The following is a 53,834-nucleotide window of genomic DNA, read 5'->3' on the forward strand; positions in this document are numbered from 1 at the left end:
TGAGCGTGCTGGCCGGTGCGGCGCCGGCCGCTGGCGAATCGTCGGGGCTGAGCCTGGTGGCCGCCCAAGGCGCGGTGCAGCTCCAGGCGCAAAGCGACCGGCTGGAGCTGGCTGCGCAGCAGGCGCTGGACATCCAAAGCGCGGCGGCCCACCTGGACGCCACGGCGGCGCGCAGCCTCACCCTGGCCACCGCCGGCGGCGCACGCATCACCCTGAGCGCCCAGGGCCTGCAAGTGCACTGCCCGGGCACCTTGCGCATCCAGGCCGCGCAGATCCGCATGCTCGGGGCAAAGCGGGTGCAGCCCTTGATGCCGCAGATGCCTCAGGGCGAGCTGTCGTTGCCGCAGGAGTTTCCGTTCTCGGTGTGAGCCGCTACGCACGCACACCTTGCACAACATGTTGATCAGTCCCCCCTTTGTGCCCGAGCAGGGCGCCATGAGTGAAGACGCCTGGCTGGACGCTGCTGTGCGCGGCTGCGACCATGGGCTGTTTCCTGTGAGCCACCGCCTGGGCTGGCACGGTGGGCGGCATCTGCAAGCCCCCCACGATGGGGCCACCAGCATCTTGCCCGTGTGCGCCATTGCCGATGGCACGGTGCTGTACGTACGACAGCGCAGCGCGACGCCAGCGCTGACTTACGCCGGCGGCTACCACAGCGACGGCGTGGTCGTGTTGCGCCACGACACCGAGATCGGCGCGGACACGCAAAACCGCCCCGTGCGCCTGCGGTATTACTCGGTGTCCATGCACCTGCACCGCATCGAGCCCACCGTGCGGGTGGGCCAGCGCCTCCACCGCCAAGACCCGCTGGGCCAGGCGGGCCACATCCTGGGCCAGCCCAATGTGTTTCAACTGACCATCTGCCTGGACGACGAGAACCTGCAGCGCCTGCTTGGGCGTCCGCCCGGTGCGCTGGACGCGCAGCGCCACGGGCGCACCGACGTGATCTATGGCGACGCCTATGTGCGCCTGCCCGAGGGTACGCCGGTGTATGCCCAAGACCCGGGCACCACCTCGCGGCCGCCGGCCGGCGCGGTGGTGCTCATGCGCAGCGCCGAGCCCTGGATCGTGGGCCTGCACCACGAGCGCGGGGCCATCGAGCTGAGCACCTACGACGCCGCAGGCCAGGTGCTGGGCCGCGTGCGCGAAGACGCCCCGGCGGAGTATGCGCTGTACGAGCGGGCCTGGGCGATGAGCCGCGCCTGGAGCGCTGCCTTGGGCCAGCCGGTGGCCCCGGCGGCGTGCTACGAGCTGCTGCGCTGGGCGCGCGTGCTAGGGCCGCAGCCGCTGCCTGCGGCCATGGCGCACTGGCGGCGCATTGCCACGCCGCGCGGCAGCGGCTGGGTCAACCTGAACGCTGCCGATGCGACCCGGTTCAGCGATGCCGACTTCCCGCCCTGGCGCGGCTGGCAGTGCATCGACGACAGCCGAGACGGCGACAGCCGGTGCGACAGCCCGCACATTTGGCAATTGCTCGATGCCGACGGTGATGGGCGCCTTGGTTTGGAAGAAGCCCAGGCCCGGCTTGCTCGAGCCGAGGTGCGCGCGCGGCTGGCGCGCACGATCTGCAAGTTCCCCAGCGAATGGGATGCCTCCACCCTGGAGCAGCGCTGGGGCTGGCTGCGCCAGCCCAGCGCGCATCACCCCAGCGGCATGGACGAACAGGCTTGGCAGCGCTTTTGCGCGCATGCGCGCGCGCTGTGCTTCGACTGCCCGGAGCTGTTCCAAGCGCGCTGGCATGTCGATGCGCGCGCCTTCATCGGCCAGATGCGCCGCTGCGGCTGGCGATCGCGCGAGGAACTCGTCCAACTGGTGCCCAGCCATGCCATACGAACGACCACGCGCAACGGGCATCGGGCGGTGATGTGGGAGCAGGTGCCGGAAAGCAGTGTGGACGTGCAGCGCAACCCAGTGCTTCAAAATCACCTTGTCCCTCTCAACAAGATGCTACGCGCCTACGGCATCGACACACCGATGCGGCAAGCCTGCTTTTTTGGCAATGCCATCCAGGAAACGGGGTGGTTGCGCAACCTGGCCGAGGCGGGCGGACAAGGCTTGTGGTACGCCCCCTGGTACGGGCGGGGCTTTTTGCAACTGACCGGCCCGGGCAACTACTGCGAGTACTGGCGCTGGCGCGGGCGCGAGGTGCCCCAAGCGCTGCAGCGCGCCCTGGAGCAAGCCTACGAGACCACCTACCGGCTGCCTGCGCCGCAGCGCAACAATGAGCGGCTGCGCGATGTGCATTTCCCGCAGTTGACGCAGCAGATGGTACGGTGGCGCGATAACGTGCAGGCAGACCCCGATCCTGACCAGCCGGAAGAACAATGGGCCCCCTCCGACAGCGCCGGTTTTTACTGGCTAAAGTCCGGCATGGCCCGCCATGCCGACCAGGCGCATGAGGTGCAGCGCCAGGAGGTCTCGACGAATCAGGGCTTCAAGGTGTACTACCGCAGCGCGGCCTTCTGGCGCGCCAGCGCGGCGGTGAACCTGCCGGCGGCCGTGGAGCGGCTGTACAGCCCGGCGCTCAACGGCTTCGACAGCCGCTGTTGTGCCTACGGGGTGGCGCTGGCGGTGCTCACCGAGATGAGGCTGCCCGATGCGCAAGGAGCGCTCACGCTGCGCTATCCCGAGGGTTACACGAGAAGGAGATGGGGGTGAGCAAGCGATGGATGCTGGCCGTGTGTGCCGCGCTGGCCGTGGGCGCGGCGCAGGCCGATGTGAGTGGCTCGGCAGACAACCCGACGAAGACCGCCGTTCTGGACATGGGGCCGGGGTGTCGCATTCGATTGATTGTTCCAGAATCAGCGAGTGTGTCTGGCGGCCGGCATGGGCGTGGCTCTGGGAGTGTGACGGTTGAAAACCCCCTCAACCTCCAACGCAAGACCTACATCGAGCCGTTCAGATTGCGCTTCATTTGCCACGACGCAGACAGCAAAGTCGTTACCGATGGTTGGGGTAAACGTTTGTCCAATGGGGAGTGGGTGGCCAGCGTTCCTGAAGCAGACGAAGTCTTGTTCAAGGGGGCGACACGGGCTCATCAGGTGCACGCTGTCAATGCATCGGGATGGGCTGTTGCTGTCGATGATGTCATTGGTGAGGAGCGTTATCGATCGCGCAAGCTGTATTACTGCGTGATCCATACGGTCAAGGCAGTATGCGGCCACTCTGAGATGGGTTTATTGGCTGAGATCCGCCGCAACCCGCGTCATGACCTGACGACCTATGCGCTGAAGATCCTGCGCAGCATCGAGTTCATTGACGACGCCGTACCCGCTGCGCCGTCGGCGTCGCAGCCAGTGATGCGGTGAGTCGGCGCGGGGTGCATGCCCTGTGGTGTGGCAGGTTTGCTCGTTTGGCTCAGCCATTCACCAGATGGGCCGAGGGCTCAACGGGGTGTGCCTGGCGGGCCCGAGTTCGTTGCGGTCATGCGGTGGCTCCGGTGGGCGCAAGCTTTGAGCGCCGATCACTGGTACAGATGCACCACGGCATGGATGTGGGGGCCGATACAAGGTTTCGCGTATAGCGGTTTGCCGCGATGCGGGTTCATCGCCGCGACGACACCACGATGCCCGCGGCGATGAGCATGAAGGCGGCGGCATGGAACCAGCGTGGCGGATCGCCCAGCAGGGCGGCGGACATCACCGCCGCGAACACGGGGGTGAGGTTGCCGAAGAAGGCGGCGATCGTGGGGCCCACGGCGGCCACGCCCAGGCCCCAGCAGCGGTACGCAATGAGCGACGGGCCGATGGCGACGTAGGCCAGCAGCAACAGCACCCAGCCGTTCCAGCTGAGGTGGGCGGCCCCGGCCGTCCATTCGCCCAGCGCGGCCCCCCCCGCCCAGAGCAGGCCGATGGCCATCTGCGCCATCAGGAACTCGGCCCAGGGCCAGTCGCGCTCGCCGGGCCCGGGGCGTGCCAGCATCCAGCTGTAAAAGGCCCAGGCGATGACGGCCATCAGCATGTAGAGGTCGCCGGGGACCAGCCGCACCTGGCGCAGGGTGTCCCAGTCGCCACGCGAAAGCACCAGCAGCACCCCGGCCAGGGAGAGCAGCGCACCCAGCACTTGGGCGTGCCGCGCCCGCTCGCCGTAGCACAGTGCTCCCACGGCCAGCATCCACACCGGCATGCTGGCGGCGATCAGCGTGACGTTGATCGGGCTGGAGGTGGTCAGCGCCAGGTACTGCAGTGCGTTGTAGCTGCCCATGCCCAGCAGACCCAGCACGGCAAAGCGCCGCCAGCGCGGCCACAGCGGGCTGCCCGCCTGCAGGATGCGCCAGCCCAGGGGCAGCAGGATCAGGGCGGCGATCGCCCAGCGCAGGGCATTGAGCAGCAGGGGCGACACCGTGCCGACGGCCAGGCGGCCGGCCACGGCATTGCCGGCCCACAGCAGGGGCGGCAGGATGAGCCACAGCAGGGTCAGGGGGGCGATGCGGGCCATGGGGATGGGACGCCCCGAGGCGCCCCCGGGATAGCGGACAGGTCAGGGACGCGGCATGTTAGCGCCACACTGCCAGCACTGCTCGAACGGTCCATCGATCCTCTCCCCGCACGCGGGGCAGGTCCAGTGCAGCTCGTGCGGGTGCTGCAAGGCGTCGAGCAGCTCGCGGGCGTGGGCCCATTGCTCGGGGTGCTCGATCCAGACCTCCGGCAGGCTCTGGTCGGGCGGGATTTCGCCGGCGATGCCACCGGCGAAGTAGCGCTGCACGCTCGCCTCGACGCCGGCTCGCGCGAGCCAGTCCGCCCACAGTGTGGCGATGGTGACGTTGGGCGCCTGTGCGAGCCGTTTCATGACCGGGATCATGCCCCCAATCGTGCAAATCCGTCCAGGCGGGCTTATCGTCAGGGCTGATCCCCCTGCATCGAGGAGAACCATATGCCCAAGGCCATCCAGATCCGGCAGTTCGGCGGCCCCGAACAGCTCCAGCTCGTCGACGTGGACGTCGGCGAGCCCGGCCCCGGCGAGGTGCGCATCCGTCACCACGCCTGCGGCCTGAATTTCATCGACATCTACCAGCGCACCGGGCTGTACCAGGGGGCCTTGCCGCTCACGCTGGGCATGGAGGCCGCCGGCGTGGTCGAGGCCGTGGGCGAGGGCGTCACCCACCTGGAGCCCGGCCAGCGGGTGGCCTACGCCAGCCAGCCGCCCGGAGCCTACTGCGAGGTGCGCGTGATGCCCGCGCGCTGCGTGGTGAAGCTGCCCGACGGCATCGATTTCGAGACCGGCGCGGCCATGATGCTCAAGGGCCTGACCGTGCAGTACCTGCTGCGCAAGACCCAGCCCCAGGGCGGGTTGCAGGAGGGTGATCCGGTGCTCTTCCATGCCGCGGCCGGCGGGGTCGGTCTGATCGCCTGCCAGTGGGCGCGTGCGATGGGGCTGCAGCTCATCGGCACGGCCGGCAGCGACGAGAAGTGTGCACTGGCCCGCGAGATGGGCGCGGCCCATGTCATCAACTACAACAAGGAAGACTTCGTCGAGCGCGTGAAGGAGATCACCGGCGGGCGCGGCGTGAAGGTGGTTTACGACTCCATCGGCAAGGACACCTGGGAGCGCTCGCTGGACTGCCTGCGACCCTTGGGTCTGATGGTGAGCTACGGCAACGCCTCGGGCCCGGTGCCGCCGATCCATCTGGCCACGCTGGCGGCCAAGGGTTCGCTCTACGTGACCCGGCCCACGCTGTTCACCCACCTGGCCACGCGCGAATCCACCCAGGCCATGGCCGACGATCTCTTCGAGATGGTGGGCAGCGGCCAGGTGAAGATCCGTGTGGACCAGCGCTACCCGCTGGCCGAGGTGGCCCAGGCACACCGTGACCTGGAAGCGCGCAAGACCACCGGCTCGACCGTGCTGCTGCCCTGATCAGGCCCCCGGAGCGGCCGTGTTCTGCCCGGGGTGATGGCCCACCGCGCCGCGGTAGGCGTGCCAACTGGCATGGCCGAGCACCGGGCCGATCACCAGCAGCCCCAGGAAGGCCGGCAGCAGCGCCAGCACCACGAGCAGCGTGATCAGGAAGCCCCACCAGAGCATCACTCCGGTTTGGGTGAGGCATAACCGCAGGCTGGTGAGCGCGGCCGAGATGGCATCGGTGTGCCGGTCCAGGATCATCGGCAGGCTCACCACACTCACGGCAAAGATCAGCGCCGCGAACACCCCGCCCACGGCCACGTAGGCGACGATGAAGTTCAGGTTCTCCGGGGCGAGCAGCTTCCACAGCGAGCCCTGGAAGTCGGGCATGTGATCGAAGCTCACCGCGAAGACCACCAGCGAGGCCCGGCCCCAGAGCATCTCGAGGATCAGCAGCACCCCGCCGAAGATCGCCATGGTGCCCAGCTTGGCCTCCCAGGCCAGCAGCGAGCTGCCCAGGTCGGGGCGCTGACCCCGCTCGAGCCGGCGGCTGGCCTCGTACAGGCCCAGGCACAGGAAGGGCCCCATCAGCAGGAAGCCGGCGCTCAGCGCCAGCGTGTAGGCCGGGGCGTGCTGGTAGACGGTCAGCAGCAGCCAGCCCATCCCCGCGAAGCAGGCCCCGTAGAACAGCCCCAGGCCCGGGCAGCGGGTGAAATCCTGCCAGCCGCGGGCCAGCCACCGCAGCGGGTCGCGCCAGCCCAGCGGATGCAGCGGCAGGTCGAAGACGGTGGGCGGCGGAGGTGAGACCTCGGGGGCATTCATGGCGAGACCGTCGGCACGGGAATGCAGACGATTGTCGCAAGCCGTGCACGCCGGTACGCCCGGGACTTCCCCGGAACGCCTCAGCCGGCGCGTTCGCGCCGCACGCGGCGGATCTCGTCGAGGATCAGCAAGATGGCGCCGAGCGTGATGGCGCTGTCGGCCAGGTTGAAGGCCGGGAAGTGGCGACCGCCGGCATGGAAGTCGAGGAAGTCCACCACGTAGCCGTGCCAGGCGCGGTCGATCACGTTGCCCACGGCCCCGCCCAGGATGAGGGTCAGGGCCCCGGCGAAGAGCGGCTCGTGACCATGGCGCCGCAGCAGCCAGATGATGAACACCGAGGCGGCCAGCCCCAATGCGATGAAGAACCAGCGCTGCCAGCCCGAGGCCCAGGCCAGGAAGGAGAACGCCGCCCCGGGGTTGTGCACGCGCACGATGTTGAAGAAGGACGTGACGGGCAGGCCTTCTCCGAGCTGGAAGTGCTGCAGGATCAGGGCCTTGGTGAGCTGGTCCAGCACGACGATGACCAGGGCGATGCCGAGCCAGCGGCTCAGGCGTGCAGCAGGTGCGGTCTGGGGGGGCATCAGGCCGCCTCGCGGGTCTCGCCCGCCCCGAAGAGGTTGCTCACGCAGCGCCCGCACAGGGTGGGGTGTTCGGCATCGATACCCACGTCGTCGCGGTAATGCCAGCAGCGCTCGCACTTGGGCGCGGTGCTCGGTGTCACCTGCACGGCAAGCCCCGGCCCTGCGATCACCGTGGCCGCCGAGGTGATGAGCACGAAGCGCAGGTCCTCGCCCAGGCTGGCCAGCAGCGCGTGGTCCTCCGGGCCAGCGGTGATGCGCACCGTGGCCTGCAGCGAGGCGCCCACCTGGCCGGCGGCCCGCACGGTCTCGATCTCCTTGTTGACCGCATCGCGGATCTCGCGGATGCGCGCCCATTTGGCCAGCAGCGCCTCGTCGCCGGCAGCCGGGAAGCCCCAGAAGGTTTCGGTGAAGATCGACACCGACGCGCCCGGCGCGAACACCTGCCAGGCCTCCTCGGCCGTGAAGCTCAGGAAGGGGGCCATCCAGCGCAGCATGCCGTGGGTGATGTGCCACAGCGCGGTCTGGGCCGAGCGGCGCGCGCGCGAGCCCGGTGCGGTGGTGTAGAGGCGGTCCTTCAGCACGTCGAGGTAGAAGGCGCCCAGATCCTCCGAGCAGTACACCTGCAGCTTGGCCACCACCGGATGGAACTCGTAGACCTCGTAGTGCGCCAGGATCTCGGCCTGCAACTGGGCCGCACGCGCCAGGGCGTAGCGGTCGATCTCCAGCATGTGCTCCAGCGGCACGGCATCCTTGGCCGGATCGAAGTCGCTGGTGTTGGCCAGCAGGAAGCGCAGGGTGTTGCGGATGCGGCGGTAGGCGTCCACCACACGGGCGAGGATCTTGTCGTCGATGCCCAAATCGCCCGAGTAGTCGGTGGAGGCCACCCACAGGCGGATGATCTCCGCGCCGAGCTTGTCGCTCACCTCCTGGGGCGCCACGACATTGCCCAGGGACTTGCTCATCTTGCGGCCCTGGCCGTCCACCGTGAAGCCGTGGGTGAGCAGGCCGCGGTAGGGCGCGCGGCCGTACATCGCGCAGGCCGTCAGCAGCGAGGAATGGAACCAGCCGCGGTGCTGGTCGTGGCCTTCCAGGTAAAGGTCGGCTTCGGGGCCGCTGTCATGGCCGGCACCGGCATGGCTGCCCTTGAGCACCGTGGTGTGTGTGGTGCCGGAGTCGAACCACACTTCCAGGATGTCGGTGCTCTTGGTGTACCGGGCCGGGTCCGTGGGGTCGCCGATGCGCTGCAGGATCTCGGCCGCGGTGAGCTTGCTCCAGGCCTCGATGCCGCCGGCCTCGACCACCTCGGCGGCCAGATCGATGATCTCGGGCGTGCGCGGGTGCGGCTCGCCGCTGTCCACGTCCAGCAGGAAGGGCAGGGGCACGCCCCAACTGCGTTGACGGCTGATGCACCAGTCAGGCCGGTTGGCGATCATGTCGCGCAGCCGGGCGCGGCCGTTCTCAGGGTAGAACTGCGTGTGCTCGATGGCCTCCAGCGCCATTTGGCGCAGGGTCTTGGGCGCCTTGTCGGTGGTGAAGATGCCATCACCTTCGTCCATGCGTACGAACCACTGCGCCGCCGCCCGGTAGATGACCGGTGTCTTGTGGCGCCAGCAGTGCGGGTAGCTGTGGGTGATGGTTTCGGTGGCGAAGAGCCGGTCGTGCTCACGCAGCGTCTCGATGATGGCCGCGCAGGCCTTCCAGATGTTCTGGCCACCGAACAGCGGCAGCGCGGCCTCGTACTGGCCGTTGCCCTGCACGGGGTTGAGGATCTGGTCGTAGGCCAGCCCGTGCGCCACGCAGGAGTTGAAGTCCTCCACGCCGTAGGCCGGTGCCGAGTGCACGATGCCGGTGCCGTCGTCGGCGGTGGCGTAGTCGGCGAGATAGACGGGCGAGAGCCGGTCGTAGCCTGGGTGCACATGCGCCAGCGGGTGGCGGAAGTGGATCAGCGCCAGCGCACGGCCCTTGGTGGTGGCCAGCACGCGGCCTTCCAGGCCGTAGCGCTTCAGGCAGGCCTCCACCAGCGATTCGGCCAGCACCAGCAGGCCGCGCGGGGTCTCCACCAGCGCGTAAGTGATCTCGGGGTTGAGGTTGAGGGCCTGGTTGGCGGGGATGGTCCATGCGGTGGTGGTCCAGATCACCGCATACATCGGCCGGCTTTCCAGGCCCTCGGGGCTGCCGTGGGGCAGCCCGGTGTCGCGGAAGAAGGCCTGCAGCAGCTTCTCGGGCTCGGCGCACAGGAAGCCCACATCCAGCGTCTGGCTCTTCTTGTCCTGGTATTCGATCTCGAACTCGGCCAGCGAGGAGCCGCAGTCGAAGCACCAGTAGACGGGCTTGAGGCCGCGGTAGACGAAGCCGCGCTCCATCACGCGCTTGAAGGCGCGGATCTCGTTGGCCTCGGTCACGAAGTCCATCGTGCGATAGGGCGCATCCCACTGGCCCAGCACGCCCAGGCGCTTGAAGTCGGCCATCTGTTGAGCGATCTGCTCGGTGGCAAAGGCGCGGCTCCTGGCCTGCATCTCGTCGCGCGGCAGGTTGCGACCGTGCAGTTTCTCGATGGCGTTCTCGATGGGCAGGCCGTGGCAGTCCCAGCCGGGGATGTATTGCGCATCGAAGCCGGCGAGCTGGCGCGCCTTGACGATCATGTCCTTGAGCACCTTGTTGACAGCGTGCCCGATGTGGATCTTGCCGTTGGCATAGGGCGGGCCGTCGTGCAGCACGAACTTCGGGCGGCCGCAGCGGGCTTCGCGAAGGCGCCGGTACAGGCCCTGCTCGTCCCAGCCCTTCACCCAGCCCGGCTCGCGCTTGGGCAGGTCGCCGCGCATCGGGAAGGGGGTGTCGGGCAGGTTCAGCGTGGATCGGTAGTCTTTGGCGTCGCTCATGGTCGTGGGGCGCGCGAAGGCGCATCAGGGTCTCGGGCCCGTTCAGAGGGCTGGGCAGGCGCGGGCCCGATCTCGCCGCGCAAGGCGGGCGTCAAATTCGGTCGCGCGTGGTCTGGCGGCGCGTGCGGCCGTGCAGCGAGGCGAAGTAGGCGCGTGCGTGGGCCACGTCCCGGTCGATGGCGGCCTTCAGGGCCTCCAGCGTGTCATAGCGGGCCTCGTCGCGCAGTTTGTGCAGCAATTCCACACGAACGATTTTACCGTAGCCCCCCTCGGGCCCCAGGGCGTGGGGCCAGTCCAGGCAGTAGACCTCCAGCAGCACGCGGCCGCTGTGGTCCACCGTGGGGCGCAGACCCAGGCTGGCCACACCGTCCAGCGGTTCATCGGCGAGCCCGTGGGTGCGCACCGCGAAGACGCCCTGCGCCGCCGCCTTGGGGTGGGGAAAGCGCAGGTTGAGGGTGCGAAAACCCAGGTCGCGGCCCAGCTTGCGGCCATGGATCACGTGTCCGCTCAGGCTGTAGGGGCGCCCCAGCAAGCCGGCCACCCGCTCCATGTCGCCAGCGGCCAGGGCTTCGCGCACGGCCGAACTCGACACGCGCAGGCCGTGCACCTCGTAGCTCATCATGCGCGCCACGTCGAAGCCGCGCTGCTCGCCCAGGCGGTCGAGCAAGGCATAGTCGCCGCTGCGCTTGGCGCCGAAGCGGAAGTCGTCGCCCACGAGCACGTACTTCGCGCCCAGACCCTGCACCAGCACTTCCTCGACGAAGGCCTCGGGCGCCAGGCTGGCCAGGCGCTGATCGAAGGGCAGCACCACCACCTGGTCAATGCCACAGCGTTGCAGCTCGGTGAGCTTGTCACGCAGCGGGGCGATGCGCGCGGGGGCCAGCTCGGGCTTGCCCAGCACCTGGGCGAAGTAGTCCCGCGGGTGCGGCTCGAAAGTCAGCACGCAAGGGGGCAGGCCGCGGTGCTGGGCCTCGTTGCACAGCAGGGCCAGCATCGCCTGGTGGCCCCGGTGCACGCCGTCGAAGTTGCCGATGGTCAGCGCACAGGCGCTCGCCAGGCCCTGGTGATGAAAGCCGCGGAAGACACGCATGGGCACCGATTATCCGCCGCCCGGGCCGAGGATGTCCTGGGGCCCGGTGAGCCATCGCCACTGGCCCGGGGCCAGATCGTCCGGCAGGGCCAGGGCACCGAAGCGGCTGCGGTGCAGCCGCTCGACGCGGTTGCCCACGGCGGCCACCATGCGCTTGACCTGGTGGTATTTGCCTTCGGTGAGGGTCAGGCGCAGCGAGCGTTCCCCGGTGGCTTCACAGGCGGCTGCGCGCACCGGCAAAGGGTCGTCGCGCAGCACCACGCCGGCGAGCAATTGCGCCACCTGCTCGGGCGTCACCGGGGCGGCCGTGACAACTTCATAGACCTTGGGCACGTGCTTTTTCGGCGAGGTGAGGCGGTGGATGAGGCCGCCGTCGTCGGTGAGCAGCAGCAGGCCGGTGGTGTCCTGATCGAGCCGTCCGATGGGCTGCACACCGCGGGTGCGCAAGGGGCTGGGCAGCAGCGTCATCACGCTGGGCCAGGCCGACGGCTTCTGGGAACACTCGTAGCCCGCGGGCTTGTGCAGCATCACCAGGGCCTTGGCATGGAAGGGCCAGTCCTGGCCTTCCACACTGAACACCAGGCCTTGCGTATCGACTGCTTCGTCAGGGTCGTCGCAAACGTGCCCGGCGATGCGCACCTCACCGGCCAGGATGAGGGCGTCGCAGTGGCGTCGGGTGCCGAAACCCTGGCTGAAAAGGACGTCGCGCAGTCGCATGATGGGGGCTCTGGAAACGAGACAGCCGCCCGAAGGCGGCTGGCCGGCGTGCAGTGTAGCCCCGCGGGTCAGGCGAACACGCCTGCGGTGTCCTGCATGCGTTCGGACACCTCGCCCAGGTGGTGCAGGGTGTCGCCGAAGCTCAGCTCCAGGCAGGTCAGGGCCTTGAAGTAGTGGCCGGCGATGTATTCGTCGGTCACGCCGATGCCGCCATGCAACTGGATCGCTTGCTGGCCCACGTAGCGCATCGACTGGCCAAGCTGCACCTTGGCCTGCGAGATCGCGCGGCGGCGCTGCTCGTGCGGCTCGCCCAGCTTGAGCGTGGCGTAGTAGCTCATCGAGCGTGCCAGTTCGAGCTGCATCTTCATGTCAGCCACGCGGTGGCGCAAGGCCTGGAACGTGCCGATGGGCACACCAAACTGCTTGCGGGTGTTGAGGTAGTCCACCGTGATCGCGAAGAGCTGGTCCATCGCGCCCACGGCCTGGGCGCACTGGGCGGCAATGGCCACGTCGGCCATGGCTTCCAGGGCCTGAAGTCCCTCGGTCGGGCCAGCCAGCACGGTGGCCGGGGTGTTGGCGAAACGCACCTCGGCGGCCCGGCTGCCATCTTGCAGCGCGTAGCCGCGCGTGTCCACGCCGGCGGCGCTGCGTTCCACCAGGAACAGTGCGATGCCTTCGGCCGCATCGTCGGCCCCCGAGACGCGCGCCGGCACGAGGTAGGCGTCGGCCTGGTCGCCCACGGGCACCACGCTCTTGGCGCCGGTCACCGTCCACTGGCCTTTGGCTTCGCTGGCGCGGGTCGTCACGTGGCGCAGCACATGGCGGGCCTCGCGTTCCTGGTGCGCGAGCACCACGAGGGCCGAGCCCTCGGCGATGCGCGGCAGCCAGGACGACTGCACTTCGGCCGAGCCGTGGGCCGCCAGGCCGCTGGCAGCCACGAGCGCCACGGCGGCATAGGGTTCGAGCACGATGCCGCGGCCCAGCTCTTCCATCACCACCATGGCCTCGACCGGGCCGAAGCCCATGCCGCCGTGGGCCTCGGGCACGGCCAGGCCCATCAGACCCAGCTCGGCCATCTCGCCCCAGGCTTCGCGGGAGAAGCCGCCCGCCTTGACGATGGCGCGTCGGCGCTCGAAGTCGTAGGCCTTGGACACCCACTTCTTGACGGCGTCGCGCAGTTGCTCCTGGTCGTCGGAAAAATCGAAGTCCATGTCACACCCCCAGGGTCATCTGCGCCACGATGTTGCGCTGCACCTCGTTGGAGCCGCCGTAGATCGTGGTCTTGCGCATGTTGAAGTAGGTCGAGGCCAGCGGCGCGCAGTGCATCGCGCCGACGTAGTCGCCCTGCCAGCCGGCTTCCATGGCTTCGAAGATGTACGGCAGGGCATAGGGGCCTGCGGCCAGCATCATCAGCTCGGTGTAGCGCTGCTGGATCTCCGAGCCGCGGATCTTCAGCAGGGCCGCCACGTCTAGCGCCTTCTTGCCGCCGCGCTCGGCCGACAGCACGCGCAAGACCATCATCTCCAGCGCGACGATGTCGACTTCGAGCTGGGCGATCTGGTCGCGAAAGCGCAGGTCGTCGATGAGCGGACGCCCGCCGCTGCGCTCAGCCTTGGCGATGCGCTTCAGGCGCTCGAGCTCGCGCTTGGCGCGGTTGACGTCGGCGATGTTGGTGCGCTCATGGGCCAGCAGGTACTTGGCGTAGGTCCAGCCCTTGTTCTCCTCGCCGACGAGGTTTTCGGCCGGCACCTCGACGTTGTCGAAGAAGACCTCGTTGACCTCGTGCTCGCCGTCGAGCGTGATGATGGGACGCACCGTGATGCCGGGTGACTTCATGTCGATCAGCAGGAAGCTGATGCCCGTCTGCGGCTTGCCCTCGGTCGAGGTGCGTACCAGGCAGAAGATCCAGTCGGCGTGCTGGCCCAGTGTGGTCCAGGTCTTCTGGCCGTTGACGATGTACTTGTCGCCGCGGCGCTCGGCGCGCGTCTTGAGCGAGGCCAGGTCGGAGCCGGAGCCGGGTTCCGAGTAGCCCTGGCACCACCAGACCTCGCCGCTCATGATGCCCGGCAGGAAGCGCCGGTGTTGCTCGGGCGAGCCGAAGGCCATGATCACCGGGGCCACCATCACCGGCCCGAAGGGCACGATGCGCGGGGCGCCGGCCAATGCACATTCCTCTTCGAAGAGGTGCTTTTGCACCGCGTTCCAGCCCGGGCCGCCGAACTCCTTGGGCCAGCCATAGCCATGCCAGCCCTTCTTGCCGAGGATCCGCGCCCAGCGTTGCAGGTCGTCCTTGGTGAGCCGCAGGTCGTTGTGGACCTTGTGGGCGATATCCTGGGGCAGGTGGGCCCGCACCCAGGATCTCACCTCGTCGCGGAAGGCAAGCTCTTCCGCCGTGAAGTTCAAATCCATGGCTGTCTCCTGATGGCGAGGCCGGCGGCAGCGCCGGTCGCAACGGACAGTTTACGCACGATCGTTCGAGACCGGCTGTCCCAGGAGCGACATCGGGGCAGGCGCGGACAGGGTCATTCCGCAGCGCAGACCGTCAGTAGCGGCGGTCGAGGAAGAGCAGGTCGTTCTCGCGCTTCATCTGGAAGCGCGCCAGGAAGCTGTTGCCCAGCAGGACATAGGGCATGTCCTGGGGCACGACCAGGGCCTCGACGTTGCGTACTTCGACCTCACCGATGCGCACCGACCCGAGGGTGACCCGATGGGCCGCGGTGGCGCCATTGGCCGTCTGGACCTGGGTGGGGGTGGCCTGGCTCAAGTCCACCCCCAGGCGCTGGGCGTCGCCACGGCCCAGGGCCACCGCGGTGGCGCCGGTGTCGACCAGGAACTGGGCGGCGCGGCCATTGATCGCTCCTTGCGCCCGGAAATGGCCGCCCGAGCTTGCACTGAGCACGATGCGCGAGCCGCCGCCTGCGGCCGCACCGGCGCGGCCCACGCTCACGGGGGAGGCGCCCAGCACGACAGTGTGGCGTTGGCCGGCGATCTCCACGACCGCCTCGGTGGGCGAGACGCTCAGCACCTTCACCCCCTGCACGGTGCTGCCTGCGGCCACCGCGCGCGGCGCGCCGCCGTCGATGACCAGCAGGGCCTTCGAGCCCATGTGGCCCGTCATCGCCACGGTCTGGCCCCAGGCGGGCAGGGCCAGCGCCATGAGGACGACGATGGCGCCGTGCATGGCGGATCAGTCGCGGAAGTTGGTGAAGCTCAGAGGCACCTCGGTGACCTCCTTGCGCAGCAGGGCGATGGCCGCTTGCAGGTCGTCGCGCTTGGCGCCGCTCACCCGCACGGTGTCGCCCTGGATGGCCGCCTGCACCTTGAGCTTGCTGCCCTTGATGAGCTGCTGGATCTTTTTGGCCAGGTCGGATTCGATGCCGGCCTTGACCTTCACGAGCTGTTTGACCTTGTCGCCGCCGATCTTCTCGACTTTGGCGCTGGTGTCCAGAAAGCGCACGTCCACGTTGCGCTTGGCGAGCTTGGCCACGAGGATGTCCATCACTTGGCCGATCTGGAAGTCGCTGTCGGCGTAGAGCGTGAGGTCTTTGTCCTTCAGCTCGATCTTCGCGCTCGAGCCCTTGAAGTCGAAACGGGTGCCGATCTCTTTGTTGGACTGGTCCACGGCGTTGCGGACCTCGACGAAATCGGGCTCGAGGACGGTGTCGAAACTGGGCATGGCGGGAGCGCGTCTCGCGAACAGGTGGCAATCGGGGAAAATTCTGCCATGCAAATCGAGACGGGCGTCAGCCTGAAGCCCTACAACACCTTCGCCTTGCCGGCCCTGGCGCACACCTTGGTGCGCATCGCCAGCGATGCCGACGTGCGTGCCGTGCTGGACCATCCCCGTCTGGGCCCGGCGCCGAAATTCGTGCTGGGCGGCGGCAGCAACATCGTGCTCACCCGCGATCTGACGCCGGTGGTGCTCAAGGTCGAGGTGCGCGGCCGGCGGGTCGTGGAGGAGCGGCCCGACGCCTGGATCGTCGAGGCCGGTGCCGGCGAGTCCTGGCACGAGCTGGTGGCCTGGACGCTGGACCAGGGCCTGCCGGGCCTGGAAAACCTGGCCCTGATCCCCGGCACCGTGGGTGCGGCACCGGTGCAAAACATCGGTGCCTACGGCCTGGAGCTGAAGGACCGCTTCGAGTCCCTCGATGCGGTGGACCTGGTGACCGGACGGAGCGTGACGCTGGACGCGGCGATGTGCCGCTTTGGCTACCGCGACAGCATCTTCAAGCAGGCCCTGGCGGGCAAGAGCCTGATCACCAGGGTACGCCTGCGCCTGCCGCGGCCCTGGCAGCCGGTGCTGGGCTACCTGGACCTCGAACGACGCATGGCCGACACCGGCATCACCGCGCCCGATGCGCGGCAGGTCTTCGATTGGGTCTGCGAGATCCGGCGCGCCAAGCTGCCAGACCCGGCGGTGATCGGCAACGCCGGCAGCTTTTTCAAGAACCCGGTGGTCACGTCCGAGCAGTGCCGCGACATCATCGGCCGCGACCCGGCCATCGTGCACTACCCCCTGCCCGACGGCAGCTACAAGCTGGCTGCCGGCTGGCTCATCGATGCCTGCGGCTGGAAGGGCAAGACGGTAGGCCGCGCCGGCGTCTACGAGAAGCAGGCCCTGGTGCTGGTCAACCTCGGCGGTGCGCGCGGGGCCGAGGTCGTCACGCTGGCCCGTGCCATCCAGGAAAGCGTTTACGGCCGCTTCGGCATCCGGCTGGAGCCCGAGCCGGTCGTCGTTTGAGCGGCAGCGTCAGCCGAAGTGGCAGATGTAGTGGAAGGGCGCACCTTCCACGCGGATCTGGAAGCTGGATTGGCCGGGCACGGCAAACGATTGGCCGGCCTCGATGCGCTGCCATTGCGCTTGACCGGGCAGCAGCACCTCACAGGCGCCGGCCACGGCCTCCATCACCTCGGGGGCGCCGGTGTTGAAGCTCAGCGTCGCAGGCAGGATGACGCCCACGCTCTTGCGCGTGCCGTCGGCCAGGGTGAGGGTGTGGGAGACGCACCGGCCGTCGAAATAGACATTGGCCTGGGTGTTGACGGTGACGTTGGCGATCTGGGTCGTGCTCATGGTGAGATGGTGGGTCGGTGTGCAAAGCGTCAAGGGCGCTGCTGAGGCCTGTCCCCCTCACGAGGGATGGCCGAGCGGTGCCTTTGATGGAACACTCTCGGCCACGCCGCTGGCGAACGATTCCTCGGGAGCGGTCAGAAGAACGGGGCGAATCCTGAACAAAGACAGGGTTCGATCAGGGAGGTGACCGCCTTCCCGGGGGCCCGCCGGCCCCCGGTGACAGTCTCACGACGACGGGTCCTCCGGGTGGCCGCCGGTGAGCAGCGGGATGCTGCCGTCGCTGGCCGGGCCCAGCAGCCCGGTGCGGCTGTAGATGCGAAGCTTGTCGCGCGTGTCGGCGATGTCGAGGTTGCGCATCGTGAGCTGGCCGATGCGGTCGGCCGGCGTGAACGGAGCATCTTCCACCTTCTCCATCGACAGGCGCTCGGGCGCGTAGGTGAGGTTGGGGCTTGCGGTGTCGAGGATGGAGTAGTCGTTGCCGCGGCGCAGCTCCAGTGTCACCTCGCCGGTGATGGCGCGAGCCACCCAGCGCTGGGCGGTCTCACGCAGCATCAGGCATTGCGGGTCGAACCAGCGGCCCTGGTAGAGCAGGCGGCCCAGGCGCAGCCCGTTGATGCGGTACTGCTCGATGGTGTCCTCGTTGTGGATGCCGGTCACCAGGCGCTCGTAGGCGATGTGCAGCAACGCCATGCCCGGGGCTTCATAGATGCCGCGACTCTTGGCCTCGATGATGCGGTTTTCGATCTGGTCGCACATGCCCAGGCCATGGCGGCCGCCGATGGCATTGGCCTCGGCGAAGAGCTCGACGGCATTGGCGAAGCTGCGGCCGTTGAGCGCCACCGGCACCCCTTCTTCGAAGCGCACGCTCACGATCTCGGGCTTGATCACCACGTCCTCGCGCCAGAAGGCCACGCCCATGATCGGGTTGACGATGGTGATGCCTTTGTTCAGGAACTCCAGGTCCTTGGCCTCGTGGGTGGCGCCCAGCATGTTGGAGTCGGTCGAGTAGGCCTTCTCGACGCTCATCTTGTAGTCAAAGCCGTTGGCGATGAGGTACTCGCTCATCTCCTTGCGGCCGCCAAGCTCGTCGATGAAGGCCTGGTCCAGCCAGGGCTTGTAGATCTTGAGCGCCGGGTTGGCCAGCAGGCCGTAGCGGTAGAAGCGCTCGATGTCGTTGCCCTTGAAGGTGGAGCCGTCGCCCCAGATGTTGACGCCGTCCTCGCGCATGGCCACCACCAGGGCGGTGCCGGTGACCGCACGGCCCAGCGGCGTGGTGTTGAAGTAGGTCGCGCCGCCGGTGCGGATATGGAAGGCACCGCACTGGATCGCGGCGATGCCCTCGGCCACGAGTTGGGCACGGCAGTCCACCAGGCGGGCGATCTGCGCGCCGTAGGCCTTGGCCTTGCGAGGGATCTCCTCGTAATCGGACTCGTCGGGCTGGCCCAGATTGGCGGTGTAGGCGCAGGGGATGGCACCCTTGCTGCGCATCCAGTGCACGGCGGCGCTGGTGTCCAGGCCACCGGAGAAGGCGATGCCGACGCGCTCGCCGACGGGAAGTTTCTGCAGGATGGTCGCTGCCACGGGAGGTCTCCAGGATAACCCCGCGATTCTAGGCGCCCCGTTGCACAGGCCTGCCACAATGCCCGGATGATCGATCTGTTCTCCACGCCCGACGCTGCCGATGACGCTCCACTGGCCGAGCGGTTGCGGCCGCGTTCGCTCGACGAGGTGATCGGCCAGTCCCACCTGCTCGGCCCGGGCCAGCCGCTGCGTGTGGCCTTCGAGTCCGGGCGGCCGCACTCGATGATCCTGTGGGGGCCGCCCGGGGTGGGCAAGACCACGCTGGCGCGCTTGATGGCCGACGCCTTCGATGCGCAGTTCCTGCAGATCTCGGCCGTGCTCGGCGGGGTCAAGGACATCCGCGAGGCGGTCGAGCAGGCCCAGGTGGCCAAGAGCCAGGGCCGGCGCACGATCGTCTTCGTCGATGAGGTGCACCGCTTCAACAAGGCGCAGCAGGACGCTTTCCTGCCCCACGTGGAGTCGGGTCTGTTCACCTTCATCGGCGCAACCACCGAGAACCCCTCCTTCGAGGTGAATTCGGCGCTGCTGTCGCGTGCCACAGTGCACGTGCTGCAGGCGCTGGGCGAGGAGGACTTGCGCATCCTGCTCGACAAGGCCCGCGCGCTGCTGCAGGCCCCCGCCCTGAGCGAAGCGGCCCGCGCGCGGCTCATCGCCTATGCCGACGGCGATGCGCGCCGCCTGCTCAACACCTACGAGAACCTCGTGCGGGTGGCGCAGCCTCAGGGGCTGGCCGAGATCGACGAGGCGCTGCTCGAGCGTGCGCTGGGCGAGCAGCTTCGCCGCTATGACAAGGGAGGCGAGCAGTTCTACGACACCATCTCTGCGTTGCACAAGTCGGTGCGCGGCTCCGACCCCGACGCCGCGCTGTACTGGTTCGTGCGCATGCTCGACGGCGGCGTGGACCCGCGCTACATCGCGCGGCGGCTGGTGCGCATGGCCAGCGAGGACGTCGGTCTGGCCGACCCCCGGGCCCTGCGCCTGGCACTCGATGCGGCCGAGACCTACGAGCGCTTGGGCTCACCCGAAGGTGAGCTGGCCCTGGCCCAGGCGGTGGTCTATCTGGCGGTGGCGCCGAAGTCGAACGCGGTCTACACCGCCTACAAAGCGGCCCGCGCCTTCGTGAAGGCCGATGGCACCCGCCCCGTGCCGCTGCACCTGCGCAATGCACCCACGCGGCTGATGAAGGACCTCGGCTACGGCCGCGACTACCGCTACGCTCACGACGAGGAGGACGGTTACGCCGCGGGGGAGCGCTACTTTCCCGATGCGATCGAGCCCCAGCGCTTCTATCAACCCGTGAACCGGGGGCTGGAGACTCGCATCGGTGAAAAACTCGAAGAACTGCGCGCAAAGGATGAACAGTCGCGCAAAAGACGATGATTTTTCAGAATCTTCGTTGGAATCACTGCGTTTGAAGGGAAAACCCCGAAGATTTCACCATCGGGGCGGTCGCTACAATCCGCGCCACTTTTCGAGCCGACCGCTTGGGGGCGGGTTGTCCCCTCATGGTCGGCTTCGCTTTAGCGCCTAGAGTCGTCGCGGCAGGGCGCGTGTCGATGCAAGGGTGGCACTGGCCCGGAACTTGCACCCCGCACGCCGGCCGCGCCGCAGACGGCGTCGTCTTGGTTTTCGTCGGAGACCGACTGATGGACATCTTCATACAACAGGTCATCAACGGCCTGGTGCTGGGCAGCATGTATGCCCTGGTGGCACTGGGCTACACGATGGTCTACGGCATCATCAGCCTGATCAACTTCGCCCATGGCGAGGTGCTGATGGTGGGGGCGATGACGAGCTGGATGATCGTCACCCACTTGCAGGAGGCGGCGCCGGGCATGCCCGGCTGGGCGATGATGCTGATCTCGCTGCTGTGCGCCATCGTCGTGTGCGCCACGCTGAACTTCACGATCGAGAAGGTGGCCTACCGGCCGCTGCGCGGCCAGCCGCGGCTGGCACCGCTGATCACCGCCATCGGCATGTCCATCTTGCTGCAGACGCTGGCGATGATCATCTGGAAGCCCAATCCCAAGCCCTATCCGCAGTTGCTGCCCACCGAGGCCATCCCGATCGGCGGCGCGGTCATCACGGTCACGCAGATCGCGATCTTGGCTTCCACGGTGGTTCTGCTGGCCGCGCTGCTGTGGCTGGTCAACCGCACCAAGCTGGGACGTGCGATGCGCGCCACGGCTGAAAACCCGCGCGTGGCCAGTCTGATGGGCGTCAAGCCCGACATGGTGATCTCGGCCACCTTCATCATCGGCGCCGTGCTGGCGGCGGTGGCCGGCGTGATGTGGGCCTCCAACTATGGCACCGTGCAGCACACCATGGGCTTCCTGCCTGGCCTGAAGGCCTTCACGGCCGCGGTGTTCGGCGGCATCGGCAACCTGACCGGTGCGATGGTGGGCGGTGTGCTGCTGGGCCTGATCGAGGCCATCGGCGCAGGTTACCTGGGCGTGCTGACGGGCGGCGTGCTGGGCAGCCATTACTCGGACATCTTCGCCTTCATCGTGCTCATCCTGGTGCTCACGCTGCGCCCCTCGGGCCTGCTGGGCGAGCGCGTGGCCGACCGGGCCTGAGGCCGCCGGAGACACATCATGACCCAACGCAACAAGTTCATCGTGATGATCGCGGCCGCACTCGGTCTGCTGATCCTTCCGCACCTTGCGCTCTACTTCGGCCAGGGCTGGGTGCGCATCATCGACCTGGCCCTGCTGTACGTGCTGCTGGCCCTGGGCCTGAACATCGTGGTGGGCTATGCCGGCCTGCTCGACCTGGGCTACGTGGCCTTCTACGCCGTGGGGGCCTACATGATGGCCCTGCTGGCTTCACCGCATCTGTGGGAGACCTTCCCGGCCGTCGCCGCGATGTTCCCCAACGGCCTGCACACGCCGATCTGGGTGGTGGTGCCTCTGGCCGCAGGCCTGGCGGCCATCGCCGGTGTGCTCCTGGGCACACCGGTGCTGCGCCTGCGCGGAGACTACCTGGCCATCGTGACGCTGGGTTTTGGCGAAATCATCCGGGTGTTCATGAACAACCTGGAGCATCCGGTCAACATCACCAACGGGCCGCGCGGCATCAGTGCGATCGACTCGATGCGCATCTTTGGCTTCGACTTCGGCAAGACGCTGGTGATCGGCGACTACCGCCTGCCGCCGGTGGTGCTGTACTACTACCTGTTCCTGCTGCTCGTGGTGGCCAGCATCATCATTTGCCACCGCCTGGAGACCTCGCGCATCGGGCGGGCCTGGATGGCCATCCGCGAGGACGACGTGGCCGCCAAGGCCATGGGCATCAACGTGCGCAACATGAAGCTGCTGGCCTTCGCGATGGGCGCCACCTTCGGCGGCGTGGCCGGCGCGATGTTCGCCTCCTTCCAGGGCTTCATCTCGCCCGAGTCCTTCGGCCTGATGGAATCCATCATGCTGGTGGCGATGGTGGTGCTGGGGGGGCTGGGCCACCTGCCGGGCGTGATCCTGGGCGCGCTGCTGCTGGCTGCGCTGCCCGAGGTGCTGCGCTACGTGGCCGGGCCCTTGCAGAGCATGACCGGCGGGCGGCTGGATGCCGCCATCTTGCGCCAGTTGCTGATCGCACTGGCAATGATCGCAATCATGCTGTTGCGTCCGCGCGGTCTGTGGCCGGCGCGTGAGCACGGCAAGGCCGCCCCGACCCCGGTGGGCAAGTGAGGGGGGAGATCGACATGAGCACCGACATCGTCCTGAAGGTCCAGGGTGTGTCCAAACGCTTCGGCGGGCTGCAGGCCCTGTCCGATGTGGGCATCGAGATTCGCCGCGGCCAGGTCTACGGCCTGATCGGCCCCAACGGCGCGGGCAAGACCACCTTCTTCAACGTGCTGACGGGGCTGTACACGCCCGACTCGGGCAGCTTCGAGCTGGAGGGCAAGCCCTACAAGCCCACCGCAGTCCACGAGGTGGCCAAGGCCGGCATCGCCCGCACGTTCCAGAACATCCGGCTGTTTGCTGAGATGACAGCCCTGGAGAACGTGATGGTGGGCCGCCACGTGCGCACGGGCACCGGCGTGCTCGGCGCCGTCTTGCGCACGGCGGGCTTCAAGGCCGAGGAGAAGGCCATCCGCGATCGGGCCATGGAGCTGCTGGCCTACGTGGGCATTGAGAAGTACGCCGATTTCCGCGCCCGCACCTTGAGCTACGGCGACCAGCGCCGTCTGGAGATCGCGCGCGCCTTGGCCACCGATCCCAAGCTGATCGCGCTGGACGAGCCGGCAGCCGGCATGAACGCCACCGAGAAGGTGGTGCTGCGCGAGCTGATCGACCGCATCCGCAACGACGGGCGCACCATCCTGCTGATCGAGCATGACGTGAAGCTCGTGATGGGCCTGTGCGACCGCGTGACCGTGCTCGACTACGGCAAGCAGATTGCCGAGGGCACTCCCTACGAGGTGCAGCGCAACGAGAAGGTGATCGAGGCCTACCTCGGCGCCGGCCACAAGGCGCATTGAACCCCAAGCACGCGGAGCAAGTACACATGAGCCAAACGATGTTGAAAGTCAGCGGGCTGCGGGTGGCCTATGGGGGCATCCAGGCCGTCAAGGGCGCCTCACTGGAAGTGCGCCAGGGCGAGCTCGTCAGCCTGATCGGTGCCAACGGCGCGGGCAAGACCACGACGCTGAAGGCCATCACCGGCACCCAGCCGGTGGCCGGGGGCGACATCGAATACCTGGGCCAATCGATCAAGGGCCAGGGCGCCTGGGATCTCGTCAAGCAGGGCCTGGTGATGGTGCCCGAGGGGCGGGGCACCTTCACGCGCATGACGATCACCGAGAACCTGCAGATGGGGGCTTTCACGCGCAGCGACAAGGAGATCGAGGCCGACATCGAGAAGGTCTTCACGTTGTTCCCGCGCCTGAAGGAGCGTCGCAACCAGCTCGCCGGCACGATGTCCGGTGGCGAGCAGCAGATGCTGGCGATGGGACGGGCGCTGATGGCCCGCCCCAAGGTGCTGCTGATGGACGAGCCCTCGATGGGTCTGTCACCCATCATGGTCGACAAGATCTTCGAGGTGGTCGAGGACATCCACAAGCAGGGGGTCACCGTGCTGCTGGTCGAGCAAAACGCCAGCCGGGCGCTGCAACTGGCCGACCGCGGCTACGTGATGGAGTCCGGCGAGATCACCATGGAAGGCGAGGCCAAGGCCCTGCTGAACGACCCGAAGGTGCGCGCGGCCTATCTGGGCGAGTGAACCCACGCCGCAGGCCGCGGCGTGACGCATCTCACCTTCCTGGCGGGGCACCCACGGGTTTGCCTGAGGGCCCGTGGTGGCCCTGCGATGGCACCATCGCGCCGCCGCGCTTTGCGCGCACGACCGAGGAGATGTGATGTTGGGACGTTCCCTGATTCCCTGGATGCTGGGCGCCTGCCTGGCCGTGGCAGCCCAGGCCCAGACGGGCAAGCCGGTGCGCATCGGCCTGATCGCGCCGCTGACCGGCGGCTCGGCTGACTTTGGCAACAGCGTGCGCTACGGCGCCGAGCTGGCCGTCAAGGAGATCAACGAGGTGGGGGGCTTCCTCGGCCGCCCGCTGGAGCTGGTCGTTCGCGACGACAAGGCCGTGCCCGACGAGGGACGCCGCGTGTCGGAGGATCTGGTGCTCAAGGAGAAGGTCGATTTCACGATCGGCTTTTGCAACACCGGCGTGGCGATGCGCTCGCTCGACGTGTTCCAGGACAACAAACATCTCTTGATGGTGCCGTGCTCCCAGGGCACCGCGGTGACCACCAAGTACCCGCCGGCACAGAGCTACATCTTCCGCGTGGCGCCGCCGGACATCCTCAATGCCCGCTTTCTGGTGGGCGAGATCGTGGACCGCCGCAAACTGCGCCGCGTGGCCATCCTGGCCGACCGTACCGGCTACGGGGAAGGCGGGGTCAAGGACATCAGCGACGAGCTGGCCAAGCGCAATCTGCAGCCGGTGTTCGTGGGTCGCTTCGACCTGGGCGTGAAGAGCCTGGTGGAGGAGCTGCGCGCCGCCCAGGCCGCCGGGGCTGAGGCGCTGGTGGTCTACACCGTCGGGCCCGAGCAGGCGGCGGCCGTGCGCAGCCGCGCCGAGCTGCGCTGGCAGGTGCCCTACTTCGCGCCGTGGCCGCTGTCGTTCCGCAGTGTGCTGGAGCAGGCCGGGGCTGAGGCCCTGGAGGGCACGATGATGGCCCAGACGATCATCCAGGACCTGGCCAACGAGCGCCGCGTGTCCTTCCTGGCGAGCTATTTCCGTCACTCGAAGGAAAAGCGCATCGGCTCGCTGATGGCTGCGGCCCAGACCTACGATGCGGTCTATCTGATGCTGCGTGCGCTGTTCCAGACCAAGGGCGACGTCTCGGGCGATGCGCTGAAGAAGGCACTGGAGAACTTCGAGCGCCCGCATCGGGGCGTGGTCACGACCTACAGCGAACCTTTCAGCGCCAGCGACCACGACGCCTTCTCGGTGAACATGATCTGGTTGGGCGTGTGGCGGCGTGGCGAGATCCAGTTCTACTACCCCGAGGATGCCAAGCGTTCGGCTTTCATCCGGCGCAAGGAGTCTTGATCCCGCGACTGGGGCGGGGGTGCACGGACGGAGACGATGGGCGGCATGTGCCTTGCATGGGGCCGTGCCGTGTCGGGGCTGTACTGGAGGATGGATCCGATGACGAGGCGACTGCGATGGACGCTGGTGCTGCTGGGCGCCGGCTTGTGCGCGACGGGCTGGGGCCAGCCGGCCGCACCGGTGAAGGTGGGCTTGATCGCTCCGCTGAGCGGCGGTTCCTCGGACCTGGGGCAGAGCATGCGCCATGCCGCCGAGCTGGCGGTCAAGGAGATCAACGCCGTGGGCGGCTACCTGGGCCGTCCGCTGGAATTGGTGGTGCGCGACGACCAGTCCGATCCTCAGCAGGGCCGGCAGGCGGCACAGGAGCTGGTGCATCAGGAGAAGGTGGCCTTCACGCTGGGCTTTTGCGACACCGAGGTAACCATGCAGGTCCTGGAGATCTTCCAGTCGCAGCGCCATGTGCTGATGGTGCCGTGCGACCAGGGCACCGCGGTGATGGCCAGGCCGCCCGCCGGGGGCGGCTACGTCTTCCGTCTGGCGCTGCCCGACGAGTTGACCGCGCGGGTGCTGGTGGGCGAGATCGTCGACCGGCGCAAACTGCGCAAGGTGGCAGTGCTGGCCGACCGCACCGCCCATGGCGACAGCGGCCTGAAGGATTTGGGAGAGGAGCTGGCCCAGCGCGAGCTCAAGCCGGTCTACGTTGCCCGCTTCGACCGCGGGGTGAAATCGCTGGCCGAGGAGATGCGCCAGGCTCGTGCGGCCGGCAGCGAGGCGCTGATCGTCTGGGCGCGCGCGCCGGATCAGGCGACGGCTTTGCGGGCCCGCTCGGAGCTGCGCTGGGCGGTGCCGTACTTCGCGCCGCCCACGCTCGCCTCGCGCAAGGCGCTGGAGGGCGCCGGCGCGGCCGCGCTGGAAGGGGCGGTGATGACCCAGACGGTGCATCTCGATGCCGCCAACGAACGCCGGGCGACCTTCCTCACCAGCTATTTCGCGCACAGCGGCGAAAAGCGCATCGGCTCGCTGACGGTGGCAGCACAGACCTATGACGCGGTCTATCTGCTCATGTCGGGCTTGTTCCAGTCCCGCAGCCCCGAGGGCGGCGAGCCGCTGAAGCGGGCCCTGGAAAACCTGGAAAAACCGCACCGCGGGGTGGTCACCACCTACGAACGCCCCTACACCGCGCGCGATCATGAGGCCTACTCGATCAACATGCTTTGGTTGAGCGTGTGGCGCGGCGGCGAGGTGCAGTTCCTCTATCCCATCGATGCGCAGCGCGCCAGCGTGATCCGACGCAAGGAGTTCTGAGCCGGTCGTCCGGGGCCTAGAATCCGGGCCGCGCTCGGGAATCGCGGGGCGCTGCCTGCCATGGATGCTTCGACCCTCACACCCTCAGTGCCCGTTTCCCAGGACGGTGGTCCGCCCACCGGGGCCACCGATGGGCTGCGCTGCCGGCACGACAGGCCGGCACTGGCCTGGCCGGTGCCCGCCGGCCGGGAGACGGTGCTGGGGGTGATCTGTCATGGTGGGGCGCAGGATGAGCCCCGGGCGGCTCCCGAACCCTTGTGGCCGCCACACCCCGTGGCCGAACGCTGGCAGGTGCGCGGGCCAGTGCGCCAGGGCTGGTGGGGCAGCGTGCGTTATTGCAGCAATGGCGCCTGGGTCTTTGGCACGGCGTGCGCGGACGACCGCGCCCCGGGGGGCATGGAGGCGGCGGCGTGGCGGGCCTATGCCGATCTGTTCACGGTGCTCGAACGCGAGGGGTGTACCCACCTGCAGCGCCTGTGGAACTACCTGCCCGACATCCACGGCCTGGACGACGGCCTGGAGCGCTACCGCCGCTTCAACCTGGGCCGGGCACGCGCTTTCGCCGAGGCCGGGCGCGGCCTGGGGGAAGGCGCGCCGGCCGCGTGCGCGATGGGCACCCGCACGGGAGCGCTGACGGTGCATTTTCTGGCGGGACGGCAGCCGGCGCGCACGATCGAGAACCCGCGCCAGGTCAGCGCCTACCACTACCCCCCGCGTTACGGGCCGTGCAGCCCCACCTTCTCGCGTGCGGCCCTGGCCGATCTGGGCGGGGGCCTGCGTGTGCTGTTCATCTCGGGCACGGCCAGCATCGTCGGTCATGAGTCGGTGCATCTGGGCGACGTGGCCGCCCAGACGGCCGAATGCCTGCGCAACATCGATGCCGTGCTCGGGGCGGCCCGGCAGCACCTGGTCCGCTCCTGGAGCCTGGAGGTGCTGCGCGAGCGGCTGGAATGCACGGTCTATGTCCGCCGGCCGACGGATCTGGACCTCGTGCGTGCCGTCGTGACCGCCCATCTGGGTGCCACCACACCGGCGGCGCAGGCGGCGATCTACCTGCGCGCCGATGTGTGCCGCGCCGAGCTGCTGGTGGAGATCGAAGCTCAAGTGGCGCTGGACGGCTGAGCCCAGGCCTCGGCCAGGAGGGCGGCCTCGCGCAGCGGCCGCAGGCTCATCGCCAGGGCGGCCACCGAAACCGGCAGGGCCACCGCGAAGGTCAGCGCCAACGAGTGGCCGATGCGCTGCTCGTCGGCGAACACGAAATCGGTGCACGCCGCCACGAGGCTCGGGCCCAGCACCGACCCGAGGACGGTGGTGAGCATCAGGCCCAGCGCCGAGACCTGGCCGCGCAGCTCGTTGGGGGTGACGAGCTGGATCGTCGAGGTGCCCAGCGAGACGAAGATGCTCGACAGGAACAGGCCCGGGCCGAAGGCCAGCAGCGAGGCGGTCGGGGTGGGCAGCAGCGGCGTGGCCACCAGGAAGGGCGTGGCCGCCGCCAAGCTCCAGGCCGCGGTGCGCAAGGTCGCATCGCGCTGCCCCAGGCGCAGCAGGAGGCCGGCCCACCAGCCGCCGGCGACGATGCCCAGGGTGCTCAGGCCGAGGATCATGGCCCCCAGCACCGGGCCGATGCGCTCTACCGGCAGGCCGTGCACACGGATGTAGAAGGTCGCCATCCATGCCAGCAGCGCATAGGTGACGCAAAACGCGAGGCTGATGCCAGCCACATACCCCAGCGCCAGCCGTCGCCGTTGCCGCAGGAAATGCACCACGGCCGAGACGGGCAAGGCCCGGCCGTCGGCCACCGTGTGGCGCCGCAGGGGTTCGCGCACGGTGAGCATCAGGGCGGCCACCAGCAGCCCGGGCAGCCCCACGAGCATGAACGCGAGCTGCCAACCCTTGACCGTGCCCAGCAGCGGCAGCACGACGTCTGCGCGGTTGGCCAGGCCGCCCACCAGCCCGCCGATGGCAAAAGCCGCCCCCGAGCCGAAGGCCGTCCCCAGCGTGAACACCGACAAGGCCAGCGGCAGGCGGTGACGCTCGAAATAGTCACTGATGATCGAGTACGCGGCCGGCCCCAGCGTGGCCTCGCCCACGCCAACGCCCGCCCGGGTGAGGAAGAGCTGCCAGTAGTGCTGCGCCAGGCCGGCTGCAGCGGTCATCAGGCTCCAGAAGGTGATGCCCGCGGCCACGATGTTGCGTCGGTTGGCGCGATCGACAAGTCGCCCCAGCGGCAATCCGGCCAGACAGAAGAAAAGCGAAAACGCCAGGCCCTGCAGCAGCGAGATCTGGAAGTCGCTGATGCCCAGGTCGCGCCGGATCGGCTCGACCAGCAGGCCCACGAGCAGCCGGTCGACCAGTGACACCACGGCGGCGAGCATCAGCACGAAGACCACATACCACGGGTAGGTGCCACCGACAGGGCGCGGCAAGGCCTGGGACGAAGCGGCGGCACCCGGGACGGTCATGGAGCGGTGTGGTGGCGGCAAGGATGTTGGCAGCGTAACAGAGCCGGGGAGGGCGCGCGAGAGCTGGCGCCCCGTGGGTCGTCGCAGGGCATTCCCGCCGGCCCGCCGCGGGCGACGACCCTCTGCGCAGGCCCGGAATCGGAGGGCATCATGCATGGGAAGAATGAGACTTAGTCACCCCATGCGCTGGATGGATCCGACACGCTTCCCTACAGTGGCGTTCCAGTGCGGCCCTGCCGGGGCCGATCCCACGATGAAGCCGGCGAGCCAGCCGGCCGGAGACAAGACCCATGGAAGTGTCCTTCAGCAAGGAAGTCCAGGCCCTGCGCCTGGGCGCGGGCGAGACCTTTCACGGCGAGGGCATTCTGGCGATCACGAAGGCCTTGCTGCAGTCGGGCGTGGCCTATGTCGGCGGCTACCAGGGCGCACCGGTGTCGCATCTGCTGGACGTCATGGTCCAGGCCAAGGACTACATGCAGGAGCTGGGCGTGCACGTCGAGGCCTGCTCGAACGAAGCCTCGGCGGCTGCGATGCTGGGCGCTTCCATCCATTACCCGCTGCGCGGGGCGGTCACCTGGAAATCCATCGTCGGCACCAACGTGGCGGCCGATGCGCTGTCGAACCTGGCTTCGCCGGGGGTGAAGGGCGGGGCGCTGATCGTCGTGGGCGAGGACTATGGCGAGGGCGCCAGCGTGATCCAGGAGCGCACGCACGCCTATGCGCTGAAGTCGTCGATGCTGATGCTCGACCCGCGGCCGGAGCTTGCCAACATGGTGCGTTTGGTGGAGGAGGGCTTCGCGCTGTCGGAAGCCTCGAACATGCCGGCCCTGCTGGAACTGCGCATCCGGGCCTGCCATGTGCGCGGCCGCTTCGTCTGCAAGGACAACGTCCCGCCGACGCTGTCGACCCGGCATCTCATCGAAGAGCCGGCCGGCTTCGACTACATGCGCCTGGCGCATCCGCCAGTGACCTTTCGCCACGAGAAGCTCAAGGTGGAGGAGCGCATCCCGGCCGCACGCCGCTACATCGCCGAGCACCGGCTCAATGAGTGGTTCGCCGGGCGGCGCGACGAGGTGGGTCTCATCGTGCAGGGGGGGCTGTACAACTCGTTGATCCGCGCCTTGCAGCAGCTCGGCCTGGCCGACGCCTTCGGCGGCAGTGAACTGCCCATCCTCGCGCTCAATGTCACCTTCCCGCTGGTGCCCGAGGAGATCGCCCGGTTCTGCGCCGGCAAGCGCGCCGTGCTGGTGCTGGAGGAAGGCCAGCCCGAGTACATCGAGCGCGACATCCTCAGCATGCTGCACCGGCGCGACCTCCAGACTCCGCTGCACGGCAAGGACCTGCTGCCGGCCACCGGTGAGTACACGGTGGAGGTGATGGCCACGGGGCTGTCGACATTCGTGTCGAGGTATTTGCCCGACCATGTGCTGGAGGGTGCACGTGCCTGGCTGGAGGGCAACGCCAAGCGCCGCCAGGACGTGGCGCAGCAGCTCGGTGCGCCGCTGCCGGCACGCCCGCCCGGCTTTTGTGTGGGCTGTCCCGAACGGCCGGTGTTCGCCGCGCTCAAGCTCGCTCAGCAGGACGTGGGCCCGGTGCACATCGCCGCGGACATCGGCTGCCATGCGCTGGCCACCTTCGAGCCCTTCTCGTCGGGCCACTCCATCCTGGGCTATGGCATGAGCCTGGCCAGTCGCGCGGGGGTGTCGCCAATGATGCAGCGCCGCGTGCTGTCCATCATGGGCGACGGCGGGTTCTGGCACAACGGTCTGCTCACCGGCGTACAAAGTGCGCTCTTCAACGACGACGACGCGGTGCTCGTCATCATGAAGAACGGCTACACCTCGGCCACCGGCACGCAGGACATCATCTCCACACCCGACGAGGAGGTGAAGGCGAGGGTGCAGGACAAGCAGCAAAGCCTGGTCGACCGCAACACCACCATCGAATCCACGCTCAAGGGGCTGGGGGTGCAGTGGATGCGCACGGTGCACACCTACGACGTGGACGCGATGCGCAAGACGCTGCAGGAGGCCCTCACCACCGACTTCAACGGCCTGAAGGTGATCATTGCCGAAGGCGAATGCCAGCTCGAGCGTCAGCGCCGCATCAAACCCTGGATCGCCTCGCTGCTCAAGGCCGGCCGGCGCGTGGTGCGCGTGAAGTACGGCGTCGATGAGGACGTGTGCTCGGGCGACCACGCCTGCATCCGCCTGTCGGGCTGTCCCACGCTGACGCTCAAGGACAGCCCCGACCCGCTGAAGGTGGACCCCGTGGCGACCGTCATCGACGGCTGCGTGGGCTGCGGCCTGTGCGGTGCCAATGCGCATGCGGCCACGCTGTGCCCGTCGTTCTACCGCGCCGAGGTGGTGCGCAACCCGAAGTGGCACGAGCGGCTGCTTGCGGCCGTGCGTCAGAACGCCCTGCGCTGGCTGCAGCCGGCCTGATGCTTTCCGGCTTTCCGGTTTTCGTTCGACAACACAAAAGGAGACACTGCATGAAGAGCTTCCTCCCCTTGACCGGCCTCACCCGTCGCACACTGGGCGTTGCCCTGCTGGCCCTGGCCGCGGCGGCTCCCGCATGGGCCCAGGACTATCCGACCCAGCCGATCCGGCTGATCGTGAGCTTCCCGCCCGGCGGTGCGGCCGACGTGATCGGCCGCACCATCGCCACCGGCCTGAGCGAGGCCTTCAAGCACAACGTCATCGTCGAGAACCGGCCCGGCGCCAACGGCAACATCGGGGCCGACGCGGTGGCCAAGGCTGCGCCCGACGGCTACACCCTGCTGATGAGCTCGGGCGGCACGATCACGGCCAACCCGTTCCTGTTCAGCAAGATGTCCTTCGACCCCGAGAAGGACCTCACCCCGGTCGCCTCGGCGGCCGTCGTGCGCCCGTACCTGATGGTGCATCCCTCGCTGCCGGTCAACACCGTGCAGGAGTTCATCGCCTATGCCCGTGCCAACCCGGGCAAGCTCAGCTATGGCTCGGCCGGCAACGGCAGCTCGCTGCATCTGGCTGGCGAGATGCTCAAGCGCGACGCAAAGATCGAGGCCACACACGTGCCCTACCGAGGCGCGGCGCCGGCGCTGAACGACCTGCTGGCCGGGCAGGTGCACTTCATGTTCGACTCCGGTCCGGGCCTCAAGCATGCCGAGGCCGGCAAGCTCAAGCTGCTGGCCGTGGGTAGCCCACAGCGCGCCCCGCAGCAGCCCCACACGCCCACGCTGGCCGAATCCGGCCTGGCCGGCTTCGACGCCGACACGGTGTTCGGCATCTACGCCCCGGCCGGCACGCCGCAGGCCATCGTCAACAAGCTCAATGCCGAGATCAACAAAGTGCTGCGCACGCCGCAGGCCGTGGCAGCCATCAACGCCATCGGGGCCGACATCCAGACGATGAGCGTCAAGGAGTTCGCCGATCGCCAGCGCGCCGACCGCGCCCGCCTGGGGGCCTTCATCAAGCAGGCCGGCATCAAGCTCGACTGAACCACCGAAGACCATGTCCTCCACTTCTTGGGCCGACCGTCCCGTCAGCGTCTTGATCTGCGCCCTTGGCGGTGAAGGCGGAGGGGTGCTCTCGCAATGGCTGTTCGAGACGGCGCTGCACTGCGGCCACAGCGCGCAGAGCACCTCCATTCCCGGTGTGGCCCAGCGCACCGGTGCCACCACCTACTACTTGGAGATCCACCCGCGGCCCGATGCCGAGCTGGGCGATCGTCACCCCGTCTTCAGCCTCTATCCGGTGCCTGGAGCGCTGGACCTGCTGGTGTCGTCCGAGCTGCTGGAGACCGTGCGTCAGATCGGCCTGGGGATGGTCAGCCCCGAGCGCACCACGGTGATCAGCTCCTCCAGCCGCACGCTGACCGTGGCCGAGAAGATGCAGCCTGGCGACGGCCGCGCCAGCGGGGAGCAGTTGCTGGCGATGGTGCAGCGCTACAGCCGCGAGGCGCGGGTGTTCGACATGGCGGCGATGGCCCAGCAGACCGGCACCGTGATCAGCGCGGTGCTGCTGGGTGCGGTGGCGGCCAGCGGCGTGCTGCCGTTTGCCCGCGACGCCTACGAGGCGGTGATCCGTGCCTCTGGCAAGGCGGTGGAGGCGAGCCTGAGGGGTTTCGGGCAGGCCTACGACACGGTGGCGGCCGCGCGGGCACGGCAGGCCGTGGTGCTGCAGGCGGCGCAGGCCGCCGCGGCGGGGCTGGCACCCGCGGCGGGGCTGGCACCCGCGCGAGCGGCCCTGCCGGCCGAATTGGCGCTGCGCTTTCCTGCGGCCACCCACGAAGTAGTCGCCGCAGGCCATGCGCGCATGCTCGAGTACCAGGACCGCGCCTACGCGGCGCTCTACATCGAGCGGCTCGACCGGGTGCTGCAGGCCGAGCGCAGCATCGACCCCCAGGGCGCACACGGCTGGGCCGTCACCCGAGAAACGGCACGCTACCTGGCGCTGTGGATGGCCTTCGACGACATCGTGCGCGTGGCCGACCTCAAGTGCCGCGCCAGCCGCTTCGAGCGCGTGCGCCGCGAGGTCAAGGCGACCGAGGGGGAACTGGTCTACCTCTATGACCACTTCAAGCCCGGCGTGCCCGAACTCGCCGCCTTGCTGCCCGAAGGCCTGGCCCGACCCCTGCTGCAATGGGACCGGCGCCGCATCGCCGCCGGCAAGGAGCCTCTGGCCTTGCCCCTGAAGATCGGTACCCACACCCTCGGCGGCTTCCTGGCCCTGCGGGTGCTGGCCAGCCTGAAGGGGCTGCGCCGCCGTGGCAGCCGGTTCGCGCTGGAGCAGTCCCTGATCGAGCGCTGGCTGGCCGGCGTGGAGCAGGGCACGCGCACGCTGTGGCAGCTTGGCTACGAAATCGCCGAATGCGGCCGGCTCATCAAGGGCTATGGTTCGACCAATGAGCGCGGCAAAGACAACCTGCTGCACGTGCTCGATCACCTGGCGACGGCGGCGTCGTTCGAGACCCCCGAGCAGCGCGCAGCGGCCATCGGCGCGGCGCGCGCGGCCGCTCTGGCCGACGATGCCGGCAAGGCGCTCGACCAGGCCCTGGTCCAGCATGGCGCGCCGCCCCGTCCGGTGAAGGCCCAGCCCATCCGGTGGTACAAACGGCGCCCTGCATCCTGAGTTCCTGTCCGCCATGAGCCGCATCCATCACCTGCCCGTCCATGTCGAGTTCGGCGACTGCGACCCGGCCGGCATCGTCTGGTTTCCCAACTTCTTCCGCTGGTTCGACGCCGGTTCGCGGCGCTTCTTCATCGCCTGCGGCGTGCCGCCCTGGAAGGAGCTGGAAAAGACCACCGGCATCTTGGGCACGCCGCTGGTGGACACCCAGGCGCGCTTCGTGCGCCCGGCCAGCTACGGCGACGAGATCATCGTGGAGACCCACATCCCCGAATGGCGCGCCAAGAGCTTCGTGATGAAGCATCGCATCCTGCGCGGCGCCGAGCTGCTGTGCGAATGCACCGAAGTGCGCGTGTTTGCACAGCGCACCGGCGAGGACCCGCACGCCATCCGCGCCGTGCCCATCCCGGAAGACATTCGCGCCCTGTGTGGCTGATCCCCGGCCGATCGCTCAGGCGGCCGCAGCGGCCACCGCGGCGTGCAGGTCGGGCACGAGGTTGTGCGCGCCCAGGTGGGCGGCAAAGCCCGAGCGCTCCATCAAGCTGCGCGGCTGCTCGTTCAGGTCGCACAGCACCAGACGGATGCCCCGGCGCTGCAGGCTGCGGTGCAACTGCTCCAGCGCGTCCAGGCCGGTGGTGTCGATGGAGATCAGGCGGTGCATCTCCAGCACCAGCACCCGGATGCCCGGGCGCAGGCGCTGCGTGATGGCTTCCACCTTGGCCACGGCCCCGAAGAACAGGGCGCCATAAAGCTTCATCGCCTGCACCGTGTCGGGCACGCCCGCCGGCAGGGGCAGCGGCTCGATGCGAAACAGCGTGCTCATGCGGTAGATGAAGAACACGCAGGCCATCACCAGGCCGACCTCCACCGCCACGGTGAGGTCGAACACCACGGTGAGCACGAAGGTGCCCACCAGCAACACTCGATAGGGCACCGAGAACTGGCGCAAGCGCACGAACTCGCGCCATTCGCCCATGTTCCAGGCCACGAAGAGCAGGATGCCGGCCAAAGCCGCCAGCGGCACCTGCGAGGCCAGCGGTGCGGCTACCAGCACCACGACCAGCAGCGTGAGCGCATGCACCATGCCCGCCACCGGGCTGGTGGCGCCCGAGCGGGCGTTGGTGACCGTGCGTGCAATCGTGCCCGTGGCCGGGATGCCGCCGAAGAAGGGCACGACCATGTTGGCCACGCCCTGGCCCATCAGTTCCTGGTTGGGGTCGTGGCGAGGGCGTTCGCTCAGGTTGTCGGCCACCCGCGCGCACAGCAGCGACTCGATGGCGCCCAGCATCGCAATCGTGAGCGTGGGGATGAAGAGCTGGCGGATGCCGTCCCACGAAAAGGCCGGCCACTGCAAGGTGGGCAGGGCCTGGGGAATGCCGCCGAAGCGCGAGCCGATGGTCTCCACCGGCAGAGCAAACAGGGCGGTGAGCGCGGTGGCCAGGCCCAGCGCGACGATGGTGCCTGGCAGGCGGGCCACCACCTTCAGAGCGCGCTGCGCAGGCGAGCGGGCGATGGCCGGCAGCGCATAGAGCTTGGGCCAGAGGATGACGATGGCCAGACAGGCCAGGCCCAGGCCCAGCGCCATCGGGTTGAAACCGTGCAGGTGGCGGCCCAGCGTCGCGAGCTGGCCGAAGAAGTCGGCCGGCAGCGCATCGATCGACAGGCCCAGCAGGTCCTTCACCTGAGACAGCGCGATCAGCACCGCGATGCCGTTGGTGAAGCCGATCACGATGGTGATCGGGATGTAACGCACCAGGACCCCGAGCTTGAACAGGCCCATCAGGAACAACAGGCCACCGGCCAACACGGTGGCAACGAGCAGGTTGCCCAGGCCGTAGCGCTGCACGATGCCGTAGACGATGACGATGAAGGCACCGGCCGGCCCGCCAATCTGTACGCTGGAGCCCCCCAGCGCCGAGATGAGAAAGCCAGCGATGATCGCGGTGACGAGGCCCTGCTCGGGCTTGACGCCCGAGGCGATGGCAAAGGCCATGGCCAGCGGCAACGCCACCACACCCACGGTGAAACCGGCAGAGAGGTCGCGTACGAAGCGTTGGCGGTCGTAGTCCCGCAGATCGTCGAGGAGGCGAGGGCGGAAGGAGGCGAGTTCGAGTCCGACGGGAAGCCGTATGCCCATGGTGTGCTTTGTGGGTTCTAGCGTGTCCTGGCCCTTCGAAGGCGGCATCTTCGAACCTTCAGGCAGGCCCGGTCAAGCATGCTTGAGCATGGTGCTCCACCTTGTCTGCCGGCTGAGGTAGGCTCGCCGCTGCCGACCCTGCCGATGGAGACCGCCGATGACCGCCCCCGCCCGCCTGGACGACCCCCGTGCCTTGCTGCGCCACCTGCTCGATGCGGCCATCGCACGCGCGCAACCGGACCGATGCCTGGCCGGCCGTCTGCCGCCGCCTCCACGTGGGCGCACCCTGGTGCTGGGCGCCGGCAAGGCCGGCGGGGCAATGGCCGCGGCCGTCGATGCCCTGTGGCCGAAAGACGCACCGCTGAGCGGCCTGGTCGTGACGCGCTACGGCCATGTGCCCCCGGCCTACCGGGCTGCGCCGGGTCGTATCGAGGTGGTCGAGGCGGCCCACCCGGTGCCCGATGCGGCGGGCCAGGCGGCCGCGCAGCGCATGATGACGCTCACCCGCGGCCTTACGAGGGACGACCTCGTGTTGTGCCTCCTCTCTGGCGGCGGCTCGGCGCTGCTCAGCGCCCCTGCGCCGGGCGTGACGCTGGCCGACAAGCAGGCCCTCAACCGCGCGCTGCTCGACAGCGGCGCCTCGATCAGCGAGATGAACTGCGTGCGCAAGCACCTCTCGGCCTTGAAAGGCGGACGGCTGGCGGCGCTGTGTGCGCCGGCGCGGGTAGTCACACTCGTGATCTCCGACGTGCCCGGCGACGATCCCAGCGTGATCGCCAGCGGTCCCACCGTGCCCGATGCCACGACCTGCGCCGACGCTCTGGCCATCGTGCGCCGCTACCGCCTGACGCTGCCGGCGGACATTGAAGCCGCCTGGGCGCGCGGCGAGCTGGAAACGCCCAAGCCGGGCGATCCCGTCTTCGACGGCCACGAAGTGCACCTGATTGCCACGCCGCAGCAGGCCTTGGAGGCCGCGGCCGAGGCCGCAGCGGCCCTGGGTGTGGCGGCGCACATCCTGAGCGACGAGATCGAGGGGGAATCGCGCGTGGTGGGACAGGTGCATGCCGCCCTGGCCCGCCAGGTGGCCCGGCGCAGCCAGCCCTTTGCGCGGCCCTGTGTGCTCCTGTCCGGCGGCGAGACGACGGTGACCGTGCGAACCCCCGGCGGGCGCGGCGGCCGCGCCACCGAGTTCCTGCTGGGTGCGGCGCTGGCGTTGCAGGGGCAACCCGGTGTGCATGTGCTGGCCGCCGACACCGACGGCATCGACGGCGTGGAGGACAACGCTGGCGCCCTCGTCACGCCCGACACCCTGGCGCGCGGCGAAGCCCTGGGTCTGCAGGCCCAGGACGCGCTCGACCGTCACGACGCCTACCGCTATTTCGAGGCGCTGGGCGATCTCGTGGTCACCGGGCCCACTTATACCAACGTCAACGACTTCCGGGCGATCTGGATCGGGTGAGCACCGGGGCTTGAACTTTTCCGGGGCAGGCCCATCTGAAGCGGCGAATCGTTCCGTCACGGTTTCCTGAGCTGTCCTTCATCACCATGAACCCGACACTCATGCCACCGCTGCCGCGGCGCTGCTGCGCCCTGTCCGATGCCCTGCGCGCCGGGCCGCCCTGAGGCCGCGGGGCCGGGCCGTTGCGCCTGAGGGGCCGCGTGCACGGCCCATGTGCGCCCGTCGGGCGCCGCGTTTCCATCCGTCTCTCAGCCCGCCGGGGGCGTCATGCAGCCCGGCGCGGCCGTGTTCGTCCCGAGGAGGAGTCTCCCATCATGATCCAGGTGGAACACCTGACGCGCCGCTATGGCGCCCTGACCGCCGTGGACGATGTCAGCTTCGACATCGCGCGCGGCGAGGTGGTGGGCCTGCTGGGCCACAACGGCGCCGGCAAGACCACCATCATGAAGATGATCACCGGCTACCTCGAGCCCACGTCGGGCTCGGTGCGCGTGGACGGCCTGGAGGTGAGCCGCCACCGGCGCGCGGTGCAGGCGCGCATCGGCTACCTCCCCGAGAACTGCCCGGTCTGGCCCGAGATGACGGTGATCGACTACCTGGACTTCCAGGCCGCCTTGCACGGTGTGGCGGCCGCCCGGCGCGACCGGGCCGTGGCCCGTGCGATCGCACGCACGGCGCTGAAGGACAAGGCCACTGCCGCGATCCACACGCTCTCGCGCGGCTACCGGCAGCGCGTGGGTGTGGCCCAGGCCCTGCTGCACGAGCCCGACATCCTCATCCTCGACGAGCCCACCAACGGCCTGGACCCGACCCAGATCCTGCAGATGCGCGAGCTCATCGGCGAGCTGGCACGCCAGGCCACGGTGATCGTCTCCACCCACATCCTGCAGGAGGTGCAGGCCAGCTGCGAACGGGTGCTGATCTTGCGGGCAGGCCGGCTGGTGCTCGATGCCCGGATCGACGCGCTGCAGCGCGGCGCAGGCCTGCTCGTGCAGGCCGAAGGCGATGTGGCCGGCGCCTTGCGCGAGGTGCCGGCCGTGCAAGGGGTGAGGGTCGAGGCCGACGCAGCGTCGCCGCGGTCTTGGTGCGTGGACGCACCGATCGATGCCGCCCCGGCCGTGGCCGAGGCGCTGGCACGCGCCGGTGTGCGCCTGCACGCCCTGCAGCCGCGCCGGCGTGACCTGGAGACCGTGTTCGCCGAGGTGAACGGCCTGGCCTGCCCGAGCGCCCCGGAGGTGACCCATGCGTGAAGCCTTGCAGGAAGTCGGGCGCATCGCCCGCAAGGAGTTCCGCGGGCATTTCGCCAGCCCGGCGGCCTATCTCTTCATCGCGGCCTTCCTGGCGGCGACGCTGTTCGTCGTTTTCTGGGTCGAGGCCTATTTCGCGCGCAACATCGCCGACCTGCGGCCGCTGTTTCGCTGGATGCCGCTGTTGCTGATCTTCCTCGTCGCGGCCCTGACGATGCGAAGCTGGTCCGAGGAACGCCGTGCCGGCACGCTGGAGAGCCTGCTGACCGCGCCGGTGCGGCCAGCCAGCCTGGTGCTGGGCAAATTTCTCGCCACCTGGGCGCTGGTGGCCCTGGCCCTGGCGCTGACCTGGCCGGTGGTGTTCACCGCCGCCTGGCTTGGGCCGCTGGACCCGGGCCCCGTGGTGGGCGGCTATGTGGCCACGCTCTTGCTGGCTGCTGCCTATGTGGCGATTGGCCAGACCCTGAGTGCGCGCACCGACAACCCCGTCGTCGCGCTCATCCTGACGGCCGCGGTGTGCGGGCTGTTCTACCTGGTGGGTGCCGACTTCTTCACCGCGCTGTTCGGCCATGGCGTGGCCGGCGTGCTGGCGCTGCTGGGCAGCGGCTCGCGTTTCGAGTCCATCACCCGTGGCGTGCTTGACCTGCGCGACCTGTACTACTACGTCTCCATTGTCGGCGTCTTCCTGCTGCTCAACCTCTATGGCCTGGAACGCCTGCGCTGGGTCGGCAACCCCTGGCAGCCGGCGCATCGCCGCTGGGCCTGGGCCCTGGGCCTGGGCGTGGCCAACCTCGTGGCCGCACACCTGTGGCTCGCGCCGCTGTCGCTGGCGCGGCTCGACCTCACCGAGGGCCGCCAGTACAGCCTGTCAGAGGCCACGCGGGCCCAGCTCGCGGCGCTGGAGGAGCCGCTGCTCATTCGTGGCTATTTTTCGTCGCGCACCCATCCGCTGCTGGCCCCGCTGGTGCCGCGCATGAAGGACGTGCTCGAGGAATATGCCGCGGCCGCCGGCGGGCGTGCCCGCGTCGAGTTCGTCGATCCGCAGCGCGACCGCCAGGCCGAGGAGGAAGCGGCCTCGCGTTACGGCATCCGGCCCGTGCCCTTCCAGATCGCCAGCCGCCACCAGGCCGCGGTGGTCAGCTCCTACTTCGACGTCGTCGTGGCCTATGGCGACCAGCACGAGACCCTGGGGTATCGCGAGCTTATCGAGGTGAAGGCCCGTGGCGAAGGCGAACTCGACGTCGTGCTGCGCGACCCCGAATACGCGCTGACGCGCGCCATCCGCAAGGTGGTGCAGGCCTACGAGGCCGCTGGCAACCCCTTGGAGCGGTTGGAGCAGCCGGTGCGTCTGGCTGCCTACGTCTCGCCCGACGAGCGTCTGCCTGAGCCGCTGCGCGAGCTGCGTGGCCATCTGGTGGCCCTTGGGGATTCGCTGCGCGAGCGCTCGCAAGGCAAGTTCGAGCTGCACTTTGCCGACCCTGACGCCGACGGCGGCACCCTCGCGCGCGAGCTGCAGCAGCGCTACGGTTTTGGCCCGCAGGTGGCCAGCCTGGTCGACCCCAAGCCCTTCTGGTTCTACATGGTGCTCGAAGGTGGCGAGGGACAGGCCGTGCAGGTGCCGCTGCCCGAACCGCTGGAGCGCGAGGCCCTGCAGCGCAACCTCGATGCCGCCTTGCAGCGCCTGGCGCCGGGGTTCCTGCGCACGGTCGCGGTGTGGCGCCCGCAAAGCCACGGCAGCCCAAGCTTCGGCCGGCTCACCGACATGCTGGGCGAGGGCGCGCGCGTGCTCGACACCGATCTGAGCGACGGCCGCGTGAGCGCGCAGGCCGACCTGCTGCTCGTGCTCAGCCCCGAGAACCTCAACGACAAGCAGCGCTTCGCGATCGACCAGTTCCTGATGCGCGGCGGCAGCGTCGTGCTGGCCACCTCGCCCTTCCAGGTCGAGGTGGGCGGCAGTCTCACGGCGCGGCGGCAGACGTCCGGCCTGGAAGACTGGCTGGCGCACCATGGGCTGCGCATCGGCGCACAGATGGTGCTTGACGAACGCAACGCCGCGCTGCCCGTGCCGGTGGAGCGCAGCCTCGGCGGCCTGACCGTGCGCGAGATCCGCATGCTGCCCTATCCGCACTTTCCGGACCTGCGCGGCGAGGGCCTGGACGCGCAGCACCCCATCACCGCCTCGCTGCGCCAGCTCACCCTCAACTGGGCTTCGCCCATCGATGTGGACGAGGCCCGGCAATCCGGCCGGCAGGTGGCCCGGCTGCTGCGCAGCTCCAACGCGAGCTGGGTGTCCGACAGCCTCGACGTGCTGCCCGACTACCGCAGCCACCCCGAGACCGGCTTTGCCGTGCAGGGCGAGCGCGGCCCGCGGCTCCTGGCCGTGGCCCTGGAGGGCCGCTTCGAGTCTTACTACCGCGGCAAGGACTCCCCGCTGGCCGAGGACGGGGCCTCCCGGGCGCTTGGCGTGATCGAGCACTCCCCGGCCTCGGCGCGGCTGGTGGTCGTGGCCAGCAATGCCTTCGGCTCGGACGCCGCGATCGACCTGGCCTCGCAGGGCCTGAACACCCTGTACCTGCAGCCCGTGGCCTTCGTTCAGAACGTCATCGACTGGGCGCTGGAGGACCGCGCGCTGCTGGCCCTGCGCGGGCGCAGTCAATGGGCGCGCACGCTCGACCCGCTGCCCGAGGGCCATGCGGCACGCTGGGAGGCGGCCAACTATGGGCTGGCTGCGCTGGGCCTGGCCGCGGTCGTGCTGTGGCGCCATCTCGTCGCGCGCGCCGACCGGCGCCGCCATCAACGTGTGCTTGCGGAGGTCTGAACGATGATCCCACCACGCACCTTGTGGATCCTGGCGGGGCTGCTGGGCGTGCAACTGCTGCTGGCGCTGGCGCTGGGCCTGCCAGGGCGCAGCGATGCGCTGCGGGCTGCCGCCCGCGAGCCCCTGCTGGCCTTGTCGGCCGACCAGGTGGACCGCCTTGTGATCGAGGCCCGGGGCCCCGGCGAGCGCATCGAACTGCGGCGCGAAGGCGAGCGCTGGCTGCTCACCGGCGGGGCCGCGCCCTTCCCGGCTGCCACGGGCGAGGTGCAGCGGCTGCTGGAGCGGCTGCTGGCGCTGCGCCAGGGCGTGCCCGTGGCCACCCGGGCGCAGGCCCATGAACGTTTTGGGCTCACCGACGACCGTTACGAGCGCCGCATCGTGCTGGCCCGCGGGGACCAGACGCTGGCCACGCTGGTGCTGGGCAGCTCGCCGGCGCTGCGCCAGTCGCATGCGCGTGTGGCGGGGCGTGACACCGTGCACGTGGTCGATCTGCCGGCTTACGAGGTGTCGGTGCGTGCCGATGACTGGCGCGATCTCGGCTGGCTGGCCGTGGCGCGCCCGCAGCTCGAGCGGATCGATGTGGCCGGTGTGGTCCTGCGTCCGGCCGCCGATGATGGCTCCGGCGAAGGCCGGGAAGAGTCCCGCTGGCAGGCCGAGGGCCTGCCCGAGGGGCGGCGCCTGGATCCGCAGGCGGCCGAGCGTCTGGCCGGCTTGCTGGCCACCTTGCGCGTGAGCCGCGTACTGGCGCATGACGACCTGCCGGCCCAGGCCTGGCAGGCGCCGCAGGCGCGTTGGCGCGTGGTGCGCCAAGGCGAATCCTCGCCGGTGGAGTATGTTCTGGCGCGCGGGGCCGCGGACGATGCCTACCGACTGAAGGTGTCCGGCCGTCCCGAGGTCTTCGAGCTGCCGGCCGCCACCGCCACGCAGTGGATCGAGGCCACCCGCCTGGACCGCCTGGCGCCGGCCGGCGGTTGACCCTGTGGCCCACGGACCGGCCTCACAGGCCGCGTCCGCCCGAGGGCCGCAGCAGCACCAGCAGGGCTCCTGCGCCCCCGTCCGGGGCCCGTGCCTGGGTGAAGGCGATCACCTCGTTCTTCTGCACCAGCCAGGTCTTCACCTTGGCCTTGAGCACCGGCTCGCGCCCTGGCGAGCCGTTGCCCTTGCCATGCACCACCCGCACGCAGCGCAAGCCCTGCCTGACCGCCTCGCGCAGGAAGGTGGCCAGCTGCTCGCGCGCCTCGTCGCGGCGCAGGCCGTGCAGGTCGATCTGCGCCTGGATCACCCAGTCGCCGCGGCGCAGGCGGCGCACCACCTCCGGCCCCACGCCAGGGCGGCGGAACGACAGCGCCTCGTCGGTGTCCAGCAGGGTCTCGACGTCGAACTCGTCGGAAATCGCCTCGCGCAGCACCGATTGCTCATCCAGGACACGCTGCCGCGGCCGCGGATCGGGCCGTGGACGTTGCACCGCGGCCAAGCCGCGATCTTTCAATCCATGCACCGGCCCCACGCTGCGGGCGAACAGCTCGCGTTCGTGCTGCTGGCGCGCTTCGTGTTCGCGCCGCATCGCCTCACGCTGGGCCGCTTCACGAGCCCGAGCCTGCAAAACCTGTTTGATCGCGGCCAAATCGGCCAGGCTCTTGGCTTTCATCTACAGCAAGCCCCGCTCGGCAAACGACACCACCTGCTCGCGTGCCACCACGAAGTGATCGAGCACCCGCACATCCACCAGCCCGAGCGCCGACTGCAGCGTGCGCGTCAGGGATTCATCGGCCTTGGACGGCTCGGCCACACCGGAGGGGTGATTGTGCGCCAGCAGCACGGCCGCGGCATTCAGCGCCAGGGCCCGCTTGACCACCTCGCGCGGGTAGACGCTGGTCTGCGTGAGCGTGCCGCGGAAAAGCTCTTCCATCGCCAACAGCCGGTGCTGGGCATCGAGGAAGAGCACCGCAAACACCTCGTGGGGCAGGGCGGCCAGCTTCAGGCGCAGGTAGTCCTTCACCTGAGTGGGGGATTCGAACACCGGCCGGGCCTGCAGCGCCTGGGCCAGGGCGCGACGGGCCAGCTCCAGCACGGCCACGAGCTCGGCCCGCTTGGCCGGGCCCAGGCCCTTGACGCGCCGGAGCTCATCGGCCCCCGCATGCAACAGCCCGGCCACGCCGCCGAAGCCTTGCAGTAGCTGCTGGGCCAGTTGCAGCACGGGCGTGCCCTTCAGGCCGGTGCGCAGCAGCAGGGCCAGCAGTTCGGCGTCGGCGAGGGCGGCAGGGCCCAGAGCGAGCAATTTTTCACGCGGGCGGGCGTCGGCGGGCAGGTCCTTGATCGACATGGGACATCCGGGGCGAAGGGCCGTCCAGGAGGCGGCCGAGGGGGTTGGGGCCGGACTTCTACAATGTCAGCCAGTCTACAAAACCGGAACGCGCGCCGTGGCCACCGTCCAACCCGGGTCCTTCCTGACCTTGCACTACCGCCTGGCCGGCCCTGACGGGGCCGACATCATCAACACCTTCCACGACAAACCCGCCACGTTGTCGCTGGGCGCGGGCGAACTCGCCCCGGCCATGGAGCAGCGCCTGCTGGGGCTGGAGGAGGGCGCCCGCCGCGTCTTCGAGATCCCGGCCGGCGAGGCCTTCGGCGAGCGCAATCCGCAACTGCTGCAGCGCGTCAAGCGCAGCCTGATCGACGAGCTGGGTGACCCGGACGCCGACTACCACCCCGGCGACGTCGTGCAGTTCCCGACGCCCGATGGCACGGGCACCTATGCCGGTGTGGTGCGTGAGGTGGGCGACGAGTGGATCCTGTTCGACTTCAACCACCCCCTGGCGGGCGTGCCGGTGTCCTTCGAGGTCCAGCTCATCGGGGTGCTGTGATGGCGGCCGCAGAACAGGTGAAGCTCCAGGAGGTCGTGCTGGCCGAGCCGCGCGGCTTCTGCGCGGGCGTCGATCGTGCCATCGAGATCGTCGAGCGCGCGCTGCTGAAGTACGGTGCGCCGGTTTACGTGCGCCACGAGATCGTGCACAACACCTATGTGGTCAACGACCTGAAGGCCAAGGGCGCCATCTTCATCGAGGATCTGGCCGAGGTGCCCGAAGGCGCCACGCTGGTCTTCAGCGCCCATGGCGTGCCCAAGGCCGTGCGCGAGGAAGCGCAGCGCCGCGGCTTCACGGTGTTCGACGCCACCTGTCCGCTGGTCACCAAGGTGCATGTGGAAGTGGCCAAGCTGCGCAAGGAAGGCTACGAGTTCCTGATGATCGGCCACAAGGGCCACCCCGAGGTCGAAGGCACCATGGGCCAGTTGCACGATGGCATCTACCTCGTCGAGGACGTGGCCGACGTGGAGCGCGTGCAGGTCAAAAACCCCGCCAGACTGGCGGTGGTGACGCAAACCACCTTGTCGGTGGACGACGCCGCCGAGATCCTGGCGGCCGTGCGCCGGCGTTTCCCGCAGGTGCGCGAACCCAAGCAGCAAGACATCTGCTATGCCACGCAGAACCGGCAGGATGCCGTCAAAGTGCTCGCCCCGCAGGTGGACGTCGTGATCGTCGTGGGCAGCCCCACCAGCTCCAACAGCAACCGCCTGCGGGAGCTGGCCGATCGCCTGGGCACCCCGGCCTACATGGTCGACCAGCCCGACGACCTGCGCCCCGAGTGGTTCGCGGGCAAGCAGCGCGTGGGTCTGACGGCCGGTGCCTCGGCACCCGACATCTTGGTGCAGCAGGTCATCGAGCGCCTGCGGGGCCTGGGGGCCACTGCCGTGCGCCGCATGGACGGCATCCAGGAAACCATGCGCTTTCCGCTGCCGCGCGGTTTGGGCGACAAGTCCATGGGCCAGCCCCCCAGCCCCTCCCATCTGCACGCCAGCCCACGCTGATTCCCTTCTCCAGAACACGAACACACCATGCTCGACATCAACCTGCTGCGCAAGGACCTCGATGCGGTCGTGCAGCGCCTGTCCACCCGCAAGTCGCCGCAACCCTTCCTCGACGTCGAGCGCTTCACCGCGCTGGAAGCCGAGCGCAAGTTCATCCAGACGCGCACCGAGGAACTCCAGGCCAAGCGCAATGCACTGTCCAAGCGCATCGGCCAGCTCAAGGCCCAGGGTCAGGACACCGCCGCGACCATGGCCGAAGTGGCCGGCATCGGCGACGAACTCAAAGCCAGTGCCGAGCGGCTCGACGTGGTGCAGCAGGAACTGAACGCGCTGCTGATGTCCGTGCCCAACCTGCCGCACGACAGCGTGCCGGTCGGCGCGGACGAAGCAGCCAACGTCGAGGTGCGCCGCTCGGGCACGCCGCGCCGCTTCGACTTCCCCGTGAAGGACCACGTGGACCTGGGCACCCCGTTGGGCCTGGACTTCGAAACCGGCGCCAAGCTCTCGGGCGCCCGCTTCACCTTCATGCGTGGCCCCATCGCCCGATTGCACCGGGCGCTGGCGCAGTTCATGCTGGATGTGCAGACCACCGAGCACGGCTACACCGAGTGCTACACGCCCTACATCGTCAACCGCGAGGTGCTGGAAGGCACGGGGCAGTTGCCCAAGTTCAAGGACGACATGTTCTGGGTCCTGCGCGGCGGGGACGAACAGTCGCAAGAACAATACCTCATCTCCACCTCGGAGATCTCGCTCACCAACACCGTGCGAGAGCAGATCCTGCCGCTGGAGGCCCTGCCGATCAAGCTCACCGCCCACAGCCCGTGCTTCCGCTCGGAAGCCGGCAGCGCCGGGCGCGACACCCGCGGCATGATCCGCCAGCACCAGTTCGACAAAGTCGAGATGGTGCAGATCGTCCACCCCGACAAGAGCTACGAGGCGCTGGAGGAGATGGTGGGCCATGCCGAGGCCATCCTGCAAAAGCTCGGCCTGCCCTACCGCGTGATCACCCTGTGTACCGGTGACATGGGCTTCGGCGCGGCCAAGACCTACGACCTGGAAGTGTGGCTGCCGGCGCAGAACACCTATCGCGAGATCTCCAGCTGCTCCAACTGCGAAGCCTTCCAGGCCCGCCGCATGCAGGCGCGCTTCAAGAACGCCCAGGGCAAGAACGAACTCGTGCACACCCTCAACGGCTCGGGCTTGGCCGTGGGCCGCGCGCTCGTGGCCGTGCTCGAGAACTACCAGCGCGCCGACGGCAGCATCGAGGTGCCCGAGGTGCTGAGGCCCTACCTGGGCGGGCTTGCCGAGCTAAGGGCCTGACACGCTATAATCCAAAGCTTCGCTCGCGGAAGACCACCCGCGAGCCGACGATCCCAGGAAAGGTGGCAGAGTGGTCGAATGCGCCGGACTCGAAATCCGGTATACGGGTTTCCCGTATCGAGGGTTCGAATCCCTCCCTTTCCGCCAAAGATGTGTTCGGCAAGGTCCAGCGAAGTCCGAACAACCCCCTGTAAAGCCCCGTCAGACGGGGCTTTTTTGTTTTCCAACGTCTATTGTTGTTCTTTGACAGCCAGGCCGAAGTGGGGGCACTATTGGGGGCACAAACTGGCTGATGCCCCCGCCATTTCCCCCGAATGTGCCCCCATGCCGCTCACGGACACCGCTTGTAAGAACGCCCAATGCCCTGAGGGCAAAGCGCACGCCCGGTTCGCTGACTCGGGCGGCTTGTATCTCGAAGTGCTGCCCAACGGGGGCAAGTACTGGCGTATGAAGTACCGCTACGCCGGGAAGGAAAAGCGCCTTGCGCTGGGCATCTATCCGAAGGTGTCGCTTGCCGAGGCACGGCGCGAGCGCGACAAAGCCAAGGCGTTGTTGTCCGAGGGGCAAGACCCGTCGGCCCTGAAGCAAGAGCGCAAGCTCGCCCAGCGGCTGGCCTTGGGGGAAACATTCGAGGCAGTGGCCCGTTCCTGGTTCGAGCATTGGAAGGGTTCAAGATCGCCCCGTCATGCGGACTATGTGCTACGGCGCCTGGAGGCCGATGTATTCCCCGCGCTCGGGCGCAAGCCGATCGGGGAGATTACCGCGCCCCAACTGGTGGCGATGGCCAAGAGGATCGAAGCCCGGGGCGCCCTGGACATCGCCAAGCGATGCTTTCAGACGTGCGGACAGGTGTTCCGCTATGCCGTGGCCCATGGGCTCATCGAACGCAACCCCGCAGCGGACGTGAGGCCGTCGGACGCGCTGAAGTCTCGCAAGGCCACGAATTACGCCCGCATCGAGGCCAAAGAGCTACCCGAGTTGCTGCGCAAGATCGAGGCCTACGACGGTTCGCCCTACACCCGCTTGGCCATGAAACTCATGGCCTTGACCTTCGTTCGTACCGGCGAGTTGATCGCGGCGCGGTGGGACGAATTCGACCTGGAGGCGGCCGAGTGGCGCATCCCGGCCGAGCGGATGAAGATGCGCACCCCCCATATCGTGCCGCTGTCGCGGCAGGCGGTGGAGGTGCTGCGATGCCTGCATGAACTGCGCGGGCGCGGTGGGCTTCTTTTTCCCGGCGAGCGCGACCATGAAAAGCCCATGAGCAATAACACCATCCTGGCCGCGCTCAAGCGCATGGGGTATGCGGGGCGGATGACGGGGCACGGGTTCCGGGGGCTGGCATCGACGATCCTGCACGAAGCGGGTTTCGATCACGCGCACATCGAACTTCAACTGGCGCACATGGAGCGCGACGAAGTGAGCGCGGCCTACAACTTCGCCACGTACCTGCCCCAGCGGCGCCGGATGATGCAGTGGTACGCCGACCATCTGGACGCGCTGAGGCAGGGCGCGAAGGTCTTGCCCTTCAAGGCGGCCTGAACGATCAACACAACGCCCCACAGCGCGGCAGGGCTGGGGCTGAACCTTGGGAGATGTTGCTTGAAATGAAGGTCACCAACCGCCGGTGGATCACGAACCCCGCAGGCAACGGGGGCACGTGGCAGTACCACGACGACAAAGAGGCGTCATTCGTGCTCGAAATGCTGACGACCACGGGCATTGACCTATCGAGCATCGATTCGTTCATCGAGGGCAAAGAACACCCCCTGCCCGACTGGGTGGCCCAGCACTTGGCCGAGCGCCGCAGCGAAGCGCTGCACGCCTACCTGCAAGGCCATTTCGAATTGGCGCAATCCCTCGTTGATGCGCTTCGCAATGCCTGCCTGTACTACGGCCAGAACCTGGCCGCAGCCCCCGACGTGCAGGGAAACCGCAAGAAGGTCGCAGGTTCGCGTAAAGCTGCTAAGGCGCCAAGGGCCAGGATCGTTGATGACGATTGGGCGAAAGGCGAGTATCAGAAGCTGATTGACAAGGGCGTGTCGGTCCAACAGGCGCGCAGCAAGCTTCGCGAGCGGATCAATAGCAAGTACACGGCAAGCGATTCCACGGTCACCAGAGCGGTTAACCGCGCATCCGGCCATGTTCCTCAGAAGCGGGGCAAAAAAAATGTCACTAGCGCCGCTAGTGACAAAAAATGAGAGGCCGAGGGGCTTTCCTCATTCGTCTAGCTGTACATAATTCGTTCCAGTGACGCACAACAGCGTCACGAAAAGAAAACCCACCGACCCGCAAGGTCGATGGGCTCAAGCCCCGAAGGGGCCGTGTCCGGCCAACATAAGCCAAACACTACGCAACTGGTCGCGCCGGGCACGGTTCCTTTCGGTCATTGAACGATCCTTCGTGAAAGGAAATCGTATGGCGAGATTGACCGCCAGCCCGGACAGTAAAGCAGAGTTTAGCCCATCCTTAACCGGCGCGCACCATGCCCCCATGGCCGATGCGCTGCTGAGGCTGCGCGACGTGGTGGCGATCCTGAAGGTATCGCGCGCGACCGTGTACGCGTGGATCAAGCAAGGGCGCTTGCCCAAGCCCTTGAAGATGGGCCGCGCCACCGTCTGGCGTTCCAGCGAGATTCAGCAGTTCATCGCCAGTCTGGGCTGACAGGGGGGCGACATGGCCGACTTCATCATCGGGCGCGTGTGGCGCCGGTGTGACCCTGCGCGCGCGATCGAGGCAGCCCGGCAGCACGCCGCAAGGGCTTTGGGCTGGGGCCTGTGGGTGTGCAGCGCCAGCGCTGCCGGTTGTGTGGGGCCTGTGGCTGCACCTGCCGCGCACATGGTGCTGGCCCTGGTCACTGGGGAGGCTGGCGCATGGTGATCTGGGACGAAGTAAACCGCATCGGCGACGCGCTGCGCCACATCGACGCCCACGACCGCGACACGTGGGTGCGCATGGCCATGGCCGTCAAATCCGAACTCGGCGAGGCGGGCTTTGCCCTGTGGGATGCCTGGAGCCAGAGCGCCAGCAACTACGACGCGCGGGCCGCAAAAGACGTATGGCGTTCCATCAAGCCCGACGGCGGGGTGAGCATCGGGAGCCTGTTTCATGAGGCACGGGCCCATGGCTGGCGCGACGATCCGCCCCACCAGCCCGCAGCGCTGAACGACGCCGAGCGGGCGGACACGACCCACAAAGCCGCCACCATCTGGGGCGCGGCGAGCCCGGCGCGGGCCGGGCATCCCTACCTGATGCGCAAGGGTGTGGCGCCAGTGCCGACGCTGCGCGAGATCGACGCCGACAAGGCCGTGCAGATTCTCGGCTACACGCCACGGGCACGAGGCGAGCCGCTGGCGGGCCGCCTGCTGGTGGTGCCCGTCAAGCAAGGCGACCGGCTGGCAACGCTGGAACTCATCGACGAGGCTGGGCGCAAAAGCGCGCTGGCCGGGCGCGGCACGAAGGCCGGGGGCTACTGGGCCACGGCCAAGCTGCCCCAGGACGGCGGGGCCGCGCTGCTGATCGGCGAAGGGGTGGCGACCGTGGCATCGGCGAGCGAGGCAACGGGGCATGTGGGCATTGCCGCGCTGGCGTGCACCAACCTGCAAGCCGTGGCGCAGGCGATGCGGCAGCGATACCCCAACGCCGACATCATCGTGCTGGCCGATATCGACAAGGCCAGCGGCGAGCCCATCCGGCATGCGATACAGGCCGCGCGGGCCGCCGGGGCGCGGCTGGCGGTGCCGGAGTTCGGGCCGGATCGTGAGCCGGGAGACACCGACTTCAACGACCTGCACCGGCGCCGGGGGCTGGAGGCGGTTCGGTGCTGCATCGAGGCCGCGAGCCAGCCCGAACCCGCAGCGCTGGGTGTTCAACTGCGCAGAGCCAGCAGCATCGAGCCCGAGCCGGTGCGCTGGCTGTGGCCCGGTTGGCTGGCCGCTGGCAAGCTGCACATCCTGGCCGGTCGGCCCGGCTGCGGCAAAACGACGCTGGCGTTAGGCCTGGCCGCAACGGTCACGACGGCGGGGTGCTGGCCGGACGGCACGCGCTGCCCGCAGGCGGGCGACGTGGTGATGTGGTCCAGCGAGGATGACCCCGCCGACACCTTGGTGCCGCGACTGCTGGCCGCTGGAGCCGACACGCAGCGCGTGCACTTCGTGGGTGAAGTGCGCACCGGACACGAGACCCGGCCATTCGACCCCGCCGCCGACATGCGCGCGCTGGCCGAGGCGCTGGAGCGCGTGCGGCCCAGGCTGGTGATTCTTGACCCTATCGTGTCGGCGGTGGCCGCCGATTCGTACAAGAACGGCGAAGTGCGCCGGGCGCTGCAACCCGTTGTGGACCTGGCCGCGCGGCTGGGCTGCGCGGTGGTCGGAATCACGCACCTGACCAAAGGCACGACAGGCCGCGACCCTACCGAGCGCGTCACGGGGTCCATTGCGTTTGCGGCACTGGCCCGCGTGGTGATGGTGGCCGCCAAGCGGGAGAACACGGCCCCGGGCGAGGCAACGCGGCTGCTGGTGCGCAGCAAGTCCAACATCGGCGAGGACGCCGGAGGCATCGGCTACGACTTGGAGCAGGCCGAGGCCAAGCCGGGGCTGTGGGCTTCGCGCGTGACGTGGGCCGGGCTGGTCGAGGGCGCGGCCCGCGAATTGCTCGCGCAGGCCGAGTTGGTCCCCGACGACGAAGCCGAAGGGGGCGCACTGACGGACGCTATGGCGTTCTTGCGCGGGCTGCTGGAGGATGGGCCGATGCTGCAAAAGCAGGTGATGGCCGAGGCACGAGGCGCAGGCTACAGCGAGGCGACCATCCGCCGGGCCAAACAGCGGCTTTGCATCGAGGCCCGAAAAGAAGGCGGGTACTTCGGATCGTCGGGGCAACGGTGGATGTGGGCGCTACCCGCTGAAGATGCTCAAGAAAACCTGAAGGTGCTCATACCCAGAAAGGTGAGCATCTTCAGGAAAGATGAGCATCTTCAGGGCTACACCCCCGCACCAGCGACCCAGGCGGACCGCGTGGAGGATTGGCTATGACGGCTGCAACGCGCCCGGCCGACATCTTCGAAGCTGCCCGCGCTGCCGGTGTCGAGGTGCTGACCGACGGGCAGCGCATCGGGCTGCGCGGCCCGCGTGAGGCCGTGCAGCGGCTACGCCCGCTGGTGGCGCTGCATCGCGGCGAACTGCTGGCGCTGCTGGCTGCGTCACCTGCCGCCAATGACGAGCCCATCGGCAAGACCGCACACCGGCCTGCCGAGCCGCCAGCCCGGCGATGGGATCACGCCCCGGCAAGCGCAGAGGAAATCGAGCGCATGGCCCAGCGCACCGAGCAGGCACTGAACGCCGGATTGACGGCCAACGAAGCCGACGCGCTGGCCGACCGCCTGCACCAGCGCGACCGTGAGCGCGACGACCGGCGTTTGTGCCTGGAGTGCCGGCACCTGCGCGCTGACGCTGACGGCTGGCGGTGCGCATCCGCTCGGGGCCTGCGCGGGCCGCTGGCGCGCGATCTGGTGGTGCGGCTGTTGCAGCGGTGCAGCGGCTTCGAAGGGGCCTTCATGCAGGGGCGGGCTTAGGCAACGCCTATCGCCCCGGGGGGTGGGCTGAAAGTCTGGAAGCCTGGGCCCGGAAACCGGCCGGCCCCCCCAGAAACCACAAACCGCGACTTTCGCGCGCGCGCGAACCGAGCCCCCCGCGTGCTTTGGGTCGATGCACCAGACGCGACCCCCGGGGGGCAGTGCCCACCCAATCCGCGCGGGGGCACATTTGGGGGCATATTCTTCGTTCCGACCGGGCAGAACCCAGTAAACAAGCCATCAAGAACAATTCATTCGGATGACTCCCTTCCGCCAAACCCTTTGAAATCAACGACTTAGCTGATTTCAAATTGAGGGACAAAAGCCCCTCTCCGTGCAGTGGAATCCTTACTGAGGGATTTTTGTGGGGTCACCCCCGCTGTGCGGACCCCGCTGTGGGGCCCGCATAGGTCTCTCTACCTGTCCCCCACGAACTCGCGGCCCCCGTTTTCTGGGGCGCGGGTCTCGCTTCGAGGGGCGTGGGCTGAGTCGTGCAGCCCGCCCGTCTTGTTGCGGATCGTGCCACCGTGCGCCCACCGGCGAGGGTTGCCGGCATCAGCGATGGTGTGGACGGTCAGGGCGACGGCGGTGAGAAGACCGACGACCTTCATTGCTTACGCTGCGACTTCGGCTCCGGGCACGGGACCTCGGCGTTGAAGTTGTGGATGTAGCGGCTCACGCAGGTGCCGTCCGGCAGGCGGGCCACGTGGCCTTGGCTGTCCGAGTAGATCGGACGACCTTCCTTGTCCACGCCGATGATGACCGGGCCGCTGCCAGACGGGGCGGACGGGCCGCCTCGGGCGTGCGCCGTGCCAGAGAGGGCGGCGATGGCGACGATCAGGGCGCCGATGGTGTAGAAGGGGTTCATTCCTTCCTTTCCTTGGTTGGTTGGTGGAGCCGAAGCTCCCGTGACGATGGGCGGGGCACAGGTCTCTCTACCTGTCCCCCACGAACCCTTCAGTCCTTCTTCTGCTCCTGGCCCCCGCCTTGCACGGCGCTGATCCCGAGCAGCACCATCAGCGGGGCCCACCACGAGGCCGAGGAGGCGCTCGAAGGGGTGGGTGCAGGGGTCGGTGAGGGTGCCGGCGCTTTCGGCGCCGCAGCGGGCGGCATGGCCGGTTTCTGGACCGGCGCGGGAGCGGGGCGGACGACGATGGGCGTGGGGCGGATCGAGACGGCGCCTCTCCGGGCCTCTGCGGTCGGCGCGACCAGGACTGCAGCGAACGCCGCTGCGAGCAGCCAGTGATTCATGGGACTGACCTGCTCCCCGAGATCCGTACCACGGCAAAGGAACAAAATCCGCGCAACGCAAAGGAAGCGCGATGCGCAAGAGCAGGTACACGGAAGAGCAGATCATTGGGTTCATCAAGCAGGCTGACGCCGGCGTGAACGTGGCG

At 68.6% G+C, this 53,834-nt stretch carries 49 protein-coding genes and 1 tRNA gene; 31 read left to right on the forward strand and 19 right to left on the reverse strand.

Annotated features, from left to right (window positions below; genetic code table 11):
* From AC1ECW_RS14855 to AC1ECW_RS14865, 3 genes are all read left to right on the forward strand, one after another.
* On the forward strand, positions 1-368 hold a 368-nt coding region (locus tag AC1ECW_RS14855), incomplete at its 5' end, for a DUF2345 domain-containing protein (RefSeq protein WP_481202141.1).
* A gap of 67 nt (positions 369-435) precedes the next feature.
* Positions 436-2,658 (forward strand): M23 family metallopeptidase, encoded by a 2,223-nt coding sequence (locus AC1ECW_RS14860; protein ID WP_481202142.1) that lies wholly within the window; start codon positions 436-438, stop codon positions 2,656-2,658.
* Positions 2,655-3,308: a hypothetical protein gene (locus AC1ECW_RS14865; protein WP_481202143.1), complete on the forward strand. Its 654-nt coding sequence runs from the start codon at positions 2,655-2,657 to the stop codon at positions 3,306-3,308. Before AC1ECW_RS14860 ends, AC1ECW_RS14865 begins: the two co-directional genes overlap by 4 nt.
* A gap of 235 nt (positions 3,309-3,543) precedes the next feature.
* On the opposite strand, the gene AC1ECW_RS14870 is transcribed toward AC1ECW_RS14865, so the two are convergent.
* Both AC1ECW_RS14870 and AC1ECW_RS14875 read right to left on the reverse strand, forming a co-directional pair.
* Entirely contained in the window at positions 3,544-4,437 is an 894-nt protein-coding gene (locus AC1ECW_RS14870; RefSeq protein WP_481202144.1) for a DMT family transporter, read from the reverse strand.
* A gap of 42 nt (positions 4,438-4,479) precedes the next feature.
* Positions 4,480-4,788, reverse strand: a complete 309-nt coding sequence (locus AC1ECW_RS14875; RefSeq protein ID WP_409708072.1) for a DUF2007 domain-containing protein — start codon at positions 4,786-4,788, stop codon at positions 4,480-4,482.
* A gap of 84 nt (positions 4,789-4,872) precedes the next feature.
* Between AC1ECW_RS14875 and AC1ECW_RS14880 the strand changes: the two genes are divergently transcribed.
* Complete coding sequence (locus AC1ECW_RS14880; protein ID WP_481202145.1) at positions 4,873-5,856, forward strand: quinone oxidoreductase family protein; 984 nt, start codon at positions 4,873-4,875, stop codon at positions 5,854-5,856.
* On the opposite strand, the gene AC1ECW_RS14885 is transcribed toward AC1ECW_RS14880, so the two are convergent.
* The 9 genes from AC1ECW_RS14885 to AC1ECW_RS14925 form a co-directional block, all read right to left on the reverse strand.
* Positions 5,857-6,663 carry a DUF2189 domain-containing protein gene (locus tag AC1ECW_RS14885; RefSeq protein WP_409708078.1) on the reverse strand — a complete coding sequence of 269 codons (807 nt, stop codon included), beginning with the start codon at positions 6,661-6,663 and terminating at the stop codon, positions 5,857-5,859.
* An 80-nt stretch (positions 6,664-6,743) separates the two neighbouring features.
* Positions 6,744-7,244: a signal peptidase II gene (gene lspA / locus AC1ECW_RS14890; protein WP_481202146.1), complete on the reverse strand. Its 501-nt coding sequence runs from the start codon at positions 7,242-7,244 to the stop codon at positions 6,744-6,746.
* On the reverse strand, positions 7,244-10,123 hold the full coding sequence (gene ileS, locus AC1ECW_RS14895; protein WP_481202147.1) for an isoleucine--tRNA ligase: 2,880 nt from the start codon (positions 10,121-10,123) through the stop codon (positions 7,244-7,246). Before ileS ends, lspA begins: the two co-directional genes overlap by 1 nt.
* A 91-nt stretch (positions 10,124-10,214) precedes the next feature.
* Positions 10,215-11,213, reverse strand: coding sequence for a bifunctional riboflavin kinase/FAD synthetase (locus AC1ECW_RS14900; RefSeq protein WP_409704318.1), 999 nt, complete (start codon positions 11,211-11,213; stop codon positions 10,215-10,217).
* 9 nt (positions 11,214-11,222) lie between these two features.
* Positions 11,223-11,930, reverse strand: a complete 708-nt coding sequence (locus tag AC1ECW_RS14905) for a 16S rRNA pseudouridine(516) synthase (protein ID WP_409704320.1) — start codon at positions 11,928-11,930, stop codon at positions 11,223-11,225.
* Between the two features lie 68 nt (positions 11,931-11,998).
* Positions 11,999-13,141 carry an acyl-CoA dehydrogenase family protein gene (locus AC1ECW_RS14910; RefSeq protein ID WP_409704322.1) on the reverse strand — a complete coding sequence of 381 codons (1,143 nt, stop codon included), beginning with the start codon at positions 13,139-13,141 and terminating at the stop codon, positions 11,999-12,001.
* Position 13,142: 1 nt separating this feature from the next.
* Positions 13,143-14,339, reverse strand: a complete 1,197-nt coding sequence (locus tag AC1ECW_RS14915) for an acyl-CoA dehydrogenase family protein (protein WP_409704324.1) — start codon at positions 14,337-14,339, stop codon at positions 13,143-13,145.
* A gap of 133 nt (positions 14,340-14,472) precedes the next feature.
* Positions 14,473-15,111 carry a retropepsin-like aspartic protease family protein gene (locus tag AC1ECW_RS14920; RefSeq protein ID WP_409704326.1) on the reverse strand — a complete coding sequence of 213 codons (639 nt, stop codon included), beginning with the start codon at positions 15,109-15,111 and terminating at the stop codon, positions 14,473-14,475.
* Between the two features lie 6 nt (positions 15,112-15,117).
* Complete coding sequence (locus AC1ECW_RS14925) at positions 15,118-15,606, reverse strand: YajQ family cyclic di-GMP-binding protein (RefSeq protein ID WP_409704328.1); 489 nt, start codon at positions 15,604-15,606, stop codon at positions 15,118-15,120.
* A 48-nt stretch (positions 15,607-15,654) separates the two neighbouring features.
* Here AC1ECW_RS14925 and murB point away from each other — a divergent pair, with 48 nt between their 5' ends.
* Positions 15,655-16,671: a UDP-N-acetylmuramate dehydrogenase gene (gene murB, locus AC1ECW_RS14930; protein ID WP_481202148.1), complete on the forward strand. Its 1,017-nt coding sequence runs from the start codon at positions 15,655-15,657 to the stop codon at positions 16,669-16,671.
* Between the two features lie 9 nt (positions 16,672-16,680).
* Here murB and ppnP read toward each other — a convergent pair whose 3' ends face one another.
* Positions 16,681-17,001 carry a pyrimidine/purine nucleoside phosphorylase gene (gene ppnP, locus AC1ECW_RS14935; RefSeq protein ID WP_409704332.1) on the reverse strand — a complete coding sequence of 107 codons (321 nt, stop codon included), beginning with the start codon at positions 16,999-17,001 and terminating at the stop codon, positions 16,681-16,683.
* 225 nt (positions 17,002-17,226) lie between these two features.
* Positions 17,227-18,582: an argininosuccinate synthase gene (gene argG, locus AC1ECW_RS14940; RefSeq protein ID WP_409704334.1), complete on the reverse strand. Its 1,356-nt coding sequence runs from the start codon at positions 18,580-18,582 to the stop codon at positions 17,227-17,229.
* 66 nt (positions 18,583-18,648) lie between these two features.
* Here argG and AC1ECW_RS14945 point away from each other — a divergent pair, with 66 nt between their 5' ends.
* From AC1ECW_RS14945 to AC1ECW_RS14980, 8 genes are all read left to right on the forward strand, one after another.
* On the forward strand, positions 18,649-19,962 hold the full coding sequence (locus tag AC1ECW_RS14945; RefSeq protein WP_409704336.1) for a replication-associated recombination protein A: 1,314 nt from the start codon (positions 18,649-18,651) through the stop codon (positions 19,960-19,962).
* Between the two features lie 266 nt (positions 19,963-20,228).
* Positions 20,229-21,158 (forward strand): branched-chain amino acid ABC transporter permease, encoded by a 930-nt coding sequence (locus AC1ECW_RS14950; protein WP_409704338.1) that lies wholly within the window; start codon positions 20,229-20,231, stop codon positions 21,156-21,158.
* Positions 21,159-21,176: 18 nt separating this feature from the next.
* The gene (locus AC1ECW_RS14955) at positions 21,177-22,265 is read left to right on the forward strand and encodes a branched-chain amino acid ABC transporter permease (RefSeq protein ID WP_409704340.1); all 1,089 of its coding nucleotides are present in this window, start codon (positions 21,177-21,179) and stop codon (positions 22,263-22,265) included.
* Between the two features lie 14 nt (positions 22,266-22,279).
* The gene (locus AC1ECW_RS14960) at positions 22,280-23,059 is read left to right on the forward strand and encodes an ABC transporter ATP-binding protein (RefSeq protein ID WP_409704342.1); all 780 of its coding nucleotides are present in this window, start codon (positions 22,280-22,282) and stop codon (positions 23,057-23,059) included.
* Positions 23,060-23,085: 26 nt separating this feature from the next.
* Entirely contained in the window at positions 23,086-23,799 is a 714-nt protein-coding gene (locus AC1ECW_RS14965; protein WP_409704344.1) for an ABC transporter ATP-binding protein, read from the forward strand.
* 136 nt (positions 23,800-23,935) lie between these two features.
* Positions 23,936-25,138 carry an ABC transporter substrate-binding protein gene (locus AC1ECW_RS14970; RefSeq protein ID WP_409704346.1) on the forward strand — a complete coding sequence of 401 codons (1,203 nt, stop codon included), beginning with the start codon at positions 23,936-23,938 and terminating at the stop codon, positions 25,136-25,138.
* A 99-nt stretch (positions 25,139-25,237) separates the two neighbouring features.
* The gene (locus tag AC1ECW_RS14975) at positions 25,238-26,443 is read left to right on the forward strand and encodes an ABC transporter substrate-binding protein (protein ID WP_481202149.1); all 1,206 of its coding nucleotides are present in this window, start codon (positions 25,238-25,240) and stop codon (positions 26,441-26,443) included.
* A 60-nt stretch (positions 26,444-26,503) separates the two neighbouring features.
* Positions 26,504-27,565: a chorismate transformation FkbO/Hyg5 family protein gene (locus AC1ECW_RS14980; RefSeq protein WP_481202150.1), complete on the forward strand. Its 1,062-nt coding sequence runs from the start codon at positions 26,504-26,506 to the stop codon at positions 27,563-27,565.
* On the opposite strand, the gene AC1ECW_RS14985 is transcribed toward AC1ECW_RS14980, so the two are convergent.
* Complete coding sequence (locus tag AC1ECW_RS14985; protein ID WP_409704352.1) at positions 27,544-28,905, reverse strand: MFS transporter; 1,362 nt, start codon at positions 28,903-28,905, stop codon at positions 27,544-27,546. The genes AC1ECW_RS14980 and AC1ECW_RS14985 overlap by 22 nt on opposite strands.
* Positions 28,906-29,195: 290 nt before the next feature.
* Here AC1ECW_RS14985 and AC1ECW_RS14990 point away from each other — a divergent pair, with 290 nt between their 5' ends.
* The 4 genes from AC1ECW_RS14990 to AC1ECW_RS15005 are packed head-to-tail and all read left to right on the forward strand — an operon-like array spanning position 29,196 to position 34,455.
* On the forward strand, positions 29,196-31,349 hold the full coding sequence (locus tag AC1ECW_RS14990; RefSeq protein WP_409704354.1) for a thiamine pyrophosphate-dependent enzyme: 2,154 nt from the start codon (positions 29,196-29,198) through the stop codon (positions 31,347-31,349).
* A gap of 50 nt (positions 31,350-31,399) precedes the next feature.
* Entirely contained in the window at positions 31,400-32,389 is a 990-nt protein-coding gene (locus AC1ECW_RS14995) for a Bug family tripartite tricarboxylate transporter substrate binding protein (protein WP_481202151.1), read from the forward strand.
* A gap of 13 nt (positions 32,390-32,402) precedes the next feature.
* On the forward strand, positions 32,403-34,022 hold the full coding sequence (locus AC1ECW_RS15000) for an indolepyruvate oxidoreductase subunit beta family protein (protein ID WP_481202152.1): 1,620 nt from the start codon (positions 32,403-32,405) through the stop codon (positions 34,020-34,022).
* A gap of 13 nt (positions 34,023-34,035) precedes the next feature.
* Complete coding sequence (locus tag AC1ECW_RS15005) at positions 34,036-34,455, forward strand: acyl-CoA thioesterase (protein WP_409710030.1); 420 nt, start codon at positions 34,036-34,038, stop codon at positions 34,453-34,455.
* 15 nt (positions 34,456-34,470) lie between these two features.
* Here the strand turns inward: AC1ECW_RS15005 and AC1ECW_RS15010 are convergent, their stop codons facing one another.
* Positions 34,471-36,156: a SulP family inorganic anion transporter gene (locus AC1ECW_RS15010; protein ID WP_409710033.1), complete on the reverse strand. Its 1,686-nt coding sequence runs from the start codon at positions 36,154-36,156 to the stop codon at positions 34,471-34,473.
* 157 nt (positions 36,157-36,313) lie between these two features.
* Here AC1ECW_RS15010 and AC1ECW_RS15015 point away from each other — a divergent pair, with 157 nt between their 5' ends.
* From AC1ECW_RS15015 to AC1ECW_RS15030, 4 genes are all read left to right on the forward strand, one after another.
* Positions 36,314-37,615, forward strand: a complete 1,302-nt coding sequence (locus tag AC1ECW_RS15015; protein WP_481202153.1) for a glycerate kinase type-2 family protein — start codon at positions 36,314-36,316, stop codon at positions 37,613-37,615.
* Positions 37,616-37,929: 314 nt separating this feature from the next.
* Complete coding sequence (locus AC1ECW_RS15020) at positions 37,930-38,865, forward strand: ABC transporter ATP-binding protein (protein WP_481202154.1); 936 nt, start codon at positions 37,930-37,932, stop codon at positions 38,863-38,865.
* On the forward strand, positions 38,858-41,680 hold the full coding sequence (locus AC1ECW_RS15025) for a Gldg family protein (RefSeq protein WP_481202155.1): 2,823 nt from the start codon (positions 38,858-38,860) through the stop codon (positions 41,678-41,680). The genes AC1ECW_RS15020 and AC1ECW_RS15025 overlap by 8 nt, the downstream gene beginning before the upstream one ends.
* A 3-nt stretch (positions 41,681-41,683) precedes the next feature.
* A complete protein-coding gene (locus AC1ECW_RS15030) occupies positions 41,684-42,655 on the forward strand; it encodes a DUF4340 domain-containing protein (protein ID WP_481202156.1) in 972 nt (323 codons plus the stop codon).
* Between the two features lie 22 nt (positions 42,656-42,677).
* On the opposite strand, the gene AC1ECW_RS15035 is transcribed toward AC1ECW_RS15030, so the two are convergent.
* Positions 42,678-43,328: a Smr/MutS family protein gene (locus AC1ECW_RS15035; protein ID WP_481202157.1), complete on the reverse strand. Its 651-nt coding sequence runs from the start codon at positions 43,326-43,328 to the stop codon at positions 42,678-42,680.
* Positions 43,329-44,003: a RadC family protein gene (radC, locus tag AC1ECW_RS15040; protein ID WP_481202158.1), complete on the reverse strand. Its 675-nt coding sequence runs from the start codon at positions 44,001-44,003 to the stop codon at positions 43,329-43,331.
* Positions 44,004-44,100: 97 nt separating this feature from the next.
* Here radC and AC1ECW_RS15045 point away from each other — a divergent pair, with 97 nt between their 5' ends.
* The 10 genes from AC1ECW_RS15045 to AC1ECW_RS15090 all read left to right on the forward strand — a co-directional run bounded on the left by AC1ECW_RS15045 (position 44,101) and on the right by AC1ECW_RS15090 (position 52,437).
* On the forward strand, positions 44,101-44,544 hold the full coding sequence (locus AC1ECW_RS15045; RefSeq protein ID WP_409704744.1) for an FKBP-type peptidyl-prolyl cis-trans isomerase: 444 nt from the start codon (positions 44,101-44,103) through the stop codon (positions 44,542-44,544).
* A complete protein-coding gene (ispH, locus tag AC1ECW_RS15050; protein ID WP_409704746.1) occupies positions 44,544-45,545 on the forward strand; it encodes a 4-hydroxy-3-methylbut-2-enyl diphosphate reductase in 1,002 nt (333 codons plus the stop codon). The genes AC1ECW_RS15045 and ispH overlap by 1 nt, the downstream gene beginning before the upstream one ends.
* Positions 45,546-45,572: 27 nt before the next feature.
* The gene (serS, locus tag AC1ECW_RS15055) at positions 45,573-46,868 is read left to right on the forward strand and encodes a serine--tRNA ligase (protein ID WP_481202159.1); all 1,296 of its coding nucleotides are present in this window, start codon (positions 45,573-45,575) and stop codon (positions 46,866-46,868) included.
* A gap of 56 nt (positions 46,869-46,924) precedes the next feature.
* Positions 46,925-47,015 (forward strand) — tRNA-Ser (locus tag AC1ECW_RS15060).
* Between the two features lie 177 nt (positions 47,016-47,192).
* On the forward strand, positions 47,193-48,410 hold the full coding sequence (locus AC1ECW_RS15065) for a tyrosine-type recombinase/integrase (protein ID WP_481202160.1): 1,218 nt from the start codon (positions 47,193-47,195) through the stop codon (positions 48,408-48,410).
* 65 nt (positions 48,411-48,475) lie between these two features.
* The gene (locus tag AC1ECW_RS15070; RefSeq protein WP_481202161.1) at positions 48,476-49,069 is read left to right on the forward strand and encodes a hypothetical protein; all 594 of its coding nucleotides are present in this window, start codon (positions 48,476-48,478) and stop codon (positions 49,067-49,069) included.
* A gap of 292 nt (positions 49,070-49,361) precedes the next feature.
* Complete coding sequence (locus AC1ECW_RS15075; protein WP_481202162.1) at positions 49,362-49,532, forward strand: helix-turn-helix transcriptional regulator; 171 nt, start codon at positions 49,362-49,364, stop codon at positions 49,530-49,532.
* Between the two features lie 12 nt (positions 49,533-49,544).
* On the forward strand, positions 49,545-49,748 hold the full coding sequence (locus AC1ECW_RS15080) for a hypothetical protein (protein WP_481202163.1): 204 nt from the start codon (positions 49,545-49,547) through the stop codon (positions 49,746-49,748).
* Complete coding sequence (locus tag AC1ECW_RS15085; protein WP_481202164.1) at positions 49,742-51,898, forward strand: AAA family ATPase; 2,157 nt, start codon at positions 49,742-49,744, stop codon at positions 51,896-51,898. Before AC1ECW_RS15080 ends, AC1ECW_RS15085 begins: the two co-directional genes overlap by 7 nt.
* The gene (locus AC1ECW_RS15090) at positions 51,895-52,437 is read left to right on the forward strand and encodes a hypothetical protein (RefSeq protein ID WP_481202165.1); all 543 of its coding nucleotides are present in this window, start codon (positions 51,895-51,897) and stop codon (positions 52,435-52,437) included. Before AC1ECW_RS15085 ends, AC1ECW_RS15090 begins: the two co-directional genes overlap by 4 nt.
* Positions 52,438-53,044: 607 nt before the next feature.
* Here AC1ECW_RS15090 and AC1ECW_RS15095 read toward each other — a convergent pair.
* Both AC1ECW_RS15095 and AC1ECW_RS15100 read right to left on the reverse strand, forming a co-directional pair.
* Positions 53,045-53,305: a hypothetical protein gene (locus AC1ECW_RS15095; RefSeq protein WP_481202166.1), complete on the reverse strand. Its 261-nt coding sequence runs from the start codon at positions 53,303-53,305 to the stop codon at positions 53,045-53,047.
* Positions 53,306-53,394: 89 nt separating this feature from the next.
* Positions 53,395-53,688: a hypothetical protein gene (locus AC1ECW_RS15100; protein WP_481202167.1), complete on the reverse strand. Its 294-nt coding sequence runs from the start codon at positions 53,686-53,688 to the stop codon at positions 53,395-53,397.
* Positions 53,689-53,834 lie beyond the last annotated feature (146 nt).

The sequence above is a fragment of the Caldimonas hydrothermalis genome, from assembly GCF_056746695.1.

What these genes read in the sequence shown, in the direction of transcription:
- AC1ECW_RS14860 (WP_481202142.1), top strand. Translation starts at nt 436, where the DNA reads ATGAGTGAAGACGCCTGGCTGGACGCTGCTGTGCGCGGCTGCGACCAT.
- AC1ECW_RS14870 (WP_481202144.1), bottom strand. Translation starts at nt 4,437, where the DNA reads ATGGCCCGCATCGCCCCCCTGACCCTGCTGTGGCTCATCCTGCCGCCC.
- AC1ECW_RS14875 (WP_409708072.1), bottom strand. Translation starts at nt 4,788, where the DNA reads ATGAAACGGCTCGCACAGGCGCCCAACGTCACCATCGCCACACTGTGG.
- AC1ECW_RS14880 (WP_481202145.1), top strand. Translation starts at nt 4,873, where the DNA reads ATGCCCAAGGCCATCCAGATCCGGCAGTTCGGCGGCCCCGAACAGCTC.
- AC1ECW_RS14885 (WP_409708078.1), bottom strand. Translation starts at nt 6,663, where the DNA reads ATGAATGCCCCCGAGGTCTCACCTCCGCCGCCCACCGTCTTCGACCTG.
- lspA (WP_481202146.1), bottom strand. Translation starts at nt 7,244, where the DNA reads ATGCCCCCCCAGACCGCACCTGCTGCACGCCTGAGCCGCTGGCTCGGC.
- ileS (WP_481202147.1), bottom strand. Translation starts at nt 10,123, where the DNA reads ATGAGCGACGCCAAAGACTACCGATCCACGCTGAACCTGCCCGACACC.
- AC1ECW_RS14900 (WP_409704318.1), bottom strand. Translation starts at nt 11,213, where the DNA reads ATGCGTGTCTTCCGCGGCTTTCATCACCAGGGCCTGGCGAGCGCCTGT.
- AC1ECW_RS14905 (WP_409704320.1), bottom strand. Translation starts at nt 11,930, where the DNA reads ATGCGACTGCGCGACGTCCTTTTCAGCCAGGGTTTCGGCACCCGACGC.
- AC1ECW_RS14910 (WP_409704322.1), bottom strand. Translation starts at nt 13,141, where the DNA reads ATGGACTTCGATTTTTCCGACGACCAGGAGCAACTGCGCGACGCCGTC.
- AC1ECW_RS14915 (WP_409704324.1), bottom strand. Translation starts at nt 14,339, where the DNA reads ATGGATTTGAACTTCACGGCGGAAGAGCTTGCCTTCCGCGACGAGGTG.
- AC1ECW_RS14920 (WP_409704326.1), bottom strand. Translation starts at nt 15,111, where the DNA reads ATGCACGGCGCCATCGTCGTCCTCATGGCGCTGGCCCTGCCCGCCTGG.
- AC1ECW_RS14925 (WP_409704328.1), bottom strand. Translation starts at nt 15,606, where the DNA reads ATGCCCAGTTTCGACACCGTCCTCGAGCCCGATTTCGTCGAGGTCCGC.
- murB (WP_481202148.1), top strand. Translation starts at nt 15,655, where the DNA reads ATGCAAATCGAGACGGGCGTCAGCCTGAAGCCCTACAACACCTTCGCC.
- ppnP (WP_409704332.1), bottom strand. Translation starts at nt 17,001, where the DNA reads ATGAGCACGACCCAGATCGCCAACGTCACCGTCAACACCCAGGCCAAT.
- AC1ECW_RS14945 (WP_409704336.1), top strand. Translation starts at nt 18,649, where the DNA reads ATGATCGATCTGTTCTCCACGCCCGACGCTGCCGATGACGCTCCACTG.
- AC1ECW_RS14950 (WP_409704338.1), top strand. Translation starts at nt 20,229, where the DNA reads ATGGACATCTTCATACAACAGGTCATCAACGGCCTGGTGCTGGGCAGC.
- AC1ECW_RS14955 (WP_409704340.1), top strand. Translation starts at nt 21,177, where the DNA reads ATGACCCAACGCAACAAGTTCATCGTGATGATCGCGGCCGCACTCGGT.
- AC1ECW_RS14960 (WP_409704342.1), top strand. Translation starts at nt 22,280, where the DNA reads ATGAGCACCGACATCGTCCTGAAGGTCCAGGGTGTGTCCAAACGCTTC.
- AC1ECW_RS14965 (WP_409704344.1), top strand. Translation starts at nt 23,086, where the DNA reads ATGAGCCAAACGATGTTGAAAGTCAGCGGGCTGCGGGTGGCCTATGGG.
- AC1ECW_RS14970 (WP_409704346.1), top strand. Translation starts at nt 23,936, where the DNA reads ATGTTGGGACGTTCCCTGATTCCCTGGATGCTGGGCGCCTGCCTGGCC.
- AC1ECW_RS14975 (WP_481202149.1), top strand. Translation starts at nt 25,238, where the DNA reads ATGACGAGGCGACTGCGATGGACGCTGGTGCTGCTGGGCGCCGGCTTG.
- AC1ECW_RS14980 (WP_481202150.1), top strand. Translation starts at nt 26,504, where the DNA reads ATGGATGCTTCGACCCTCACACCCTCAGTGCCCGTTTCCCAGGACGGT.
- AC1ECW_RS14985 (WP_409704352.1), bottom strand. Translation starts at nt 28,905, where the DNA reads ATGACCGTCCCGGGTGCCGCCGCTTCGTCCCAGGCCTTGCCGCGCCCT.
- AC1ECW_RS14990 (WP_409704354.1), top strand. Translation starts at nt 29,196, where the DNA reads ATGGAAGTGTCCTTCAGCAAGGAAGTCCAGGCCCTGCGCCTGGGCGCG.
- AC1ECW_RS14995 (WP_481202151.1), top strand. Translation starts at nt 31,400, where the DNA reads ATGAAGAGCTTCCTCCCCTTGACCGGCCTCACCCGTCGCACACTGGGC.
- AC1ECW_RS15000 (WP_481202152.1), top strand. Translation starts at nt 32,403, where the DNA reads ATGTCCTCCACTTCTTGGGCCGACCGTCCCGTCAGCGTCTTGATCTGC.
- AC1ECW_RS15005 (WP_409710030.1), top strand. Translation starts at nt 34,036, where the DNA reads ATGAGCCGCATCCATCACCTGCCCGTCCATGTCGAGTTCGGCGACTGC.
- AC1ECW_RS15010 (WP_409710033.1), bottom strand. Translation starts at nt 36,156, where the DNA reads ATGGGCATACGGCTTCCCGTCGGACTCGAACTCGCCTCCTTCCGCCCT.
- AC1ECW_RS15015 (WP_481202153.1), top strand. Translation starts at nt 36,314, where the DNA reads ATGACCGCCCCCGCCCGCCTGGACGACCCCCGTGCCTTGCTGCGCCAC.
- AC1ECW_RS15020 (WP_481202154.1), top strand. Translation starts at nt 37,930, where the DNA reads ATGATCCAGGTGGAACACCTGACGCGCCGCTATGGCGCCCTGACCGCC.
- AC1ECW_RS15025 (WP_481202155.1), top strand. Translation starts at nt 38,858, where the DNA reads ATGCGTGAAGCCTTGCAGGAAGTCGGGCGCATCGCCCGCAAGGAGTTC.
- AC1ECW_RS15030 (WP_481202156.1), top strand. Translation starts at nt 41,684, where the DNA reads ATGATCCCACCACGCACCTTGTGGATCCTGGCGGGGCTGCTGGGCGTG.
- AC1ECW_RS15035 (WP_481202157.1), bottom strand. Translation starts at nt 43,328, where the DNA reads ATGAAAGCCAAGAGCCTGGCCGATTTGGCCGCGATCAAACAGGTTTTG.
- radC (WP_481202158.1), bottom strand. Translation starts at nt 44,003, where the DNA reads ATGTCGATCAAGGACCTGCCCGCCGACGCCCGCCCGCGTGAAAAATTG.
- ispH (WP_409704746.1), top strand. Translation starts at nt 44,544, where the DNA reads ATGGCGGCCGCAGAACAGGTGAAGCTCCAGGAGGTCGTGCTGGCCGAG.
- serS (WP_481202159.1), top strand. Translation starts at nt 45,573, where the DNA reads ATGCTCGACATCAACCTGCTGCGCAAGGACCTCGATGCGGTCGTGCAG.
- AC1ECW_RS15065 (WP_481202160.1), top strand. Translation starts at nt 47,193, where the DNA reads ATGCCGCTCACGGACACCGCTTGTAAGAACGCCCAATGCCCTGAGGGC.
- AC1ECW_RS15070 (WP_481202161.1), top strand. Translation starts at nt 48,476, where the DNA reads ATGAAGGTCACCAACCGCCGGTGGATCACGAACCCCGCAGGCAACGGG.
- AC1ECW_RS15075 (WP_481202162.1), top strand. Translation starts at nt 49,362, where the DNA reads ATGGCCGATGCGCTGCTGAGGCTGCGCGACGTGGTGGCGATCCTGAAG.
- AC1ECW_RS15080 (WP_481202163.1), top strand. Translation starts at nt 49,545, where the DNA reads ATGGCCGACTTCATCATCGGGCGCGTGTGGCGCCGGTGTGACCCTGCG.
- AC1ECW_RS15085 (WP_481202164.1), top strand. Translation starts at nt 49,742, where the DNA reads ATGGTGATCTGGGACGAAGTAAACCGCATCGGCGACGCGCTGCGCCAC.
- AC1ECW_RS15090 (WP_481202165.1), top strand. Translation starts at nt 51,895, where the DNA reads ATGACGGCTGCAACGCGCCCGGCCGACATCTTCGAAGCTGCCCGCGCT.
- AC1ECW_RS15095 (WP_481202166.1), bottom strand. Translation starts at nt 53,305, where the DNA reads ATGAACCCCTTCTACACCATCGGCGCCCTGATCGTCGCCATCGCCGCC.
- AC1ECW_RS15100 (WP_481202167.1), bottom strand. Translation starts at nt 53,688, where the DNA reads ATGAATCACTGGCTGCTCGCAGCGGCGTTCGCTGCAGTCCTGGTCGCG.